General features: G+C 38.5%; 50 protein-coding genes and 2 pseudogenes (1 of these 52 cut by a window edge). 42 read left to right on the top strand and 10 right to left on the bottom strand.

Features of this window, described 5'->3' with window-relative positions:
• On the bottom strand, positions 1 to 718 hold the 5' portion of the coding sequence (locus L3V42_RS02340) for a sugar ABC transporter substrate-binding protein (RefSeq protein WP_235761975.1). 299 nt of this gene lie to the left of the window's left edge; only the first 718 of its 1,017 coding nucleotides appear in the window; the start codon lies at positions 716 to 718; its stop codon lies beyond the left edge, outside the window.
• 25 nt (positions 719 to 743) lie between these two features.
• Positions 744 to 2,450 (bottom strand): methyl-accepting chemotaxis protein, encoded by a 1,707-nt coding sequence (locus tag L3V42_RS02335; protein WP_238471175.1) that lies wholly within the window; start codon positions 2,448 to 2,450, stop codon positions 744 to 746.
• A 220-nt stretch (positions 2,451 to 2,670) separates the two neighbouring features.
• Here L3V42_RS02335 and L3V42_RS02330 point away from each other — a divergent pair, with 220 nt between their 5' ends.
• Positions 2,671 to 2,859, top strand: a complete 189-nt coding sequence (locus L3V42_RS02330; RefSeq protein ID WP_235761977.1) for a gamma-type small acid-soluble spore protein — start codon at positions 2,671 to 2,673, stop codon at positions 2,857 to 2,859.
• A gap of 45 nt (positions 2,860 to 2,904) precedes the next feature.
• On the opposite strand, the gene L3V42_RS02325 is transcribed toward L3V42_RS02330, so the two are convergent.
• Positions 2,905 to 3,108, bottom strand: a complete 204-nt coding sequence (locus tag L3V42_RS02325) for an alpha/beta-type small acid-soluble spore protein (protein WP_235762115.1) — start codon at positions 3,106 to 3,108, stop codon at positions 2,905 to 2,907.
• 298 nt (positions 3,109 to 3,406) lie between these two features.
• On the opposite strand from L3V42_RS02325, the gene L3V42_RS02320 reads away from it, so the two are divergent.
• Positions 3,407 to 3,652: a hypothetical protein gene (locus L3V42_RS02320; RefSeq protein WP_235761978.1), complete on the top strand. Its 246-nt coding sequence runs from the start codon at positions 3,407 to 3,409 to the stop codon at positions 3,650 to 3,652.
• 90 nt (positions 3,653 to 3,742) lie between these two features.
• Positions 3,743 to 4,372: an MBL fold metallo-hydrolase gene (locus L3V42_RS02315; protein WP_235761979.1), complete on the top strand. Its 630-nt coding sequence runs from the start codon at positions 3,743 to 3,745 to the stop codon at positions 4,370 to 4,372.
• A gap of 213 nt (positions 4,373 to 4,585) precedes the next feature.
• Here the strand turns inward: L3V42_RS02315 and L3V42_RS02310 are convergent, their stop codons facing one another.
• Positions 4,586 to 5,353: a hypothetical protein gene (locus tag L3V42_RS02310; protein WP_238471174.1), complete on the bottom strand. Its 768-nt coding sequence runs from the start codon at positions 5,351 to 5,353 to the stop codon at positions 4,586 to 4,588.
• 47 nt (positions 5,354 to 5,400) lie between these two features.
• Positions 5,401 to 6,795: a putative bifunctional diguanylate cyclase/phosphodiesterase gene (locus L3V42_RS02305; RefSeq protein ID WP_255783344.1), complete on the bottom strand. Its 1,395-nt coding sequence runs from the start codon at positions 6,793 to 6,795 to the stop codon at positions 5,401 to 5,403.
• Between the two features lie 198 nt (positions 6,796 to 6,993).
• Between L3V42_RS02305 and motA the strand changes: the two genes are divergently transcribed.
• From motA to L3V42_RS02255, 10 genes are all read left to right on the top strand, one after another.
• Positions 6,994 to 7,779, top strand: coding sequence for a flagellar motor stator protein MotA (gene motA, locus L3V42_RS02300; protein WP_238471172.1), 786 nt, complete (start codon positions 6,994 to 6,996; stop codon positions 7,777 to 7,779).
• Entirely contained in the window at positions 7,772 to 8,566 is a 795-nt protein-coding gene (locus tag L3V42_RS02295; RefSeq protein WP_238471171.1) for a flagellar motor protein MotB, read from the top strand. The genes motA and L3V42_RS02295 overlap by 8 nt, the downstream gene beginning before the upstream one ends.
• 29 nt (positions 8,567 to 8,595) lie before the next feature.
• Complete coding sequence (locus L3V42_RS02290; protein WP_235761984.1) at positions 8,596 to 9,057, top strand: chemotaxis protein CheX; 462 nt, start codon at positions 8,596 to 8,598, stop codon at positions 9,055 to 9,057.
• Between the two features lie 282 nt (positions 9,058 to 9,339).
• Positions 9,340 to 11,001 carry a PucR family transcriptional regulator gene (locus L3V42_RS02285; protein WP_238471170.1) on the top strand — a complete coding sequence of 554 codons (1,662 nt, stop codon included), beginning with the start codon at positions 9,340 to 9,342 and terminating at the stop codon, positions 10,999 to 11,001.
• A gap of 147 nt (positions 11,002 to 11,148) precedes the next feature.
• On the top strand, positions 11,149 to 12,378 hold the full coding sequence (locus L3V42_RS02280; protein ID WP_238471169.1) for a M20 metallopeptidase family protein: 1,230 nt from the start codon (positions 11,149 to 11,151) through the stop codon (positions 12,376 to 12,378).
• 4 nt (positions 12,379 to 12,382) lie between these two features.
• Positions 12,383 to 13,819 (top strand): aldehyde dehydrogenase family protein, encoded by a 1,437-nt coding sequence (locus L3V42_RS02275; RefSeq protein WP_238471168.1) that lies wholly within the window; start codon positions 12,383 to 12,385, stop codon positions 13,817 to 13,819.
• A 174-nt stretch (positions 13,820 to 13,993) separates the two neighbouring features.
• Positions 13,994 to 15,307 carry an aminotransferase family protein gene (locus L3V42_RS02270; RefSeq protein ID WP_238471167.1) on the top strand — a complete coding sequence of 438 codons (1,314 nt, stop codon included), beginning with the start codon at positions 13,994 to 13,996 and terminating at the stop codon, positions 15,305 to 15,307.
• 412 nt (positions 15,308 to 15,719) lie between these two features.
• Positions 15,720 to 16,895: a M24 family metallopeptidase gene (locus tag L3V42_RS02265; RefSeq protein WP_235761989.1), complete on the top strand. Its 1,176-nt coding sequence runs from the start codon at positions 15,720 to 15,722 to the stop codon at positions 16,893 to 16,895.
• Between the two features lie 255 nt (positions 16,896 to 17,150).
• Positions 17,151 to 17,387, top strand: coding sequence for a nitrile hydratase subunit beta (locus tag L3V42_RS02260; protein WP_235761990.1), 237 nt, complete (start codon positions 17,151 to 17,153; stop codon positions 17,385 to 17,387).
• A 521-nt stretch (positions 17,388 to 17,908) separates the two neighbouring features.
• A complete protein-coding gene (locus L3V42_RS02255; protein WP_235761991.1) occupies positions 17,909 to 18,418 on the top strand; it encodes a type 1 glutamine amidotransferase domain-containing protein in 510 nt (169 codons plus the stop codon).
• Positions 18,419 to 18,477: 59 nt separating this feature from the next.
• Here L3V42_RS02255 and opuFB read toward each other — a convergent pair whose 3' ends face one another.
• Positions 18,478 to 19,998, bottom strand: coding sequence for an osmoprotectant update ABC transporter permease/substrate-binding subunit OpuFB (gene opuFB, locus L3V42_RS02250; RefSeq protein WP_238471166.1), 1,521 nt, complete (start codon positions 19,996 to 19,998; stop codon positions 18,478 to 18,480).
• The gene (locus L3V42_RS02245) at positions 19,991 to 20,950 is read right to left on the bottom strand and encodes an ABC transporter ATP-binding protein (protein WP_238471165.1); all 960 of its coding nucleotides are present in this window, start codon (positions 20,948 to 20,950) and stop codon (positions 19,991 to 19,993) included. Before L3V42_RS02245 ends, opuFB begins: the two co-directional genes overlap by 8 nt.
• A gap of 269 nt (positions 20,951 to 21,219) precedes the next feature.
• Between L3V42_RS02245 and L3V42_RS02240 the strand changes: the two genes are divergently transcribed.
• The 3 genes from L3V42_RS02240 to L3V42_RS02230 all read left to right on the top strand — a co-directional run bounded on the left by L3V42_RS02240 (position 21,220) and on the right by L3V42_RS02230 (position 24,369).
• Positions 21,220 to 21,837, top strand: a complete 618-nt coding sequence (locus tag L3V42_RS02240; RefSeq protein ID WP_238471164.1) for a flavodoxin family protein — start codon at positions 21,220 to 21,222, stop codon at positions 21,835 to 21,837.
• A gap of 389 nt (positions 21,838 to 22,226) precedes the next feature.
• The gene (locus tag L3V42_RS02235; RefSeq protein WP_238471163.1) at positions 22,227 to 23,123 is read left to right on the top strand and encodes a glycine betaine ABC transporter substrate-binding protein; all 897 of its coding nucleotides are present in this window, start codon (positions 22,227 to 22,229) and stop codon (positions 23,121 to 23,123) included.
• 448 nt (positions 23,124 to 23,571) lie between these two features.
• Positions 23,572 to 24,369 carry a carbohydrate-binding family 9-like protein gene (locus L3V42_RS02230; protein ID WP_235761996.1) on the top strand — a complete coding sequence of 266 codons (798 nt, stop codon included), beginning with the start codon at positions 23,572 to 23,574 and terminating at the stop codon, positions 24,367 to 24,369.
• Positions 24,370 to 24,457: 88 nt separating this feature from the next.
• Here L3V42_RS02230 and L3V42_RS18465 read toward each other — a convergent pair whose 3' ends face one another.
• Both L3V42_RS18465 and L3V42_RS18460 read right to left on the bottom strand, forming a co-directional pair.
• Positions 24,458 to 24,988: an ROK family protein gene (locus tag L3V42_RS18465; protein WP_369412833.1), complete on the bottom strand. Its 531-nt coding sequence runs from the start codon at positions 24,986 to 24,988 to the stop codon at positions 24,458 to 24,460.
• Entirely contained in the window at positions 24,982 to 25,596 is a 615-nt protein-coding gene (locus L3V42_RS18460; RefSeq protein WP_369412814.1) for an ROK family transcriptional regulator, read from the bottom strand. Before L3V42_RS18460 ends, L3V42_RS18465 begins: the two co-directional genes overlap by 7 nt.
• 550 nt (positions 25,597 to 26,146) lie before the next feature.
• Here L3V42_RS18460 and L3V42_RS02220 point away from each other — a divergent pair.
• The 15 genes from L3V42_RS02220 (at position 26,147) to galT (ending at position 43,997) form a co-directional block, all read left to right on the top strand.
• Entirely contained in the window at positions 26,147 to 27,502 is a 1,356-nt protein-coding gene (locus tag L3V42_RS02220; RefSeq protein WP_235761997.1) for an MFS transporter, read from the top strand.
• A 195-nt stretch (positions 27,503 to 27,697) separates the two neighbouring features.
• A complete protein-coding gene (locus L3V42_RS02215) occupies positions 27,698 to 29,140 on the top strand; it encodes a M81 family metallopeptidase (protein ID WP_238471162.1) in 1,443 nt (480 codons plus the stop codon).
• Between the two features lie 110 nt (positions 29,141 to 29,250).
• Positions 29,251 to 29,469: a M81 family metallopeptidase gene (locus tag L3V42_RS02210; protein ID WP_310739796.1), complete on the top strand. Its 219-nt coding sequence runs from the start codon at positions 29,251 to 29,253 to the stop codon at positions 29,467 to 29,469.
• Between the two features lie 163 nt (positions 29,470 to 29,632).
• On the top strand, positions 29,633 to 30,988 hold the full coding sequence (locus L3V42_RS02205; protein ID WP_235762000.1) for a M24 family metallopeptidase: 1,356 nt from the start codon (positions 29,633 to 29,635) through the stop codon (positions 30,986 to 30,988).
• A gap of 144 nt (positions 30,989 to 31,132) precedes the next feature.
• Entirely contained in the window at positions 31,133 to 32,458 is a 1,326-nt protein-coding gene (xylA, locus tag L3V42_RS02200; RefSeq protein WP_238471161.1) for a xylose isomerase, read from the top strand.
• An 82-nt stretch (positions 32,459 to 32,540) separates the two neighbouring features.
• Entirely contained in the window at positions 32,541 to 34,040 is a 1,500-nt protein-coding gene (gene xylB / locus L3V42_RS02195; RefSeq protein ID WP_238471160.1) for a xylulokinase, read from the top strand.
• 532 nt (positions 34,041 to 34,572) lie between these two features.
• Positions 34,573 to 35,262 (top strand): reverse transcriptase domain-containing protein, encoded by a 690-nt coding sequence (locus L3V42_RS02190; protein ID WP_238471159.1) that lies wholly within the window; start codon positions 34,573 to 34,575, stop codon positions 35,260 to 35,262.
• Positions 35,263 to 35,427: 165 nt separating this feature from the next.
• Positions 35,428 to 35,658 carry a group II intron maturase-specific domain-containing protein gene (locus tag L3V42_RS18455; RefSeq protein ID WP_369412832.1) on the top strand — a complete coding sequence of 77 codons (231 nt, stop codon included), beginning with the start codon at positions 35,428 to 35,430 and terminating at the stop codon, positions 35,656 to 35,658.
• A gap of 704 nt (positions 35,659 to 36,362) precedes the next feature.
• Positions 36,363 to 36,908, top strand: coding sequence for a diaminobutyrate acetyltransferase (gene ectA, locus L3V42_RS02185; RefSeq protein WP_235762116.1), 546 nt, complete (start codon positions 36,363 to 36,365; stop codon positions 36,906 to 36,908).
• A 38-nt stretch (positions 36,909 to 36,946) separates the two neighbouring features.
• On the top strand, positions 36,947 to 38,206 hold the full coding sequence (gene ectB / locus L3V42_RS02180) for a diaminobutyrate--2-oxoglutarate transaminase (protein ID WP_238471444.1): 1,260 nt from the start codon (positions 36,947 to 36,949) through the stop codon (positions 38,204 to 38,206).
• 45 nt (positions 38,207 to 38,251) lie between these two features.
• The gene (locus tag L3V42_RS02175) at positions 38,252 to 38,653 is read left to right on the top strand and encodes an ectoine synthase (protein WP_235762003.1); all 402 of its coding nucleotides are present in this window, start codon (positions 38,252 to 38,254) and stop codon (positions 38,651 to 38,653) included.
• Between the two features lie 386 nt (positions 38,654 to 39,039).
• Positions 39,040 to 40,194, top strand: coding sequence for an ROK family transcriptional regulator (locus L3V42_RS02170; RefSeq protein WP_238471158.1), 1,155 nt, complete (start codon positions 39,040 to 39,042; stop codon positions 40,192 to 40,194).
• 127 nt (positions 40,195 to 40,321) lie between these two features.
• On the top strand, positions 40,322 to 41,509 hold the full coding sequence (locus tag L3V42_RS02165; protein WP_238471157.1) for a galactokinase: 1,188 nt from the start codon (positions 40,322 to 40,324) through the stop codon (positions 41,507 to 41,509).
• Positions 41,506 to 42,498 carry a UDP-glucose 4-epimerase GalE gene (galE, locus tag L3V42_RS02160; RefSeq protein WP_238471156.1) on the top strand — a complete coding sequence of 331 codons (993 nt, stop codon included), beginning with the start codon at positions 41,506 to 41,508 and terminating at the stop codon, positions 42,496 to 42,498. Before L3V42_RS02165 ends, galE begins: the two co-directional genes overlap by 4 nt.
• 8 nt (positions 42,499 to 42,506) lie before the next feature.
• Positions 42,507 to 43,997, top strand: a complete 1,491-nt coding sequence (galT, locus tag L3V42_RS02155) for a UDP-glucose--hexose-1-phosphate uridylyltransferase (RefSeq protein ID WP_238471155.1) — start codon at positions 42,507 to 42,509, stop codon at positions 43,995 to 43,997.
• A gap of 142 nt (positions 43,998 to 44,139) precedes the next feature.
• Here the strand turns inward: galT and L3V42_RS02150 are convergent, their stop codons facing one another.
• Entirely contained in the window at positions 44,140 to 45,030 is an 891-nt protein-coding gene (locus L3V42_RS02150) for an AraC family transcriptional regulator (protein WP_238471154.1), read from the bottom strand.
• A gap of 144 nt (positions 45,031 to 45,174) precedes the next feature.
• On the opposite strand from L3V42_RS02150, the gene L3V42_RS02145 reads away from it, so the two are divergent.
• The 11 genes and pseudogenes from L3V42_RS02145 to L3V42_RS02105 all read left to right on the top strand — a co-directional run bounded on the left by L3V42_RS02145 (position 45,175) and on the right by L3V42_RS02105 (position 57,460).
• The gene (locus L3V42_RS02145; protein WP_238471153.1) at positions 45,175 to 46,476 is read left to right on the top strand and encodes an alpha-glucosidase/alpha-galactosidase; all 1,302 of its coding nucleotides are present in this window, start codon (positions 45,175 to 45,177) and stop codon (positions 46,474 to 46,476) included.
• Between the two features lie 56 nt (positions 46,477 to 46,532).
• Complete coding sequence (locus L3V42_RS18450; RefSeq protein WP_369412813.1) at positions 46,533 to 46,865, top strand: carbohydrate kinase family protein; 333 nt, start codon at positions 46,533 to 46,535, stop codon at positions 46,863 to 46,865.
• Positions 46,862 to 47,509: a carbohydrate kinase family protein gene (locus tag L3V42_RS02140; protein WP_369412812.1), complete on the top strand. Its 648-nt coding sequence runs from the start codon at positions 46,862 to 46,864 to the stop codon at positions 47,507 to 47,509. Before L3V42_RS18450 ends, L3V42_RS02140 begins: the two co-directional genes overlap by 4 nt.
• A gap of 41 nt (positions 47,510 to 47,550) precedes the next feature.
• Positions 47,551 to 48,985, top strand: a pseudogene (gene gtfA, locus L3V42_RS02135) (sucrose phosphorylase).
• Positions 48,986 to 49,198: 213 nt separating this feature from the next.
• Positions 49,199 to 50,230 (top strand): LacI family DNA-binding transcriptional regulator, encoded by a 1,032-nt coding sequence (locus L3V42_RS02130; protein ID WP_238471152.1) that lies wholly within the window; start codon positions 49,199 to 49,201, stop codon positions 50,228 to 50,230.
• A gap of 56 nt (positions 50,231 to 50,286) precedes the next feature.
• Positions 50,287 to 51,531 (top strand): ABC transporter substrate-binding protein, encoded by a 1,245-nt coding sequence (locus L3V42_RS02125; RefSeq protein WP_238471151.1) that lies wholly within the window; start codon positions 50,287 to 50,289, stop codon positions 51,529 to 51,531.
• 83 nt (positions 51,532 to 51,614) lie between these two features.
• A complete protein-coding gene (locus tag L3V42_RS02120) occupies positions 51,615 to 52,511 on the top strand; it encodes a carbohydrate ABC transporter permease (RefSeq protein ID WP_238471150.1) in 897 nt (298 codons plus the stop codon).
• Complete coding sequence (locus tag L3V42_RS02115) at positions 52,511 to 53,341, top strand: carbohydrate ABC transporter permease (RefSeq protein WP_238471149.1); 831 nt, start codon at positions 52,511 to 52,513, stop codon at positions 53,339 to 53,341. Before L3V42_RS02120 ends, L3V42_RS02115 begins: the two co-directional genes overlap by 1 nt.
• 233 nt (positions 53,342 to 53,574) lie before the next feature.
• Positions 53,575 to 54,195 (top strand): YesL family protein, encoded by a 621-nt coding sequence (locus tag L3V42_RS02110; RefSeq protein ID WP_238471148.1) that lies wholly within the window; start codon positions 53,575 to 53,577, stop codon positions 54,193 to 54,195.
• Positions 54,196 to 54,299: 104 nt separating this feature from the next.
• Positions 54,300 to 54,874 (top strand): annotated as a pseudogene (locus L3V42_RS18445) (sugar-binding domain-containing protein); the annotation flags it as partial.
• A gap of 9 nt (positions 54,875 to 54,883) precedes the next feature.
• On the top strand, positions 54,884 to 57,460 hold the full coding sequence (locus tag L3V42_RS02105) for a glycoside hydrolase family 2 TIM barrel-domain containing protein (RefSeq protein WP_369412831.1): 2,577 nt from the start codon (positions 54,884 to 54,886) through the stop codon (positions 57,458 to 57,460).
• The last annotated feature ends 211 nt before the right edge of the window (positions 57,461 to 57,671 follow it).

Raw genomic sequence — 57,671 nt, 5'->3', positions numbered from 1 at the left:
CTGCTATAATAGCATCGACCTGATCCCTATTTAGAATCTCTTTTACGTTTTGTTCCGCTATAGCGGGCTCCCAGTCATCGGTATACTGGTCAAAAATGATATTGATATCACCAGAATCAACCAGTGGTTGTAGGATATTCATGGCTCCATCTCTTAAAAGAACAGCGTTATTATCCGATTCAGCCCCGCCTATATACACATAATTACCTGTAGGGGCATGTTTTAATATTTCTGTTGCTTGGAATTCTCCTACTTGCGTGTTGTCAAAAGAAATATAGTAATCAACTGCGGCATTTCTTATTAAACGGTCATAAGATATAATCTTGATTCCTGCTTCATGTGCCAACTCAACAATTGGAGCAGCAGCTTCTCCGTCGAAAGGTACAACGACAAGCACATCGACACCTTCTGCAATCAATAGTTCCGCTTGTTTAATTTGCACTTCTGTGTGACCATTTGCAGCAAGTGTTTTCACATTTCCGCCTAATTCAGTTATTTCATTTTCAAAAGCTTCTTTATCTCCATACCAGCGTTCGTCGCGAAGTGTATCAAGAATAAAACCGACATACACTTTTTCCTCGTCATCAACAAGTTTTATTTTTTCATTTTCTGGTAGTTCCTTCGATGAAGTACGATCAGAACATCCAACCATAACTAGACAGAGAAATAGGATGAAACCAATTAATATGAATCCTTTATGTTTGGCAAATAAATTCACTTCTTTTGCTCCTTTTTTAAAAATACTAAAGTTTAAATCTTTGAATCAATCGATTCATTCTCTCAACCATACTGGCCAAGTCTTGTGCACTTGAAGAAATATTATCAACTGATGCAGCTTGTTCATGTACCGAAGCTGATATTTCTTCTGAACCTGCAGCAGACTCCTCAGAAATCGCAGCAATCTGTTCTACAGACTCGTTGATTGTACTGCTGGAATCTTCAATCGTTTGAAAAATAGTTGACATGGTTCTTATTTTATCTGTCATCTCTTCTACATTAGCGTTTATCGCAGAAAAGCTTTTCCCGGTTAATTGTATTTGCTCAGCACCTTTATCTACTTCCGTGTATCCAAGGTTTAGTTCCTCGGATATTTGTGCTGTCTCTTCTATAATTGAAAACACGATATCACTGATTTTGGTTACAGATTGAGCAACTCCTTCAGATAAATTTCTGACTTCTGTTGCTACAACAGTAAATCCTCGACCTGCTTCCCCAGCTCTTGCCGCTTCAATGGAAGCATTCAATGCTAGCAAGTTTGTTTGATCCGCAATAGACTGTATAACATCTACTAGTTCTGTAATGGACCGCGTTTTGTGCTCAAGGCTTGTAATTCTTTCTAATGACTCTTTCATTACGTCATGGATAACGGCCATCTGTTGAACAGTTTCCTTCATGAGTCTATCCCCGTTCGTTGACGCTTCAAGAACCTCATTGGAGAATGTATTTAATTCGTTGCTTTGCTCACCGGCACGTATGACTTCCAAGCTGAATTGCTGCGTGCTCTCAGAAATCTCAACAGAATTATCTGCTTGGCTGGTAGAACCTTTAGCCATTTCTTCAATTGTAGCAGCAACTTGTTCACTACCTACCTTTACCTCAACAGAAGATTCTAGTAATGCTGTACTTTGTTGATCAACTTCTCTAGAAAGTTCCTGAATTTCTGAAATCATGTCACGTAAGCTGCTTCCCATATGGTTCATTGCATTTGATAATTGTGCAATCTCATCTTGACCTTTAACCTTCAATGGTTCAATATTCAAGTTTCCACTTGCAATCTCCCCACTGTGTTGAACAATATTACGCAAACCTTCACTTATATTTCGGCTGATAAAGAATAAAAGTATGATCGAAATAACGATCGAAATTGAAGCAGATAAAATCAAGATAAATGTAACTTGTTTCAAATCGTTTTGCGCAGTATGTAGTGATTTCTCACTCTCTTCGGTTGCAGTGTCCATGAGCTGTTGTCCTAGTTCTGCCGTTTCGTTTTTCAGTGTGCTTGCAACCTGTTGTAGTTCTGCAAATTCATCTGTATTGATTTGCTGTACATTAGGGACAATCATACTAAAAAAGTATTGATCTAATTCATGATTATTTGCAATCATTTGATCAAAGCTTGCTAACTGTTCTTTATTTAAAAGGGGTTTGATATTTTTCGCGACATCTACAAATTCTATACTTTTATCCATATACTGTGAAAGCATCTCATCATCAGATAACAATATGTATTCTGGGATAAATAAATATTTCTCTTGATAAATTGTAACAAGTTCTCCTGCATAGCTCGAAAGCTCATTCTTAATGGTCGTATCTTCCATTCGATGATCGGTTGTCTGTAAAAACAAAAACGTGATAAAGATAGATACAACAAATGCTAGTGCCATAAAAGCAAATACAACTGTATATTTACCACCTATCTTAATATTCTGCCAAGCAAATTTTCTTAACAATAGAATCCTCCACCTAACCCTGTAGATATTAGTAACTATTACTTTATATCGGCTGATATTTATTTTTTTGTAATCAAACCATTTTATTTTTAGGATATTCTGTAGGTAACGGTTTCAATTAACATTTCGTTCCGATTCGGATTGTTTAGAGGAAGGAATTGTCTTTATAAATAGAATCTCTTCGGCAAAACTAAGTTCACCAAGAGAAAGAGGTGACATCATGGAAAAAAATGAAATGTATACAGCATCTGGTACCAATATTGAAGCTGTAAAACAGGCAAATGAAAATTCTGGTATGTCTTATAACGAAGCAAAAGAGTACATTGCAAGAACAACTGGCGGCCATGGAACTCAAATTTATAGTGACACAAATGCTGAACAAATTCGGAAAAAGAATCAACAGGGATAAAACAGCATTTCCTGCTGGTCTACGTTCAAACCAGCAGGAGGATTTTTATTTGTTTGTCATCTGTTCTTTGGCTATCTCAATCATTTCTTTAACCATATTGCCACCAATTGGCCCACCAATTTTACCTGCTTGTCTAGAGGTGAGTTGTCCATTATCCCCCTCATCTAAAGGAATTCCTCGTTCTTTAGCAACTTCGTATTTAACATGATCCGGGTTATCAGGATCCACCTTATACCCTGTTGCATGCATGACACGGCCTTTGAACGGACTCAGATTTTTCTTTGCCACGTCAAACACCTCCTTATAAATAGAATTTCCGAAAGTTTTAAGTTTATCCGGTTCTCATTTTTTGATTTCCGATGTACTTTATGGAAGCTCTCTGATGTTTTTGTGATCGAATGTATGTCATGTATAAAGGAAGAGTGGTAGAATCGGGGCATATGAGGGAAGTGTTTGCCCGGCCTGCACATGCGTATTCAAAGGAATTACTCATTTAATCCCTTTTTTACAAGCGGGGAAGAAAATAAAATCTAATCTTGATGTTTCGGTGCAAGCACAAATTTTGGATTTATTAGTGAACTTGCAGGAAGAGTTTGGAACGAGTTATCTCTTTATCTCCCATGATATTCGTGCAGTCAATGATGTAGCTGACTATGTTGTTGTCATGAAAAATGGGGAGGTAGTAGAAGAAAGGGACGCAGAAAGCGTGCTGTTCAACCCGGAGCATGATTACACGAAAACATTAATCTCGAGTTCGTTTCTATCAGAAGAGGGTGAAATATATGCAATGTAGAGTAATTGGAATATGGGGTGGCTTTCCTAAAAAGGATGGTCCCTGCTCCGGATTCCTGATTCAACAGGACGATTTTTCATTATTAATTGATTGCGGTACGGTGTTGCTCAGCAAGTTCAACATTATGCCGACTTGAATGACATCCATCATGTTGTCCTGTCGCATTATCACTACGATCATTTTAGTGATGTTGGTGTCTTGCTATTTTCCAGATTGGTGAATACACAATTAAAGAAAGTGAACAAGCCATTGTCCATCTACGGCCCAATTAGTGAACAGATGGCAAAAAGAGTGGAAGAAGTACCACACGCAACATTCACTGGTTATCATGAGGAAAGTCAGCTAAAAATCGGCCCGTTTACATTGGAGTTCAAAAGAAACATGCATCCGGTGGAGGCTTATTCGATTAAAATTACTTCAGGTAATAAAACGATTGTTTATACATCGGATACGAGTTATACAGAAGACTTGGTGAACTTCGCAAGTGGAGCAGATTTACTGATTACGGAGTGCAGTTTATATGAAGGGATGGACGGTATATCTTCCGGACATATGACGTCTAAAGAGGCTGGTATCTTAGCGGACAAGTCAGAGGCAAAGGCTGTTTTGCTGACGCATCTTCCTCATTACGGCGATTTGAATGAATTGGTGAAGAGCGCGAAGAAAGAGGGGAATTTTAATATTCGGCTTGCAGAGGTTGGGATGGTTGTTGGGGTTTAGTGTATCGCTTTATGTTCTTTACATACCTGTCTAGCTTAGCGTTGTGACCGGTAAAAGTCTATATTTAACAATAGATATAGACTTTTATCGGTTTTTTTATTTAAATAAAATTCCATTCACTTTCATTTGCCAATTCGTGTATTCCAGTAACAACTTAATGTATAAATCGATTTTGATGGATCCATTCGAATCAGCCAGAATGGTAAAATTATATTATTCTTTCGGTAATGACTCATGTGATTCAAATCTCATGAGTAAGGAATTATTTATATCATAAATATAGAATACAGTTAATTTGTTCACATCTCTTTCACTTGCATCTTTCCTCTCTATGAATACAAGTTTTTCTTTACCTAAGGCATAGAGAAATAATAAATTTTTAAGTTCATTATTAATCTCATCTTTTATCATTCTGACTTTATAGAGAGTTAGAGCGTTGCTAGCTAATTGATTCTTTATATACGTCATCAGCCAAATTAAGATTAAATAAAAAAATGCAAAGGGCAAACTAATGAATATTAATGTTTCCCAATCTCTATACGTCAAATTACCTGTCAAATTGAAGGAAATATGAATAAAAATTAACAGAATGAATAAAGAAATACTGCTATATTTATTAATATTAAATAAGAATTGAGAATTAACGCCTTTGTTAATCATAAATGGACAAATGCTAACTAGTATTAAGAATAAAGATATGGCGATAAAAAAGATTGATGCAGCAAGTGGTAAAAGGTTTAGTAGAAAGTTATTTAAAGCATGAGGTAAACTTTCTTCAATTGTTGAAGTTGCTGTGATAGAAAATGCCATAACAACGGACAGAATCAAGGTCTCCGTAAAATAATATAATTGCTTTTTGAACTTATCTTCTAATAATATTTCTATTTTAGATCGATTAAGTAATTTGATAAAGAGAAAGATGATAGATCCGATAAATGTAATGATTGGAATATAGGTCGCTAGGTCTTGAACAAACGCCATCCGTATGATGCTCCTTCTATATTGTTAGTTGCAAATAGGTGTATGGGTTACTTTGGACATGCATTATTTCTAAACCATCTCCCCATCTCCTCCCCAGAAACAGAAGGACTAAAATAAAATCCTTGCACTTCCATACAACCGAACGCTTTTAAAAGATCAAGCTGTCCTTTTCTCTCTACGCCTTCCACAAGTGACTTTATCTTCAAGTTTTTACTCATTTCGAGCACGTTTCTTAATACGATTTGTTGTTCCTCGTTATCTTCCAAGTTATCAATTAAGCTACGATCGATTTTAAGCGTATCAAATTTTAAATGAACCAAGTCTTTGACCGATGCAAAGCCATTTCCCATATCATCAAGGGAGAATTGAATACCTAGGGATTGGATTCTTTCGATTGTATTCTTCATCTTGTCCCTGTCCGTCCGCATGGAATCTTCCGTTACTTCAATTTCTAGATGATGAGGAGATACATCATATTTTTCAATGGTTACCTTAATCAAATCATATAAGTGGGGATTGCCAAGATTATGTGGTGCTAAATTAAAGGAAACACAGGGATGAGATACACCATCTTTCTCCCATTGCTTTAATTGCCGAATCGTCTCATCAATAACAAAAACAGTGATATATTCTTCAAAACCAGTTTCGATTGCAATCGGAATAAACACTCCTGGTGAAATATTTCCAAGCACGGGATGTTTCCAGCGAATTAACGCTTCTGCTCCAGTCACCTGAAGGGATTTTACATCTATCTTTGGTTGGTATTCCATGTACAGTTCGCTTTGCGTGATACTTTGGTGCAAGTCGTTTGCTAATTGAAACCTCTTCAACAACTCTTCACTTTGATTTGGGAAATAGTGCCCGATTTTTCCTGTACCTAAACTAGTAGCATTGGAAGTTGCAATGGTCACATATTTAAGTAAATCCTCTTCCGTCGTCCCGTCGTCCGGATAAGCACTTATCCCAATGTTGCAGTTAAGAAGGAAGGTTTGACCATTGATTTGTAAAGGGCGTTGTATCCATTCAATTATTTCCTCGGCAATTTTTTGAGGGTTATCCCCTTCATAAATGACAAACCAACCATCCAGATAGGAAGAGAATAGGAAATTACCTCCAGAAATATGCTGTTTCAATCTTTCGGAGGTTTTGTTTATTACTTTATTTCCTGTCGTATAGCCAAATGAGTTGAGGATTTTTGGGAAGTTTGTGATGGTGATTTTTAACAAGACAAAGGAACGCATGTCAGCTTTCTTTTCATCCATTCGTTGGGCCAGGACTCTCCTGCCATAGGTAAAGTTAGGTAATCCTGTATGTTCATCGACAAGAATCGTAGAGGGAAATGAGTTGAGGGCCCCTGAATGAAAAGAACGATTATTTTTGTATTTAGAAATGGTAAAAACCTCCCGGACAATAGAATGAATTATCTTGAGTATATCAAACAACAAATAAAAGAGGGAAGGAATCGTTCGTTAAAATGTTTGCTCAATAAACTAATTATTTCCTCTATTCCTGGCATCCTTCAATAATAGTTTAAAAGACCGATATAAGGGATAAGGAATCGATTTGGAATCTATTACGTTGAGGATCATTCTTCTTGTATATTTTATTTGAATCGAGAGTTTTTCGGTGGAGGGATAGAGATGGATAAAACATCAATTATTGGTATTATCTTAGGGATTATTTCGGTTGCGGTTGGAATGGTTTTAAAAGGTGTCGGTGCTGAAGCGTTGATTAACCCGGCAGCTCTTATCATAATCTTTGTAGGAACGGCTGCATCTGTGTTGATTGCATTTCCTGCAAGTACGATTAAGAAGATTCCTTCTTATTTCAAAATCTTGTTTAAAGAAGAGAAGCAAGAGGATTTAGCGTTGCTGATTGAAGACTTTTCCAAGATGTCAGATCAAGCACGTAGAGAAGGATTGCTGTCTTTAGAAACGGAAATAGAAGCATGGGATGATGATTTTATTTCATCTGGTTTACAGTTGACGGTTGATGGCCATTCACCAGAGTTCATTCGTGAGGTCATGTTGGAAAAAATTGATGCCATGGAAGTGAGGCACGAGGAAGGTGCTGCGGTTTTCGCACAAGCTGGTACATACGCGCCGACACTTGGGGTTCTAGGTGCTGTTATTGGACTAATTGCAGCACTTGGTAATATGAATGATATGGAACTATTGGGTGAGGCGATAGCCGCTGCGTTCATTGCGACGCTATTAGGTATCTTTTCTGGTTATGTATTGTGGCATCCATTTGCAAATAAATTAAGGCAGAAATCGAAGAAAGAAATCCAACGGAAGGAAATCATTGTTGAGGGAGTTCTATCTGTTGTGAACGGAGACTCTCCCGCGGCAGTAAGGGATAAGTTAAGCTCGTACCTCACGTCACAAGAAATTGCTAAGATAAAGCAGGTGACAGCAGATGAGTAGACGCAGAAGAAAAAAGACGGAACAGCAATCAGATGATGCATGGCTGCTTCCCTATTCTGATATGCTAACCTTGCTCGTAGCATTATTTATTGTATTATTTGCCATGAGCGAAATCGATGCGCAAAAATATGAACAGCTTTCCAATGTATTTAAAAGTGAGTTCTCCGGTGGGGGTTCCATTTTACTGGAACGGGCTCCAGCGGATGATCCTTCAGAACGTGCAATCGATGAAAATGAGCCAAATACAGAAGATGAGGACTTCATCGAGGATTCAACGGAAGAAGCCATAAGTGATGGCAGGAGAGAAGTGGAGAACCTTAGAGAACTTCAAGCTCGTATCAACGGGTATATCGAAACAAATGAGTTATCGGGAGCACTGTCCACAGAATTAAGCAATGAAGGGTTAATGCTGACGATTTTAAATGATGTGACGTTTGATATGGGAAGTGCGGAAGTTAACGATGGGGGTAGGGAGATTATCACCGAAGTCTCCAGGTTGTTAAACACCGATCCGCCGCATCATATTGAAATAAGTGGTCATGCGGACGACCGGCCGATTAATAATGAAGAATTCCCATCGAATTGGGAGCTAAGTGTGATACGCGCCGTTAATTTCATGGGATTAATTCTCGGCAATGACGACCATGACCCAGCTCGTTTCAGTGCGAAGGGATTTGGTGAGTACCGTCCAATCGTGCCGAACACGAGTGAAGCAAACAGGGAGAAAAATAGGAGAGTAGAGGTTCTTATTTTGCCTAATTATGAAATCGATGTGGATGAAGAATAATTAAATCCAAGGAAATGGAGTTTAGAAAAATGACGAAAGCTACAACTGATCGAAACAGAACAATCACGGTTTTATTAAATGGGACAAATCATACGTTACAGTCGATTGTGCCGATCCCATTTCAAATGAGTAAACCTAGTTTATTAGGAAATACGCTGCATCTGGAATTTGGGGTATTGATTGGGATTACAGGTGACATTAAAGGCAGGTTGATTTTAGCTGGTGACCAAGCAGTCTTCCGTTCTATTGGTGAAAGCATGTTCGGCATGCCGGTGGGAGATGAAATGCTACCTTCTTTTAGCGGGGAACTAGGTAACATGCTTGCTGGTGGGATAGCAACGGTTATTGTGGAGAACGACGTGACGACAGATATTACTGCCCCAACCATTATGCAAGGGGATACGACATTGTCGGGGTATGAGAAATCGATCCGGTTGACTGCAACATTTGATGGAATTGGAGATTTGCAGATTTATTTGTTGATAGACTGATCATGTATCAAAAAAATGAATATCTAAAAAGTAAAAAGACAACATCAGCCTGTTCTATAGCTGATGTTGTCTTTTTCATGCATAAGTAATAAAGGTAATAATACAGTAGTAAAGGAAAGATATATCAAAATTGCGTTTATGCTTATCTTTTACAGGCTATTTTCATTTAACTAGTCTTACAAGTGTATGTATGGACTAATAGATGTATGCTAGCTAGTAAAATAACTATCAATATGTACGCTTTCAATTAGTGAAACTTATGCGAAATGGAGCGTGAGGTAAATGAGCATTACCGTTCAAGAAATAGTAAACCTTCCTATATTTAATGCGACTAGAGTGATAACTGGTATTGATATTTTAGACCAGCGCAACGTAGAGTGGATGGCGGCAATTGAAGGTCCCGTCGAGAACTTTGTACGTGAACATGAATTTGTTTTAACGACCGGGATGGGGACTGAACATGATGCTAATTTGCTTTATGAATTCGTTAAAGATGTATATGAATCAGGAGCCTCCGCGTTGGGAATAGCAATTGGCCGCTATATATTTGATATTCCCGATGCAATAATCGACTTTGCCGAAGAGAAGAAATTTGTTTTAATTGAACTTCCTTGGGAATTAAGATTTTCAGATATTCAAAGAGAGACGATGAAAGAAATCAATCAAAGGCAAGAAAGTTTCTCGGAAAAAGCAAGGGACACGCAAAAAACGTTAATTGACTTTGTTATCCAAGGGAAAGACTTAGCCGAAATTATTCAGCATGTTGAAAGGGAATTGCACTTTAAGCTAGTTTTTGCAGACCGGAAAGGCAGATTAAAGTCTACACAGGCAGGTGCGGAAGAAATGATTCGTTTATGGGATATACTGGAAGAAAATGAGGCATGCCATGTTGATGAATTATCCTTTCATCATATTCAGAAAGTACCGTATAAAAATGGTTTTTTACTAAAAAAGGAAATAACTTCGGGTTCGAATAGTTTTGCAGAAGGTTATTTTATTATTTGTTTACGAGAACAAAAGCTACTTACGAGTAGTGCACTGCAAGTGTTGGATAGTTTGGCGGCTGCAACAGCACTGTGGATTTCCAGGGACGATGCGATTGTGCAAACGGAAATGCGTCTGCAGAATGGATTTATTCGGGGCTTAGCCAAAACTCCTCCTATTCATTTGGACAAAAATGTGCAATCACGTGCCAAATTATTTGGATATAATCTTCATGTTCCATACCTCTGTATAGTGGGATACTCTGAGAACTTAGATGAATTAACGGAAGGGCATTATACTGATCAAGGCTCAAGTTTTAAGAGTATTATTTATTATATGGAAGAAGAGGTAAGGTATGCCGCAACGGTTGTTGGAAAGCATGCCGCATTCACCTATGATGAGGACCAGATCATCATTTTTTTAGAATCGAAAAATGAAGAACAAAGTTCCGTCCATCATTTTTTAGATTTAGTTGATAAACGATTACATGCGCTTATTCCTGGTGTGCTTTTTTCATGGGGATTTGGCATGCATCAAGATGGGCTGATGACGTTTCATGAAAGCTATAAAAAGGCAAATTCCGCATTGGATTTAGGGTTAAAACAAAAGAAACCTGGAGACCGAATGGATTTTCAGGATACGCAGCTTAATCGGCTATTACTCCATCTAGCCAATCATCCGGAAATAAAAGAGATCACATTATCAACGATTGCTCCATTAATTGAATACGAAGAAAAGAGGAGAATGGATCTAATTGATACATTTATTGCCTATGATAATCAAAATGGAAATGTTAGCCAAGCTGCACGTATATTACATCTGCACCGACAATCCTTATTGTACCGGTTAAAAAAGATAGAAAGCTTAACAAACTTATCACTAGATAATCCCGACGATGTATTGTTATTAAATATCAGTATAAAAGTTTGGTTAACAGGTGTCCTCGAAACAAAAGAATGAGAGAACGAAAGGTTCATACAATTTGTATAGAGTTGTTCATAAAAAGTTCATACAAAATTACAATTGTCGCGCTTCATTGAAGCATCATATAATGGTTTAACAGGAACCGGGGTACAAAATTAACAGGGATAAAGTGAGTGATGTGTTATGAAAATAGTAGAAGGAGCTGAATCCTTATTTGACAAATTAACGTTATGGCGTCGCTATTTGCATGAGCATCCGGAACTAAGCTTTGAAGAAGTAGAGACAGCGAAATTTGTTGTGAATGAATTAGAAAGAATCGGTAATCTCGATGTCGAAACAAATGTGGGTGGACATGGAATCGTCGCAACCTTAACAACCGGTCACGGACCAACAATTGCACTCAGAGCAGACATGGACGCTTTGCCTATCCATGAAGAAAATACACATGCTTTCGCTTCTAAAAACGACGGCGTTATGCATGCATGTGGACATGATGCACACACTTCCATGCTGTTGGGAGCGGCTCATTTGCTTAGTGAACAATTTAGAAAAGGGAAATTGACTGGAACGGTGAAGTTTATTTTTCAGCCAGCAGAAGAGAGTACGGATGCTCGCGGCAGGTCCGGCGCCTCGTATATAATCGAAGCTGGCGCGTTAGAACAGGTGGACGCTATTATTGCGCTCCATGTATGTCCTTGGCATCCTGTTGGAGTCGTTCAGATGAACAATGGAATAAGTATGTCAAATATTGATGGATTTGAGGCAACGATAAAAGGGACTGGGGGGCATGGCGGATATCCACATTTAGCGATTGATCCATTATGGATGTTAGGAACGATATTGCAAACATTCTATGGAACGGTAGGAAGAAGAATCTCACCGCTTGATATCGTTGCAGCGAGTATTGGAAAGATTGAGGCGGGAGCTGCAAACAATGTGATTCCTTCTGAAGTGAAAATAGAAGGCACCTTACGATCGTATTCTCCCGAAGCGAGGAAAAAGCTTGCAAAAGAAGTGGAAAATGTATTTAAAATGGCTGAACATTTTGGTGGTTCGTATGAATTCCATTTAGAAAAGGGAGAACCAGCCTTAAATAATAATATGGAAGTCAATATGCTTATTGAACAAAGCCTGAAAGAAATTTATCCGGAGATGGCAATTCATTGGGAACCATTTGGCATGGGTGGGGAGGACTTCGGATATATGACAGAACAGATTCCAGGTTCCATGTTCTTTCTCGGATGTTCCTTGGAAGATGGGTTAGACCGGGATCTTCATACCCCAATATTTGATATCGATGAAAGATGTTTACCGATTGGAACCGCTATTTTTGTGGCTGCCGTAAATCAGTTTTTAAACCGGAAAGAAGTACCTCATCCTATAAAAAGAAATTCTATTCAGAGAGGTGCGTGATGATATGGAGACCGTTACCAAAGGGAAAAAGATGCTTCTAGGTGGAAAATGGCTGGGAAGAGAAGAAACAATCACGGTATACGACCCTCAAGATAATACGGTCATTACAACGGTGCCAAAAGCTTCCAAAGCGGATATGTTACGAGCAATTCAAGCGGCAGAAGAAGGCGCAAAAACAGCAGCAAATATGCCCGTCCATGAGCGGATTTCTGTCATTCAGAAAGCGGCGGATTATATCGCTCGAAAAAGTGAAAGGTATGCAGAAATAATTGCACGAGAAGGGAGTAAAACAATAACGGAGGCAAGAAAGGAAGTCTCCAGATGCATTACGACATTACGCGTATCGGCGGAAGAGGCTAGACGAATGAATGGGGAGACCATTGCTTTTGATCAAATGCCGGGACATGAAAATCGTGTAGGATATTATTATCATTTTCCAGTTGGAATTATCGCAGCGATCACCCCTTTTAATGACCCATTAAATTTAGTCGCACATAAAGTTGGTCCAGCGATTGCATCTGGAAATGCGATTATCGTTAAACCAGCGACTTTAACACCACTAAGTGCCCTACTATTAGCAGAAGCTTTTGATGCTGCTGGACTGCCGAGTAAAATTCTTTCTGTTGTAACCGGAAGTGGTAGTGAGATTGGTGATGTATTGGTTATGCACCCATCGATTCGAATGGTTTCGTTCACTGGTGGGCTTGAAACTGGAGAAAGAATAGCAAGAATTGCGGGGTTAAAGAAACTAAGCATGGAATTAGGCTCCAATTCACCAGTCATTGTTTTAAAAGATGCGGATATTGACGCAGCAGTTAGCAGTTGCATTACGGGTGCATTTGGAGCAGTCGGGCAAAATTGTTTAGGGGTACAACGAATTTTCATTGAAAAAGAGCAGTTTGATTCCTTTGTGGAAAAATTCGTCGAACAGGCGAATCAATTTAAAGTTGGCGATAAAAAAGATGTGACTACGGATATGGGACCATTGATTACAGAAAAAGAAGCAATTCGAGTAGAGGAATGGGTGGCAGAAGCGCTCGAAGGAGAGGCAACCCTTTTAGCTGGCGGAAAGCGGAATCGTGCCTTTTATTCCCCGACGGTTCTAACAGATGTTCCGGCAGATGCTAAGATAGCAAAAGAAGAAATCTTTGGTCCCGTCGTGATTTTGTTTCCAGTTGAAACCCTCGATGAAGCGATTGAAAAAGCAAACCATGTCAATTACGGACTGCAAGCAGGAATTTTTACGAAAGATATTGATCTTGCATTCACGGCCATTAAGCGATTAGAGGTTGGCGGTATCATGATCAATGACAGCAGTGATTACCGTATTGACGCAATGCCATTTGGCGGCGTGAAGGGATCAGGAATGGGACGTGAGGGAGTAAGATCTACGATGCAAGAAATGACCGAACCTAAAGTTGTGAATTTTAATTTAAAATAACTTAAGCTTTTCACTAGAAAATAGTATGTAATACACATCAAAATGAATGACTGATCACACGAAGGGATAGCTTACTGTTTCAGTCTGTGAAAGTTGAGAAGGTAATAGTTGAATCTCCCATGTATAGTTATTCATCGGACGGAAGCTCCGTTCATTCATAAGGAGGATATAAAAATGACTTCATCTTTAACCGGTAACGAGTTGAAACAGGAATTGACAGAACTGGATAAAAAGCATTTTATTCATCCGACCTCTAATATGAAACAATTACAAGAACAAGGGCCCGCCTTTATTTTTACGGAAGGAGACGGCATTTATTTAAAAGATGTTGAAGGCAGACAATTAATGGACAGTTTATCTTCGCTTTGGAATGTCAATATAGGTCATGGCAGGGAGGAGCTTGGAGAAGTAGCAAAAGAGCAAATGGGAAAACTAGCTTTTACATCTACATTTAGCAATTGGAGCCACGAGCCTGTCATCCGCCTTGCAGAGAGAATAGCGAAATGGACGCCAGGTGACTTAAATGTAACCTTTTTTACCTCAGGTGGTTCGGAAGCAAATGATACCGCCTTCAAAACTGTTCGGCATTATTGGAAAATAAAGGGACGTCCAGAAAAGAGAAAAATTATTTCCAGAAAACAGTCGTACCATGGGGTTGCGATGGGTGCCACAAGTGCAACGGGAATCCCGGAGTTCCATACGTTTACGACTTCGATTGCACCGGATTTTTATTATGTCGATAGTACGCTCGATGCATTAAAAGATAGGATTGAAAAAGAAGGAGCAGATACTATTGCAGCCTTTATTTCCGAGCCCGTGCAAGGTTCAGGAGGCGTAAACTTACCACCCGAGGGCTATTTTGAAGAGGTACGTAAAATATGTGATGAACATGATATTCTGATGATTGCAGATGAAGTCATCTGCGGATTCGGACGCACTGGAACAAACTTTGGAATGGAAAACTTCGAGATTGTACCTGATATTATTACGATGGCCAAAGGGGTAACAAGCGGTTATGCCCCGCTCGGCGGAATGGTTATTTCTGAAAAGCTTCACAAAGAAATCTATGAAAATACACAAGGAAACTTCTGGCACGGTTACACGTATAGTGGCCATCCGACCGCTGCAGCTGTTGCACTTAAGAATCTCGAAATTATTGAAAGGGAAAACTTAATCGAAAATGTCCGCACGATGGGTCAGGAAATGCTTAACGGATTTAAATGGATTCAAGAGCAAAACGAGAACGTGCTAGATGTGAGAGGGATCGGATTACTCGGAGCGATCAGCCTGGAAAGAGAGTCAGCTGCAGTAGAACCGATTGGACCAAAAGTAGTGGCTGAAGCTTTAAAAAGAGGATTGATTTGCCGTTCGGTTGTCTATGGAGGTCAAGATACTTTAGCATTCGCTCCACCGTTCATCATTAATAAAAAGCAAGTTGACGATATGGTAACCATTGTTAACGATTCGATCAAAGCAGTCATAAAATAATATATATGCTGAACTTAAGTTTTTCACTGCTGTCTAGGAGCAGAGCCATCTATTAGAAAGTGATGTTGCTTGAAATTCTCTTTTGTCCGGTGGAACTCTTCCATGAGTTAGTCTAAGAGACGGTTTTCGCGGCTTTAGAGCTTACTATGTCTAATAGAACTCCTCTCTGAGGCAGCTTTCGTGGAATTAGAGGTTATTATGTCTAATAGAACTCATCTCTAAGCTAGCTTTCGTGGAATTAGAGCATATTATGTCTAATAGAACTCAACTCTAAGCCAGCTTTCATGGCTTTAGAGTCAAGTATGTCTAATAGAGTACCCGTACCAAATCAAAATTACAGGAAAACGTTTGATAAAAAATCTAGTTGAGCTCATATAGGTGGATTTATCCATACTGACTGGAGGGGGTTGAATTGTTAGCGTTTAAAAAAATTGAATATGAGGAAAGAGTTCAAAAAGTTAAGCGTGTGATGGAAAAGCGGGGAATAGAAGTATTATTAATAACGGATCCATCCAATATAAACTATGTAACAGGCTATGATGCAATATCTTATTATGTCCCTCAGGGCGTTATTCTGGCATTAGAAATAGAAGAACCAATCGCCATCATTCGATTCATGGATCGGCATTGTGCGATCGAAACAACATGGATGTCCGAGGAACATATTATTGCCTATCCTGATAAATATTTATGGGAACCAAAACAATTACATGTCATGAATTTTATTGGGGATGTTTTAACGGAAAAAGGATTGCAAAATAAAAGAATTGGTCTGGAGTATGATGCTTATTATTTTAATGCGCATTGGAAAAATAAATTACTCGAAGCCTTGCCAAATGCGCAATTTTTGGATGCTACGAAACTCGTAAGTTGGGTAAGAGCGGAAAAGACAAAAACGGAATTGGAATATATGCAAGTTGCAGCGAGAATAGTAGAAAAAACGATGCGCAATGCAATTAGAAAAATTGATGTTGGCATCAGAGAGACGGATGTTGCAGCAGGAATATATCACGATTTAATAGAAGGAACAGATGCGTTTGGTGGTGAGTATCCCGCATTAGCGGCAATTATGCCAACTGGAGACCGAACAGCGGGAGCCCATTTCTCATGGACGACAGAAGGGAAATATCAAAATAATCAACCGGTATATATCGAAATATCCGGTTGCTATAAGCGCTATCATGCACCACTCGCTAGAACTGTATTTATTGGAGAACCCCCAAAACAATTAGTAGAAACTACTAAAATTGTAATAGAAAGTTTGAACATCGCTCTTGCGACTATTAAACCAGGTGTTACGTGTGAAGAGGTGGAGCGTGTTTGGCAAAAAGAAATAAATAAGTATGGACTCGAAAAAGAATCCAGACTGGGTTATGCAGTCGGTATCGGTTATCCACCGAGTTGGTCGGAAGATACGGCTTATTTCAGACCGGGTGATCAAACGGTTTTAAAACAAAATATGACGTTTCATATGATGCCAGGTATGTGGCTGGACGGTTATGGTGTTGCAATTACGGAAACGTTACGTGTTACGGGGAAAGGGTGTGAAACGATAACACAGTTTCCGAGGGAGTTGTTTATTAAGTAAGTTATTCATCTGCATGAACTTCCAATCGTCCCGATCTTAAAAATGGATCGGGACGATTTGAAGTTTAGAGGGTTAGATGAAATTCAAGTAGAATGACTGCAACATTAGAGGAGATTTGATTATAGGGATTTATTTGTCGGTGGAATGACTACCTCAGTTTGAAACAAAATGTTGACTAACAAGATGAAAAATAGTAGCATGACAAAATAACTTTTCATCTCTTATTTTGTATATTTTCTGGTAGGAGGAGAGAAAATGAATGAAGACAAAACCGAGTTAAGTGCAGCGATGGGCAGGATGTTCGGTCAAATTGTAAAAGAACGTGTAGCGACGGAAGCACTTGCAAATCTATTAATCGAAAAAGGCATCATTACAGCTGAGGAGCTGGATGAATCTTTTAGGAAAGTATATGAGGAAAAAGGGAAAAAGTATTCTGCGGAAGCTTTGAATATGTCGGAAGAAGAGTATAGGGAGATTATTGATGGGGAGTAAACTCTTTCTTAAAATCCCACTCGTTATTTAAATTACCGAGTGGGATTATACTTTATGATATGGTTTGGCTTGCTTCTTGCATAGCTATCTGTTGTTGCGTGTATATCTTACAAAATCGTTAACAAATAGCAGTCGCTTACATATATGATGATTCGCTTGCATACGCAATCACTTTTTATCATAAAGTGAAAGAACAGTCTAGAACATTGAGCCACTTCGCTAGTAGAGGGAGGATAGTCCCTGAGCATAATGATGATGATGTTAGAGAAATATTCATTCATCGTTACCGTCTAATCTATAAATACGCGATGAAGACATCGTGATAATTGCTTTTGTTCATGATGCACAACTATATAGAAAAGATTAATCTGTATCTTAATTCTAGGCACTTGAGAATTAGAAATTTATCAACTCCAAAATATTTATTATAATTTAGTCTTATTTTAAGCAGTTGCTTTGCTAATTTCTCAATCGTAAATTATAATAATTTCGTAAATATAAATGAGCTGGAGGTAGTTAGTATGGCAAAGGTAGCATTTCTTTTGGCGAGCGGATTTGAGGATTCCGAAATGAAAAATCCATATGAAGCTATTAAAGAAGCAGGGCACGAAGCAATTATTATTGGTTTGGAAAAAGGTGCACAATGCGACGGGAAAAAAGGAACAGTCTCCTATACTGCTGATCTTGCGGCATCTGAGGCAAACGCTAATGAGTTCGATGCGGTTATTATCCCAGGTGGAGGCGCTCCGGAAGCATTGCGTGTCAATGATGATGTTATTCGTTTTGTGAAGGAAATCAATCAAGACGACAAATTAATTGCTGGTATCTGTCATGGACCACAAATCATGATCAGTGCGGACATTCTAAAAGGAAAAGAAGCAACATGCTTCATCGGAATTCGCGATGATGTAAAACTAGCAGGCGCGACTTATCACGATAAAGAAGTTGTGGTTAGTGAAAATTTGATTACCTCACGTACACCTAAAGATGAGCCTGTGTTTATCCGTGAGATTCTGGCAAAGTTATCCTAAATTTAATCATGGAATACATAGAAAATCGGTTTCTATCATTGAGAAACCGATTTTCTGCATTAATTTGTATGGAGCCCCTCATTCTCTAAAAATTCCCGCGCGACTTCTGCAGCACTTCTTCCTTCCACTGCCACCTGATAATTCATCTCTCGCATCTCCTCATCCGTTATTTTCCCAGCTAACTGATTTAAGATACCTTCCAGTTCCGGATATTCCTCGAGTGTTTCACTTCTCAGTAAAGCAGCACCTTGATAAGGCGGGAATAATTCTAAATCATCCTCCAATACGGTGAGATTATAACGCCTCAGCTCACTATCAGTAGAATAAGCATCCAATACATTAATATCCCCTTGCTCAATCGCTGTATAACGCAATTTCGGTTCCATTGTCACGAGATCAGGGAATTCGAGGCCATAAAGCTCTTGAATACCAACATATCCATCTTCGCGATCTGTAAATTCCAAGGTGAATCCAGCTTTCACTTCATTTTCTAACCCCTGTAAATCAGAAATTGATTCTATGTTGTGCTCGCGGGTAAACTCTTCCGATACAGCTAGTGTATACGTATTATTATAATCCATCGGTTCTAACAGGACTAAATTGTTATGCTCGAGTAAGCCGGATTTCGCTTGTTCGTACACTTCCTGTTTATCATTGCTAACCGGGGTTTCATCTAGAAATTGGGTTATTGCCGTCCCTGTAAATTCTGGATAGATATCGATGTTTCCGGACTCTAAAGCATTGAATAAAAAGGTTGTTTTCCCAAGGCTAGGCTCTAATTCCACGTTCAAATCGGTTTCGTCTTCAATTAGAATCTTATACATATTAATTAAAATCTCAGGCTCGGGACCTAATTTGCCCCCAATTATGATTGTTTCTTCGTCTCCAGCGAGTAAATTGGGAAGAACGGATATACCGAATGTAAAGACAACAATGATTCCAATCGTTACAAGTGTCTTTTTATACGAAAGCTTTTGGATACCGCGTAGTACAAGGTCAAATAAAATTGCAAGTAAAGCTGCTGGAATAGCTCCAAGTAAAATAAGTGCAGAATTATTCCGATTGATTCCAAGCAGAATTAAATCCCCTAATCCCCCTGCACCGATTAATGCAGCAAGGGTTGCCGTTCCAATAATTAATACCATTGCCGTCCGAATTCCTGCCATAATCACTGGCATCGCAAGCGGTAATTCCACTTTCAACAATCTTTTTCTTGTGTTCATCCCCATTGCCATCGCCGCTTCAATTAAAGAGGCATCCACTTCTTTAATTCCAGTGTACGTGTTGCGGAGAATGGGTAGTAAAGCATAGATGACCAACGCAATAATAGCAGGAACTTTACCAATCCCAAGCAAAGGAATGAACAAGCCGAGTAATGCTAAGGAAGGAATCGTCTGCAACATCGCAGCAATCCCGATGATGCTCTCGGCAACACGAACTTTTTTCGTTAAATAAATCCCTAATGGTACAGCAATTAAGACTGCAAAAAAGAGCGCAATAAACGAAATTTGAATATGTTCAATAAGTGCTTGGAACAATTCATGCTGGCGATTTTGGAATACTTTAATCAAGTTATTCATCGCTATCTCCCCCTCTCGTTATATGCTGGGAGAAATAATCAATCATGATTTGCCGATTGACTACACCAATCGGAACACCGTTTTTTTCTACGGAAAGTGAATCATGTTCGGATAACCGGTCTAACACTTCGGCCAATGTTGCGGAAGCGGAAATAGCGGAGGGTTCCTGCCCTGTCAGATTGGGGATGGGATGAATGTATTGTTCTAAATCAAAATCTGTCCCCAGGTGACTAGCACTTCCTACGAAATCGCGGACAAAGTCATTCGCTGGCTCATTTATTAATTCGTCCGGTGTTCCTAACTGAATGAGTTTCCCTTCCTTCATTAAACAAATCCGATCTGCCAGTTTCAGTGCTTCTTGAATGTCGTGGGTAACAAATACAATTGTTTTCTTAATCGTCCGCTGCAAGTGAATGATATCCTCTTGCAATTTTTCCCGGCTGATGGGATCTAGCGCACTGAATGGCTCGTCCATTAATATGATTTCCGGGTCGGCTGCTAAAGCACGAACCACACCTACCCGCTGCTGCTCCCCGCCAGAAAGCTCATGGGGCATCCGGCTCCGGTAAGTAGTAGGGTCAAGACCTACCATATCCAATAATTCTGTTACACGATTGCGGATTTTTTCTTTGTCCCATTGTTTGAGCTCAGGCACAATTGCAATGTTTTCTTCAATCGTCATATGTGGAAATAGCGCAATCTGCTGTAAGACATATCCGATATTCCAGCGAAGTTCATCGATCTTATAGTCGCTAATCCTTTTTCCATCCATATAAATGGTTCCAGTTGTCAAGGGGATGAGGCGATTGATCATTTTTAGCGTCGTTGTCTTACCGCTGCCACTCGGACCAATTAATACAAAAAATTCCCCTTTATTAACTGTAAAGTTGATGGCATCTGCTGCAAGAGTATCACCATTATATTGCTTCGTAACATTTTCAAATGAAATCATTAGGAGTAATGTCCTTTCTGCATAGGAGTTGGTTGACTTTCTATTAGTGTAATGGGAGTTGGTTGAAAGCTCAATGAAAAAGCAAAGGGTAGACAGGAAGGGGTTAAGTGTCTTGTTCCTTTTTATTTTCGTGTGCATTACCTATCGACATTTACCACAATTCATTGAATTTAAAACATATTATTTCTTTCATAGAGTGATTCTGGTAAACGATTATAATAACACAAATCGGGAAGAAACTATATATATTGATAAAAGGGAGTGTCTTTGTGAAAGCATTAATCTTAAACTGTTCTCTAAAACCTTCTAATGAAGTATCCAATACGGATGCTTTATTACAGGAATTTATTGATGTCTTTAAAGAAAAGCAAATCGAAACAGAAACGGTTCGGGTAGTTGATTACAATATAGCGTTTGGAGTCGAGGCGGATATGGGCGATGGAGACGAGTGGCCAGTAATCGCGGAGAAAATAAAAAATGCTGATATTCTGCTCTTTGGCACACCCTTGTGGATTGGTGAAAAGAGCAGTGTTGCTAAAATGGTTCTGGAACGGATTAGCGGTTCTGGCTCTAAGACGAATGATAAAGGACAGCCTGTCTATTATAATAAGGTTGCCGGTGCTGTAGTGACTGGTAATGAAGATGGTGCCAAGCATGCGGCGAGAGATATTCTCTTCAGCTTAGGACATTTTGGATTCTCCTTGCCACCTAATCCGCTGTCTTACTGGGTGGGAGATGCTGGTCCAGGCCCTTCCTATATTGAGGCAAAAGGAAAAAATAATGAATTCACACAAAAGAATGCACGGATTGCGAGTCATAATATTGTTCACTTAGCGAAGATACTGAAGGATAGTCCAATCCCTGCGGAGGGGAATGTGAGTGAGTAAGTGAAAAGTTAAACAATTCCCCAAAGGTTAGAGACAATGACCTTTGGGGAATTGTTTATATACTATGCCATTTTAAGAATCGATAATCCAATGAAAATTTATCAAGATGATAGCTGGATATGTGGTGGAATTTCTCAACCAACTCGTAGACAGTCACTAGTTCTGGTGATAGGCCCGTTAAATGGAGTATGGACGATATATTCTAACATAACCTGCTAGATTACTTTACTATTCAAAAATAAGCCCAGAAAATGAGCATTAGGCTCGTTATTCTCTGTTTGAGTTAAATCTTGTAAAGCTATAACATAGATTGTGTTGTTCTTTTATATGAATGATTATCCCATATGATTAGAACAGCAAAACAGAGAAATAGGGGTGTTTGTTTTTTTATGGTTAATTTTAAGAAAATAGGTATAATTGCTGGGCTTTCCTTTACGTTGCTTGCAGCAGGTTGTGGAACTGCAGCAGAAGGGGAAGAGAAGCAAGAGAACGTCAGTGCGGCACTGAAATATACAATAACTGGAACGGAGCCAGGTGCCGGACAAACGGAAAAGAATGAGGAAGCCATGGCGACATATGACAGTCTTCAAGGCTGGAAACAAGATCTGTCCTCAGCGGGTGCCATGTTAACGGAATTAAGTGAAGCGATTGCTAATGAAGAGCCGATTATCTTTTCCGCGTGGTCTCCTCATTATAAGTTTGCGAATTGGGACCTGAAATATTTAGAAGACCCACTGAATATATACGGAGAAGAGGAAGAGATTAGAACAATTGTAAGAAATGGATTAAAGGATGAAATGCCCGAAGCATACACTATCATTGACCGAATAGAACTTGAACTGGAAGATGTAGAAGAAGCTTTGTTAGAAGCGCTGGACAGTGAGTATGAAACAGTGGCGCAAACATGGATTGATGAAAATCAAGAAACCGTTGCAGAATGGACAGAAAACGTTGCCACTGTGGATGGAACTTCTATTGAGTTCGCGCTGCTCCCTTGGGATGATGCGACGTTTACAGCTAATGTAGCTAAGGGGGTTCTAGAAGAGCAAGGGTTTGATGTAACACTTACACCAGTTGATCCTGCTATTATGTTTGAGGCAGTCGCAACAGGAAGTGCAGACGCTTCAATGGCTGTTTGGATGCCGTCAACCCATGAACCATTATACTCTAAATATGAAGATGACTTTGAAGATCTTGGGCCAAATTTGGACGGTGCAAAAGTTGGATTAGCAGTACCAGCTTATATGGATATTGATTCATTAGAGGACTTGGAACCAAAAAAATAAGATGAAGAGGGTGCGGGTAGAACCTGTATCCTTTTTAATTGCTAGGAAACTACGCTATCATTGCATTAAATTATTAAACTGAAGTCAAGGAGCAATATAACAACCTACTATTTTGAATAACAATAGTTTCAGTTGCCAACTTTCATACACAAACTTAAACAAGGTATGGTAGCCCTGTCCAAATCCTTAATTATAGGGTTCTGATACTAATGGATAAGTAATTTCCTTTCTCCGGATATTCCTCTATAACCAGGGAACATTTCATTTTTATTAAACTATATAAATTAAATTAATTAACTATTGACAATGCATAGGTGAAAGCGTAACCTTATAATTGTAAGAATTATAAATATTATTTCAAAGATATAAATACCACGCCTACTGAGCATGTCAATCCATCGGTTCACCCAGTTTTAAAAAACTAAAAAATACTGTGAGGAGAAATGAAATGACATACACTGCATATCGAACAAAAGAAAAAATAGTTATAGATGGTAAACTGAATGAAAAAGCTTGGGAGCTAGCTCCTAAATCTTCTCGTTTTGTAGATATTGTAAATGGTGAACCTGCACTTTACGATACGAAATCAGCTGTACTTTGGGATGATGAATATTTATACATTGGTTTTTGGGTGGAAGAACCCTTTGTACATGCAACATTAACAGAAAGAGATAGTCTGCTATTTAATGAAAATAATGTGGAGATATTCATAGATGGCGGAGATACTTATTATGAATTTGAAATTAATGCATTAAATACGATTTATGAGGTCTTTTTCATTTGGAAAGATGCCTATAATCGGGGGGGCAAGTTCGATGTCCCAGAATTTGATTTATATGATCGTGATATGTACACATTCGGTGGTAACCACGATAGAACGGGAATACATTTTTGGAAAGGGACACATCCCCGTGGATTAAGATATGCGTTTAGAGATTGGGATCTACCAGGTTTAAAATCCGCAGTACATATCGATGGAAAATTAAATGACCATGCACATAGAGATAAAGGTTGGACCGTAGAACTAGCCTTCCCTTGGGAAGGAATGAAATGGCTGGCAAATGGCCGAACATTACCTCCTACGAGAGGTGACGTTTGGAATCTGCAATTTTCAAGGTATGAAAAGCTGGTTGGATTAAATAAGAATGTAGGTTGGGCTTGGGATCCAGTTGGATCAGATGATAACCATAAACCAGAAGCATTTACGCCGATTACTTTTTCTGATGTAAATATTGAGGAACTTTAGTAGATAGTATTCTTAAAAAACGTCCCACTTCTTTCATTAATATAAATGGGACGTATGGGGTAACCATTAAAATTTAAGCTGTTCCATGTCAATTCAGTTTGGCAATCGAATCGCTATAAATGTGTTTTCTCAAAAAACCTTCAACAGAAAATGCTGCGACTCCTAAACAAGTGGAATAGGTTAAAAGAGTTGAAAAGTCAATTTTTAAATCCTTTTGGCTAAACCATAGTGTTTGTTCATGGATAAAATAATTTAATGGTTTCGTTAGCCAGGTTTCTGCCTTTGCCATGCGGTTACCTATAATTACTAGTTCTGGGTTAAAAATGTTGATAATGTTATTAATCCCAACACCTAAGTATTTCCCAGTTCTTTCGAAGAGTTGAATGGCATCAGCATCCCCCATTGTGGCGAGATCAGTGATAGTCTCCAGCGTCAGGTTATCTGGATCAATCTCTAACCCCGAACGTTTAGCATCTAACATTAAGGATTTTTCCGAGGCATACAATTCCCAACATCCTTGATTGCCACAGCTGCACTTAGCTCCATCAACCTCAATCGTCATATGTCCAAATTCACCGGAAAATCCGTTATTCCCCCGATAAAGCTCTCCATTTAAGATAAGTCCGACACCTCAACCCCAACACTTACGTAAATAATATTGTTAAAGTATTTACCAGCACCGAATTTTTTCTCTCCATATGCTCCTGCATTTGCTTCGTTTTCGATAATTACTGGAAGGTGGTATTTCTGTTCTAGTAATGACCGGAGATCTACATTCCTCCAATTCAAGTTTGGAGCGAGTAAAATCTTCTTGTCTGAATCAACAACACCTGGCACACCGACCCCTATTCCTATAATGCCATAATGACTCGTTGGTGCAGTGGAGATGAGTAGATCGATTACCGTGTATAGTTCTTCTAAAATTTCCTCATAGGTTAAAGCAGTAAAGTTCACTTGTTTTTCGAAGTATATATTTCCTTGTAAGTCAGTTAAAACTCCAAGAATATAATTAACTCCTAAATCAATACCTACCGTATAACCAGCTAATTGATTAAAAAGTAACATTACAGGCTTTCTCCCACCGCTTGATTCACCAGGTCCCAATTCACTAATTAATTTATCATTTAACAGCTCAGTCACTAATGAAGAAACCGTACCCTTATTTAACCCGGTAGAAGTAGCAATATCTGCTCTGGAAATACTGGAGTTTTCTCTTATTGTTCTCAAAACCAGAAATTTGTTCTCTTGCTTTACAATATGCTGATTCCAAGTTTTATTTACTTTGATTTTTCTCTCACCTCTTTCGCCACTATTAAATAATATAGCATTATTTTATCATAAACTTTGTTTAACCGCTATACAATTTGAAAAGTGAGTTTGGAAAGTATTATAGCGTACACTAGAAATGATGATAAAATTAATCAAGGCCAAGGAATTTATAGTTAACTTTATGACGATGGAATAAAAAGAGAAAGTAAAATTATTTAAAATAATTCTATTATTTATATTGACAACGTTTTCATACTTCTGTATACTAAAATTCACAAGATACTTAATTTAATCAATGAACAAAGAAAGATTTATTAAGTAAAATTAGGTTGATTGAATAATTTTACATAAAATTAAAAGGAGGAGACTATTTTTTTATGTAAACTTAGTTCACTGGATGAACTAAGTTATGAATTGTTGGAAGAGGACAAGGCGGAATAAGCAGGCTAGGATTTCTACTAAAAAGATTCTTGATATGTATTCTAAGAATGAAAAGGAGGCTAATAGGATGGAATCGTTAAACACAAATCAAAATGGAGTCAGTAATACTGGGAAGTTGAGCCTAAAGGAAAAAATGAGCTACGGAGCGGGGGATATTGCTTCTAACTTTGTTTGGGGGATGGTCACAAGTTACTTGCTTTTTTTCTACACGGATATTTTTGGCATAACAGCAGCTGCCGCCGGGACGCTATTTTTAGTAACAAGGCTTTTGGATGCAATTACTGATCCAATGATGGGTGTGGTTATCGATAGGACAAAAAGTAAGCATGGAAAAACGCGCCCCTATTTATTATATTTACCTATTCCACTGGGGATTGTCGCAACCTTGATGTTTATTACACCTGATTTCTCATATACAGGGAAATTAATCTATGCATATGTTACGTATATCTTGTTAGTGTTGATTTACACAGCTATTAATTTACCATACGGTGCACTCATGACAAGAATGACGAGAGATTCAGGTGAGAAAGGTGAACTAAATAGTTTCCGAGGGATAGGAAGAACGATTGGTGCAATTGCTGTTTCAGCCTTAGTTCTCCCTTTAGCAACATTATTCGGTAATGGAAATCAACAAATCGGCTTTCCAATCACCATGGCGTTATTCTCCGTAGTCGCTGTAGGCTTGTTTTACATTACATTCAAATATTGTAAAGAGCGAATTGAGGATGCTCAGACACAGCAAGCAAGAGTTACAACATCCATACGAAATATGTTTAAAAATAAATACTGGGTTATTATTGCTGTAAGTACAATATTCTGGTTTTTAAGAATGGGAGTAATGAATACAGCGCTCATCTATTATGTTACGTATTATCTTGGACAACCAGGTAAAACACCGCTTTATTTGACACTATTGAATATAGCTAGTTTCGTAGGTTCCCTAATAGCATTGTTCGTACTGAAAAGATGGGGGAGCAGAAATACAAGTATCATTGCTTATACCCTCGCAACCATTTTACTTATCTCCATCTTTATGCTCGGTGAGAATACGGGATTATTATTTGTCATCCTGTTTTTCTTAGCTAATGTCTTTATCGGTTTTGGAGATCCTGCGAACTTAACGATGTTAGCAGAAACGATTGACTATCATGAGTGGAAGTTTGGTGAACGAGTAGAAGGTCTGCTGTTCTCTGGATATAGCTTTGCTCTTAAGTTTGGTGTTGCTATCGGTTCGGCATTTGTTGGATACGCTTTAGCTTTTGCAGGATATGATCCGGATGCGATAACTAGTCAAGCTACTGATGTTATTCGGATTATAACATTTGGAGTTCCTATAGTTTTAACTGCTATCCAAGTTATTGTGTTGCTATTCTATAAACTGGAAAAGTTACACCCGAAAATTATTAAAGAATTAGTTTAATGAATTTTATAATACGTATTTAATGCTTCACCATCACCATATGTAGTTGAACTGGTTCGTTCCCAACTACATATGGTGATGGGAAAGCCGACTTTGGTAATTATGAAATTCATTCAGTTGAATAAATAATACCTGATTATCACTCACGATCACTCCACTTTTTACAATAATGAAACTGAAACATGAGGTGATGAAATGAATATTGTAGTTGGCGGATTATTTCATGAATCAAATACGTTTAATCCAATTCTAACAGATAAAGATAATTTTAATCTTCATGAAGGAGATGAAATGTTGGAGAAGGTTGCCAGTACGAAAGTGTTTAAAGAGGCTGGAGCTACAGTTATTCCAACAATCCATGCATTTGGATTACCGTCTGGAGTCGTGAAGAACGAAGTATATCGATATTTCGCAGATAAGATACTTGGTGTTTTAGAAAAGGAAACCGAAGTTGATGCGATATGGCTCCACCTCCACGGGGCAATGACAGTCGAAGGGATTGGTTCAGCGGAGTTGCAACTATTGAAGGAAATAAGAGAAATAGTAGGTGGAGAAATCCCTATATCATTAACACTTGATGCTCATGCGAACAATACGGATGAATTGACAGATTATGCAAATATTATTCGTGCTTACCGATCGGTACCGCATATAGACCAGAGTGAAACGGAAATCATTACAGCACGGCTTCTGCTAGAAAGCTTGAAAAATAATTCGTATCCAAAACCAGCCTTTAAAAGGTTACCAATGTTAATAGGTGGAGAACAAGCCTTAGGGGCGAGAGAACCTTTAAAATCGATTTACAGAAAGATAGAGGAAATGGAAGCGTTGGATGGGATAGCGACTGCTTCTTTCTTTATCGGATTTTCCTGGGCAGATACTAGAAACTCAAGTCCCTCTGTGATAGTCGTACCGGAATCTGATGAATATAGAGAGCTGGCAAATGAAAAAGCCCAGGAATTAGTTGATTACGTTTATTCTAAAAAAGAAGAATTTAGCTTTGCAGTTCCTGCTCTTCAACCGGAAGAGGCAATTCAAACAGCTTTGAACGCAGACTCAAAACCCGTATTTGTTACAGACTCTGGGGATAATACGACTGGCGGAGGTATGGGGATATATACGTACTTGTTAGATATGTTCTTGCAGAAAGATGTAGGAGATAAAAAAATATGTATAGCGTCTATTTTTGATAAGGAAGCATCTCGAGAATGTGCTAAATACAACATTGGTGATGAAATTCATGTGAGTGTTGGAATTAATTACGATGTGTATAGTAAGAGCATTCCAGTAAAAGGTTTTCTAAAGGCAAAAGGCGATTTGATGGGATTCTTAGGTTCAACAGATGTAAAAGTTGGAGAAGTTTATGTCATATCCATCGGCAGTATCGACCTAGTGGTGGCAAACAGTGGTGAATCATTTATAACGATTGGCCATTTCGAAGCCGCCGGATTAGATTTATCAGAGTATGACATTATTGTTGTGAAACAAGGTTATCTATTTGCAGAGTTAAGTGCGATTGCAAAATTAGAAATATTAGCATTGACTCCAGGGGCAACGTATCAGGTTTTAGAGGAGCTGGAGTATGAAAATATTCCTAGGCCAGTTTACCCCTTAGATCAGTTAGTAAAGGAAAGATAAATTGTAAAGAACCTGATAAATACTATCAACCAACAAAATCTAGAAGGTAAGGTGAAGGAAATGAAAATCGTAGTTGGTGGATTCTATCATGAATCAAATACATTTAACCCATTCTTACGGATAAGGATAATTTCACACTTTATGAAGGAGAAGAAATGTTGGATCGGGTTGCAAGTACCGAAATATTTAAAGAAGTGGGTGCTACTGCCATTCCAACGATACATACATTCGGTTTATCTTCTGGGGCTGTAACAGAAGAGACTTATCGATATTTTGCAGATAAAATCCTTCATGTATTAAGAAACGAAACGGACATTGACGGAATTTAGAAATATTAGCACTGACTCCAGGAGCAACGTATCAGATTTTAGAGGAGCTGGAATTTGAAAATATTCTTAGACCAGCTTATCTCTTAGATAAGTAATAGTTTAGTAGGGTTCTACTTAACTAATTTACTATAAATAATATTATTCATAAAGGAGACGTATACAAATGAACTTAGAATTAAAAAACATCAAGCTGCCTGACTTTGGAATACCAGAAGATAGACCGGTGATTCCTAAGGAAGTTTATGAAGAACGCTGTAGCAAATTATATGAAGCGGCAAAATGTGATTGGATTTTTATATATGGTGATAGAGAGCACTTCGGAAATCTATACTACCTATCAGGATTTGATCCTAGGTTTGAAGAAGCAGCGCTTGCAATTGGACCAAAAAACAAAAAGTATTTATTAGTCGGGAATGAAGGCTTTGATTATAGTTTCAAAGCGAACAAAGTCGATGCTGAAGTATTATTGACTCAGTCGTTTAGCTTGCTGGGACAAGATCGTACACAAGCGCCACGTCTAGATAATATCCTTAGAGAAATCGGGATGAGCAAAGAAGATACTATAGGTGTTATTGGATGGAAGTATCTTGAGGAAACAGAAACAATCCCTCATGCTTCCAATATATTTATCCCAGCTATGATTGTAGACGGTATAAACAGTATCATAGAAAAACCGGTAGTAGATGTTACAAAAGTATTGATGAATCCAACAGATGGTTTACGTGCAATTAATGAAGTAGAAGAAATAGTAGGTCTTGAATTTGGAGCTGCACGTGCTTCGATGGCCGTCAATCGAATTATTGAAGGTTCAAACAATGGAATGACTGAATTCCAAGCTGTTTCTAACATGGGTTATGCGGGAGACCCATTATCCGCTCATATTATGTTCTCATCAGGAAAAGACAAAATTATAGGATTGTCCAGCCCGACAGCCCGTGAACTATCAAAAGGTGATGGAGTAACGACCGCCGTAGGTTACTGGGGAGGACTAAGTTGTAGAGCTGGTTTGCTGGCTGATTATGATGAAGAATTTTTAAATGAGCAAGCCATTCCATATTTTAAAGGAATCGCTGCCTGGTATGAATATGCAGCTATTGGGGTTTCTGGTGGAGACCTATTTGAAAAAGTGTCTGAAGTTTTAGCTGAAGGTGGATTAAGGCCTGCACTTAACCCTGGTCACTTGACAAGTATGGATGAATGGTTGCATACGCCAGTTCGACCAAACAGTCAAGATGTAATTCAATCTGGTATGGCTATTCAGTTAGATATTATCCCTGCTCCATTAGTCGATGGTGTTATTTTGAACTGTGAAGACAGTGTTGTATTCGCTGATGAAAACTTACGGAAGCAATTGGCAGAAAAGTACCCGGAAGTTTGGAAACGTATTACGCTTAGACAGAGGTTTTTAAGAGAAGAAATTGGACTGAATATTGATGATAGCTTACTTCCGTTATCATCAAACCCTGGATATTATAGCCCGTTTTGGTTATCACCTGAAAGTGTACTAACTGCGAAGTAAGTACCGGAATTTAACTAAAAAAGTAACCTAACCTTTGATTTATAGGGTGTGTAAACAGATTCAAGGGTTAGATTATCCTAGAATTATTGTTTGGCCGAATATTAACGAAATATATAATACTAGAACATCTTGGAGGTATCTACTATGTCCTATTTTAAGAATATCAATACCATTACTTACGAAGGCCCTAGATCAACAAACCCTTATGCCTTCAAGTTCTACAACCCAGAAGAAGAAATAAACGGAAAAACAATGGAAGAACACTTACGCTTCGGTATCGCTTACTGGCATACTTTTACGGAAGACCTCTCGGACCCATTTGGTGCAGGAACAGCGATTCGACCTTGGGATAAATATAAAGGGATGGATCTTGCGAAAGCACGTGTAGAAGCAGCGTTTGAATTCTTTGAAAAAATCAATGCACCATTCTTCGCATTCCATGATGTAGATATCGCACCAGAAGGGGATTCATTAAAAGAGTCTAATGAAAACTTAGATACAATCGTTGCAATGATTAAAGATTATATGAAAGACAGTAAAACGAAGCTACTTTGGAACACGGTGAACAACTTCAGCCACCCACGCTTTGTACACGGTGCAGGTTCATCGAACAATGCTGATGTGTTCGCTTATGCAGCTGCAAAAGTGAAAAAAGGCTTAGAAGTTGGAAAAGAACTTGGAGCAGAAAACTATGTATTCTGGGGTGGCCGCGAAGGGTATGAAACACTGTTAAACACAGACATGAAGGTCGAAATGGATAATCTTGGTCGTCTATTCCATATGGCGAAAGATTATGCGAAAGAAATTGATTTTGATGCTCAATTCTTGATTGAACCAAAACCGAAAGAACCAACCTCTCACCAATACGATTTTGACGTAGCAAGTGGCTATGCATTTTTACAACATTATGGCTTGGAAGATATATTCAAATTTAATATTGAAGCTAACCATGCGACATTAGCTGGTCATACATTTGAACATGAATTGCATTATGCTAGAATTCATGGCATGTTAGGTTCCGTCGATGCAAACCAAGGACATCCATTACTTGGGTGGGACACGGATGAATTCCCGACAGATCTTTACTCTACCGTTCTAGCAATGTATGAAATATTGAAAAACGATGGCCTGGGTCGCGGAGGATTGAATTTCGACGCGAAGGTTCGTCGAGGTTCATTTACACCGGAAGATTTATTCCATGCACATATCGCAGGAATGGACAGCTTTGCGGCTGGTTTAAAAGTAGCGCAACGCTTAATCGATGATAACGTCCTTGAAGACGTGATTGGCGAGCGCTATCAATCCTACCAACAAGGAATTGGTCTTGATATCGTGCAGGGCAACACGGACTTACGTAAACTTGAGGAGTATGCACTAGGTTTAACAGAAATCAAGAACGAATCCGGAAAATTAGAAAGTATGAAGGCAACGATCAATCAATATTTATTAACAACATTTGCTAGTAAATAAGAGTGACGTAACGTGAAAAAAGACGAAGCCCTTCATATAAGTTGGCTTCGTCTTTTGTACTTATTGGAAGGGGAGATCTGTGATGAAATATGTAATTGGAGTAGATTTGGGAACAAGTGCTGTTAAAATATTATTAGTGAACCAGCGAGGGGAAGTAACCCAAGAAGTTTCAAAGTCTTATCCGCTCATCCAAGAAAAAGTCGGTTATAGTGAACAAAATCCTACTGATTGGGTAGAGCAAACGGTTGTAGGATTAGCTGAATTATTAGCAAAATTTAATGGGAATCCGGAAGATATTGAAGGTATAAGCTTTTCTGGACAAATGCATGGCTTAGTATTGCTGGACGAAAAAAGAGAAGTTTTACGAAATGCGATCCTTTGGAATGATACGAGGACGACGAAAGAATGTGAGGAAATTTATGAAAGAGTAGGGAAGGATCGTCTGCTAGAAATTACTAAAAATCCTGCATTGGAAGGATTTACTTTACCAAAGATTCTGTGGGTGAAAAATCATGAACCGGAATTGTTCGAGCAAACCAAGGCTTTTATATTACCGAAAGACTATGTCCGCTATCGATTAACTGGAGAACTGCATATGGAATATTCTGATGCTTCAGGTACGTTGCTTTTGAATGTCGCTAGGAAATCATGGAGTGAGGAAATCTGTAAACGTTTAGATATTCGTCCAGAAATATGTCCACCACTTGTTGATTCTTATGCTGAAGTAGGTGCGATAACAAAAGAGATTGCAGAAGCGACGGGGCTTAGTGTTAAAACTAAAGTATTCGCAGGTGGAGCAGATAATGCATGTGGGGCGATCGGTTCTGGGATTTTAGAGGATGGAAAAACATTAGTGAGTACAGGGACATCTGGAGTCGTTCTGTCCTATGAAATGGATGAAGACAAGTATTTTGAAGGGAAAGTTCATTATTTTAACCACGCAGTACCAGGAGCTTTTTACACAATGGGAGTAACACTTGCAGCGGGTTATAGTTTGTCTTGGTTTAAAGATATCTTTGCAGAAGATATCGGTTATGAAGAATTGTTAGCTGATGTTGAAACAGCTCCGATTGGATCTAATGGCCTTCTTTTTACCCCCTATATCGTAGGTGAAAGGACTCCGCATGTTGATGCCAACATTCGCGGAAGCTTTATTGGAATGGATGCATCGCATGAAAGAAAGCATTTTACCCGTGCTGTTTTGGAAGGAATCACTTACTCCTTAAACGAATCCGTTGCAATTTTCCGTAACCACGGTAAAACGATTGATACGATTGTGTCTATTGGGGGAGGGGCGAAGAATGAAGCTTGGCTGCAAATGCAAGCTGATATTTTTGATGCGAATATTATAAAGATGCAAAGTGAACAAGGGCCTGGTCTAGGTGCTGCAATGCTTGCCGCCTATGGTTGTGGCTGGTTTAGTTCATTACAAGAATGTGCAAATGAATTTTTGAAAGAAGACGAGACCTATTCACCGATTCCGGAAAATGTAGAACGATATAAGAAATTGTTTAAGATCTATAAAGAGGTTTATGGGAAGACAAATGAATTAAATGAACAGTTAATGGAATACAGAGGATAGGGGTAAAATACACTAAACGAACAAGTAAATTAAAAAGTGGTTCCGAATGATTGATTCGCTCGGAATTTTTTAGTGTGCCCCACTGTTGCACAATCTAGTGGTTGAAATCCACAAGGTAACTTTATCCCTTTAAAGTACCGTAGCCGAAGCAACATTCTCTTCGAATAAGGAAGGATGGACAGGGGTGTCTCTCGCGAGAGGGAATCTGAAAGGTCTGCAAGCAAAATCCAGCCCGAAACAACATGTGAACCAGAGGTGGCGGCGAAGGGACCTACTTCGTCAACATTGTGAATAGAAGTGAGTGGGAGGCGTAACGCATTGAATGAAAAGGTTCATCAAGGGGCGCGTCCCGCCGAACATGAAAAGCCATGTAAGGATATAGATGAACTTGCGCCCTGAGTACGTCCTAACTGGATAGGAGCGATTGACTATGTCTAAACACGCAATCCAATAGGTTGGAACAAGAAAGGAATCGTCTCCTGCAGAAACTATAAGACCAATATGGTGAGTAAGCGCGAGGGTGGTGATAACGATGAGACCAAAGCGCAGATATCATTCAATCATAGATAAGGTGTACCGTCTTAGTATTCTACATGAGGCATGGAATGCCGTGAAAGTGAACAAGGGGAGTGCAGGAATAGATGGCGAAACAATTCTATGGTTTGAAGCTCAACTCAATCAAAACTTAACAGAAGTTCAACGATTGCTTAAAGAGAATCGATATGAGGCACAACCAGTACTACGCCACTATATCCCGAAAAGTGATGGGTCAAAAAGGCCTTTAGGAATACCAACTGTACGTGATGGAGTTGTCCAACAAGCAGTCAGACAAATGATTGAGCCATTGTTTGACAGGAATTTCTATCAGCATAGCTATGGATTCAGGAAGGGACATTTCCAACACCAAGCATTAGATGTAGTAAAACGTGCAAGGGAAAGTGGTTATGTGTATGTGGTAGACCTAGATATACAATCCTATTTTGATAATATTCCACATGATTTATTGATGGAAAAAGTCAAGCTGAGAATCGCTGAAGGGCGAATACTTGACCTCATCGAAATGTGGTTAAAGGCAGGAGTCATGGAAGATGATCAGTTGCATGACACCTATCAAGGATCACCGCAAGCCGGTGTGATTTCGCTGCTACTTGCGAATATCTATCTGAACACATTTGATTGGGGAATGAAAACAAGGGTTTCCGGTCGTTCGTTATACAGATGATATAAAGTGGCTGAAAAGATTCTAGAACAAGACCTTAAGCTAACGATGCACCCTGAAAAGACAAAAATCGTTCATTTTGATGAGGGATTTCGATTCCTAGGATTTGATTTCTGGAGGAAGTATATGGTTCTTCCAGAGGATAGGGTCAGGAAATACTAGGATAGAATAAGGCACTTATCCCGGAGACAACAAGGGAAAAGCCTTGAAGAAATGATTCGGAAACTCAATGAAGTTATCCGCGGATTTTCCAACTATTTTAGAATAGGAAATGTCCGTAGAAAATTCCGGAGGCTTGATGAATGGATACGTATGCGAGTGAGGGCTTATATAAGGAAAAGGCGTTCAACGGAATCAAACTGGAGGATACCTAATAAGTACTGGCGCAAGCCGGGCTAGTATCCATGGTCGACTTACTCACCAACCGTTCCTGATTCGTGGGTGAAATAAAGTAAGGACTCACTCCCGGAAATGGGGAACGGACGAAGAGAAAGCCGTATGCGGGAAAACCGCACGTACGGTTTGACGAGAGGTCGGAGGGTGAAACCCCTCCTCCTATTCTACAAAAAAGTGGATTCTACAGATGAAGTTTTCGTTAGGGTAAGCAATAAAAGGGTGTATTCTAAGAAATCATCTAATGTTTGTATTTATAGAAAGCAACAAGATATGGTTGATAGTAAAATTCAATCGATTGCCCTTTATAGACGTACAGTATTTGGTACGTCTTTTTGAATGCTTGCTTCAGATTAGTGATGGAGACTTCCCGTAATATCTCTTACCTAGTGAGCCTCCATCTTTTTTAAAGAATCATTACAAAACATTTACAAAAAATATCACGCTAAAACAAACACCCCGTTAGGTGGCTCTACATCAACCTCTAAGGCGAGTTTTTTAATGAACCCCCAAAATTGAATCCGCAGTTATGCAGACAATCAGCTACTATTTACCAGTTATTTATAGACATTCGCCCGTGACGGTAATCTAATCCAGTTTAAACCTGTTTAATCCTACTATATACTGATTTATCCGTTTTGACGTAATTTTTGATTAACGTTAAGCTTTAAAAGAATTAAAAATTAAAATTTAATTTAGGTGGTGGAAGCATTAAAACGTTAGAAACGGCTGAGAAGCCAATTGTCAAAAAAGAACTTCATTTTAGGAAACCGAACAAGGAAGATGGGGCAGCTGTTTGGGAACTGATTAAGCAGACTGGCAACCTCGATTTGAATTCTTCTTACAGCTATATTATGTGGTGTGAGATTTTTTCCGAAACATCCATTGTAGCAATTGAAGAAAAGGGGTATGTTAGAAAGCCTGTTGCATTTGTATCTGGATTTATTCATCCAGATAATCCCGACACACTATTTATTTGGCAGGTTGCTGTTCACGGGTCACAGCGCGGGCAAGGGTTGGCGACGCGAATGCTGAATCAGCTTTTAGAGCGCAAGTCTTGCGAGAAAATTCGGTATATTGAAACTACTGTGACGACATCGAATACAGCTTCAAATAATCTATTTATTGGTCTTGCGAGGAAACATCAAGCCAATTATAAGATCAGTAAATACTTTAACTCGGAAATTTTTCCAGAAGCAGAAGATGAAACGCATGAAGAAGAATGGCTATACAGAATTGGGCCTGTTAATAAATAAAAAAATGATAAGGGATGAGTAATTTGACAACAGCAGTAATGAATAACGAGAAAATGAAAACTTTTGAAGAATTGGAATCAGCAGTAAGGAGTTATAGCCGCGGCTGGCCGACGGTTTTTGAAAAAGCGAAGGGCTATCGTTTATGGGATACAGATGGCAAGGAGTATATTGATTTCTTCGCTGGGGCAGGCGCATTGAATTATGGGCATAACAACGACGTGATGCAAGATAAATTAATCGAGTACATACAGGATGATGGAATTCTGCATAGTCTCGATATGGGAACGACTCCACGAAAGAAGTTTCTTGAAAAGTTTCAGGAAACCATCCTTAAACCTCGAAACCTCGATTATAAAATTATGTTTCCAGGTCCAACCGGGACAAACACGGTAGAAAGCGCACTTAAAATTGCAAGAAAAGTAACCGGAAGAGAAACAGTCATCAGTTTTACAAACGCTTTCCACGGCATGACAATCGGGTCTCTATCCGTAACTGGTAATGCAACGAAGCGAAAAGGTGCGGGAATTCCGTTAAACCACTCGGTATCCATGCCGTTTGATCAATTTGTCGATGATCAAGATACGATTATTTATTTGGAAAGTTATTTAGAAGGAAGCAGTACAGGTGTTGATTTACCGGCTGCAATTATTCTAGAAACGGTTCAAGGGGAAGGTGGCATTAATGCTGCTCGAATGGAGTGGTTGAAAAGAATCGAAGAAATCTGCAATCGCTTTGATATTTTATTGATTATTGATGATGTGCAGGCGGGTTGCGGAAGAACTGGAACATTCTTTAGCTTCGAACCAGCGGGCATTAATCCAGATATCGTCTGCCTGTCCAAGTCAATTGGCGGAATCGGCCTGCCAATGGCGATTACATTGATTAAGCCGGAGCATGACCAGTGGACGCCAGGTGAACATAATGGAACATTCCGTGGCAACAACTTGGCATTTCTTGCAGCAACAGAAGCGCTAACCTACTGGGATACTGATGATTTTTCTGAAAATATTAAGGAGCGCGCAGACTTCTTGAAAGAGACTGCCGAATCCATCGTTGAAAAATATCCAGAATTAAATGGAGAAGTACGTGGACGAGGCTTGATGCAAGGGATAGCGGTGCATGTTGATGGTCTTGCGGAAGAAATCTGTTCTGAAGCATTTAAGCGTGGCCTAATCATTGAAACAGCAGGACCAAAAGATGAAGTGGTGAAATTCCTTCCACCATTAATAATTGATGAGGAAGGATTAAGCAAAGGTTTAGAAATTCTCGAAGCTAGTATCAAGCATGTGCTTGCTTAAATTAAAATAAACGATACAAAAGCAGATGCAAAAGGAGAGGTAAACATGATTGTAAAATCACTTGAAGATATTGTAGGCACGAAAGACGACGTAGCAGATGGGAATTGGAGAAGCCGCAGATTCGTTTCCGCACATGATAGATTAGGATTCAGTGTGAATGATACGGTAATTAAAGGCGGTACGAAAAACTATTTCTGGTATAAAAACCATATCGAAGCTGTCTATGTCATAGAAGGCGAAGGAGAAATCGAGCAGATCGAAACCGGTAAAGTATGGCAGCTGAAACCAGGTACCATTTACGTACTGAATGAAAATGATAAACATGAAGTTCGAACAAAAACGGATATGCGCATGGTTTGCGTATTCAATCCGCCGCTTGTCGGTACAGAGACGCATGATGAAGATGGAATTTATCCTGTATTGACATTGGAAGAGGTTCAGGAATAACGACTATAATAAATATAGAAGGAAGGGTTACAGCATTTAGCTGTGGCTCTTCCTTTTTTGGGTTATAAATAAAAAGTGTCCTGCCGGCTCTCTCAACCGCTATCTATTGATGTTCAACCAATAAATAGTGGGGGGAGTTAATAGTAGAGTGCCGGCAAGACACGAGCTTAAGTATAACAGATTAAGTAAATAAATGGAAATTAGAATGTGGGGTAATTTTGGGGTGATGGAATTTGTTGAAGTGGATACCTATAATTAAGTGAATGTGCAATGGCTTCGCACTCACCAAAGTAAATACATTCAGATTGACAGCATATTATAGTTCATTTCTTACTATTAATTAAACGTGCTATAATATAAGAAAATTCTAAGTGGGAGTAAATATAATGAAACAACGTGGTACTTTTCAATTAATGAAATCAGTAAATAAATCCATCGTTTTAAATAAAATTCGTATAGATGGGCCAATATCAAGAGCACAAATTGCTAAGGAAACCTCCATTACTCCGCCAACAGTGAGCAGTATAGTAAAGGAATTGATTCAAGAAGATGTTGTAGTAGAGAAAGCACTTGGTGTTTCACAAGGAGGGAGAAAGCCGACATTACTTCGTATTAATCAAGATGCATTTTACGTTATTGGAGTCGATGCTGGACCAAGTACGAATCATTGTATTCTAACTAATTTAGCGGGGGACATTTTATGTCGAACGGAGAGTGTAATTGACTCTAATATTACAAATAAACAATTTTTAAATCTGTTAAAGAAAGATATACAAAGTGTATTAGAACAATCCTCCCAGAAAGATAAGGTTATCGGGATTGGTGTAGCGATGCACGGTGTGGTTAGCGTTGATACAGGTGTTTCTCTGGTTGCACCCAATTTACGGTTACATAATATACCAATTAAAGCTGAATTGGAAAAGGAATTTGGCTACATCGTTAAGGTGGAAAATGATGCACGTGCTATGGCCCTCGGTGAAGCATGGTTCGGTGACCATGGTGAAGTGAGAAGCCTACTTGCTGTGAATATTGGCAATGGTGTTGGTGGGGGAATTGTTATTGATGGTAACCTCTACCATGGGGCGCAAAATATTGCTGGCGAAATCGGTCATATGACGGTTGATATGAATGGTCCTGTTTGTCAATGTGGGAACAGGGGGTGTTTACAATCATTCGCCACAGGATGGGCAATCGCGCAGAAAGCTAATAAAGAAAGTGGCGAGGAAGTATACGAATCGGCGCTTGCTGGGGAAAAGGCTTCTATCCATGTTTTTAAAGAGGTCAGCACAATTATTGGCATTGGTTTGACAAATCTAATTCATGTCATTAATCCGGAGCGGATTGTTATAGGTGGAGGAGTGACAAAAGCTTGGGAGTTTTTGTTGGATCCACTACGGAAAACAATAAGAGAACGAGCTTTAACAAGGGAAGCAAAAGAAACAGAGGTCGTTATTACGAATCTCGGGGATGATGCTACCTTATTGGGGGCTGTTTCTTTATTATTAGTTGAGTTATTTTCCAGTCAAATTCCGAAGTCATAATATAGGGGGCTTCGGCTATTTACAAAACTAAATAAAGAATTGTTTTTAATCTATTGAAATTGCTATAGATAAAATGTACACTTAACTTAGTTAATTAAATTAATTAATGTAATGATAGGAGGCTAACATGGTAACCTTAAGTGATTTGCATGCAGAGTTCAGAAAAAAGTATAAAGGCAATAGTCCGAGTCATAGCTTTTTCTCACCGGGAAGAATTAATTTAATAGGAGAGCATACGGACTATAATGGGGGGCATGTATTTCCTGCATCCATATCCTATGGCACGTATGTCGTAGCTAAAAAACGGAATGACCAGAAGGTACGTTTTTATTCTATGAATTTCCCTGAAAACGGCATCATAGAAAAATACCTATCAAATTTAGCTTACGAAGAAGAGGATGACTGGGCGAATTATCCGAAAGGGATGATTCAATATATTATAAATAAGGGTTATGCTATCGACCATGGAATCGATATTCTTTATTATGGCAATATCCCCAATGCTGCAGGGCTCTCATCATCTGCTTCAATCGAGCTTGCGACTGGTGTAGCATTGGAAAGGATTTTCGATTTGGAGTTAGACCGTGTGGAAATGGTGAAAATCGGTCAACAGGTAGAAAATGAATATATTGGTGTTAATAGCGGGATTATGGATCAATTTGCTATCGGTATGGGGAAAGAAAATCATGCAATTCTGTTAAATTGTGATACCCTCGATTATCAATATGCACCATTAGAATTGAACAATTATAGAATTATCATTATTAACACGAATAAAAGAAGAGAATTGGCAGCCTCAAAATACAATGAAAGACGCTCCGAGTGTGAGGCCGCACTAAAAGATTTACAAAAGGAACTTGACATTAAAAGTCTTGGTCAATTATCAAAAGAAGAATATGATAAGCATCAACATTTGATTAGAGATGAAACACATCGAAAGCGTGCGAAACACGCTGTTTATGAAAATACACGCACGTTGGAAGCGCTAGAAGCGTTAAGCAATAATAATCTGGAAGCATTCGGTAAACTGATGAACGAATCCCATGAATCATTGCAATACGACTATGAAGTAACTGGGGCAGAGCTAGATGCCATTGTTCACGCAGCTTGGGAACAGCCTGGTGTACTAGGAGCACGCATGACCGGTGCAGGGTTTGGTGGTTGTGCTATCGCAATTGTAGAGAAAGATAAGATTGATCAATTCAAAAATAAGGTGAACAACGCATACAGCGATAAAGTTGGTTACGATGCTACATTCTATATAGCTACCATCGGAGACGGAGCGAAAGAGTTAGAAGGGAGAAAGGTAAGATGAGTATTTTAGTGTTAGGTGGAGCGGGATACATTGGGTCTCACGCTGTCTACCAACTAATCGATCAAAATAAAAAAGTAGTCGTTGTCGATAATTTGGAAACAGGACATCGGAATGCGGTTCATCCAAAGGCATCTTTCCACGAAGGTGACATTCGCAATATAGACTTTTTACGTCAGGTTTTTGAAAAAGAAGATATTGATTCCGTTATACATTTCGCTGCTAATTCCCTTGTTGGTGAATCGATGCAAGACCCATTAAAATACTTTGATAATAATGTGCATGGAACACAAGTATTACTACAAGTGATGGTTGAATTCAACGTTGATAAAATTGTCTTTTCATCGACAGCGGCAACATACGGTGAACCAGAAGCTGTACCAATTACAGAAGTTATGCCAACCATTCCGACGAATACGTATGGCGAAACGAAATTAACGATGGAAAAAATGATGGGATGGGTGGAGAAGGCCCATGGAATTCGTTATGTATCTCTTCGTTATTTTAATGTGGGTGGTGCAAGCGAGACTGGCGAAATTGGTGAAGACCATCATCCGGAGACACATTTAATACCAATCATTTTACAAGCCGCAATAGGTCAACGTCCATCCATTACTATTTTCGGTGATGATTACGACACGCCAGATGGGACTTGTATCCGCGATTACATCCATGTGGAAGATTTAATAGACGCTCACCTTTTGGCTCTTAATTATTTACATCAAGGTGGGGATAGCGAAATATTCAACTTAGGAAGTGGTCAAGGGTTTTCAGTGAAAGAAATGATTGATACAGCAAAAGAAGTAACGAAAAAAGAAATAGTAGTTGAAATGGGGAAACGTAGATTTGGTGATCCAAGTACATTAATTGCTAGTTCAGCTAAGGCAAAGGAAGTACTTGGCTGGAATCCATTACGCACATCCGTGCAACAGATTTTAACGGATGCTTGGAATTGGCACGTATCCCATCCGAATGGATATAAAGGAGAGTGAGCCATTGTATGACAATTTATCAAGATATTGCAGGATTAATCGAACAAGCTCTCCAAGCTCGTCTAATTGCAGATGAAGATGAAATTTATGTACGTAACCAGGTTTTGAACCATCTGCACCTTAAGTCTTACCCGGAAAGGGTGGGAGAAGCTACAGAGGATTCCATACCGAACATATTGGATAAATTGGTAGCCTACGCAATTTGTGAAAATATCATTGAAGATGTATTTGATGATAAAGAAATGTTAGCTGCAAATATAATGAATTGTTTTGTTGCTCGTCCCTCGACAGTTAACGAAATTTTTTATGAAAAATATAAACAGTCGCCGGAAGCAGCAACGGAATATTTCTATCGTTTAAGCCAAAATAGTAACTATATCCAAACAAATCGAATCAAGAAAAACATTCATTATAAGACAGAATCAGCTTATGGTGAGTTTGATATTACAATTAATTTATCCAAACCAGAAAAAGATCCGGAGCAGATCAAGCGGGAAAGAGAAATAAAAACGAATATCCATTATCCAAAATGCCTGCTATGTGTAGAAAATGAAGGATATACAGGAAGAACCGGGCATCCTGCACGTGCAAACCATCGGATCATTAAAGTTCCCCTTTTTGAGGAAAACTGGTACTTGCAATATTCACCATATGTCTATTACAACGAACATAGCATTCTTTTAGCTGAAGAACATCGAGATATGAAAATTAGTAAACAAACTTTCGAACGTTTAATTGCGTTCACGGATAAATTCCCGCATTATTTCATTGGTTCGAATGCTGACCTACCGATTGTCGGCGGTTCGATATTAAGTCATGATCATTATCAAGCAGGAAGATATGAATTCGCTATTGACCGTGCAAAAAGTGCATTTACATTCGGTATAGAACGTTTTAAAGAAGTGAGTGCTCAAGCACTTAAATGGCCAGTATCTATTATTCGTTTGCAAAGCAAGGATAAGACGGAATTAGTAGAAGCAGCAGATTGTATTTTTCAAAAATGGCAGGTTTATCATGATGAAGAGGTGGACATCCATGCACTTACGGATGATACACCACATAATACGATAACACCGATTGCTCGCATACGTGATGGAGTATACGAATTGGATTTGGCGCTAAGGAACAATCGAACGTCAGAGGAACATCCATTAGGGGTCTTCCACCCGCACGAAGATGTGCATCACATTAAAAAAGAGAATATCGGATTGATAGAGGTGATGGGACTAGCCGTGTTACCGGCAAGATTGAAAGATGAATTAGAGGAGGTAATAGAATTCCTTCTTGGGAAAGGAAATCAGGTTGCTGATTATCACCAAGAGTGGGCAAATGAAATAAAGGAAAAGCATGGTCCACAATCGGAACGAGAGGTTGCAACGGAATTGATTCAGAAGGAATTGGGAGATAAGTTTGCTCGGGTGCTAGAAGACGCGGGGGTATTTAAGCAGACTGTGGAAGGGCTCGCGGCATTTAAACGATTTACAGATTCATTAAACTGAACGTGGAGAAGAGAAAAGTGAAATATTTTAATTTTATAACTATAGGTAATATTCAGTTTAATTTAAATCTTTTTTATGTTATAAAGGAACCCTCTCATTCAAACACCTTGCATAAGAGGGTTCCTTTTGAGATTTATTCATTTCAATCAGTTACAATATGATCGAATTGCAAAAAGGTTTCCCCATTACGGTATTTCCCAGGAGACACCCCGAAAAATGAGCGAAAGACTTTATTAAAATAATTGCCATTTGCATAACCAACTTCGTATGCAATTTCATCAATCGTGAGATTTTGGTTTTTTAATAGTTTTATTGCTTCCTCCATCCTGATTTTGGTAACATATTTCATGGGTGTAATTTGCGTTGAAGTCTGAAAAAGTCTCGTGAAATGGTATTTGGACATGCCGGTAACTTTAACAATGTCTTCAAGACTAATCGGTTTATTGTAATGTTGTCGGATGAATAAAATGGCTTTTTGTACGGATTTAGGCCATGACTCGTTATCTGAATTCAGTACATGGCGTGTAAGCTTCATTATAAAAGAATAGGATTGCTCAGATGACTGATAAGCATCCTGTAAATTACTCGAAGCTGCTTTTTCTAATACGTTGAAAACATGAGTAACAGGTCGAGAACTCGAATCAAGATGAATAATATGCCCCACAGCTTCTTTAATTATTTCATAGCACTTTAATGCCTCTTTCCCATATAAGGTTATGAAAATGAATTCCCATCCTTCACTGTCCTCGGGTAAATAATAACGATGTTCACTAGGTAGATTGACTAAAAAAGCATCACCTGAATTCAACTCGTAAGTCTTTCCGGCAATATCAATTTGTCCTCTTCCGTTTAATGTATATTGAAAGATAACTTTTCCTATTTCCTTTCGCTTCATTCCATCCCAATCATATTCAGACTGTTTTAATTTCTTTTCCCAACCGAGTGAATATATCCCAGCTACACTTTCTTGCTGTTCGCCTTTAAATTGAAATCCATAGGTTTGATACGGAGATTTAAATGTTTTGTTGAGCAATATTTTACCTTCCTTTCAATTTATTTTACCATTGAAACTATGAAAGCGTTGTAATATGCTTTAATCATGCGCATATATTATTTTTTGAATTATTTGGATTGTAGCAATAAAAAACAGAAATAACAATATAAAGGAGTGCACAATATGTCCAAGATTACTTTTTTAGGTGCAGGAAGTACAGTTTTTGCTAAAAATGTTCTAGGAGATTGCATGACGGTCGACGCATTGCAAGACTTCGAATTTGCTTTATTTGATATCGACGATGAGCGACTTAAAGATTCAGAGCTCATGTTAAATAATATAAAGAAAAACCTTGGTTCCACGGTGAAAATTGTTTCTTATACAGATCGGAAAGAGGCTTTACGTGGAGCGAAATATGTCATTAACGCTATTCAAGTTGCTGGTTATGATCCAGGAACGATTGTGGATTTTGAAATTCCGAAAAAATATGGTTTACGCCAGACGATTGCCGACACGATAGGGATAGGCGGTATTTTTAGAAGCTTACGTACGATACCGGTATTGTTGGACTTTGCTAAAGATATGGAGGAAGTTTGTCCAGATGCTTGGTTCTTGAACTATACAAACCCAATGGCTACGTTAACTGGGATTATGACTAGATTTACTAATATTAAAACAGTGGGGCTTTGTCACAGTGTTCAGGTGTGTGCACCAGAATTATTAGAGTCGCTGGATATGCCGACTGATAATATTCAATACCATATTGCCGGGATTAATCATGTCGCCTGGTTATTGGAGATTACTCGTAACGGCGAGGATCTATATCCAGAAATTAAAAAACGTGCAAAAGAAAAACAAAAGACAAACCATGATGATATGGTTCGCTTCGAAATCATGGATAAATTCGGTTACTATCTAACAGAGTCTTCGGAGCATAATGCTGAGTATCATCCATATTTCATTAAGAGTCAGTATCCTGAATTGATTGAGAGATTTAACATCCCATTAGACGAATACCCAAGACGATGTGTCAATCAGATTGAAGACTGGAAAAAGATGCGGGATGATATCGTACATAACCAAGAGTTAACGCACACGCGTACGCATGAATATGGTTCCTATATCATCGAAGCGATGGAAACAAATACGCCATTTAAATTTGGTGGAAATGTCCTGAATTCTGGGCAAGTAATTGAAAACCTACCATCTAACGCTGTTGTTGAAGTACCATGTATTGCAGATGCAACTGGGATTGTCCCAACACATGTAGGACGTCTTCCGGAACAATTGGCTGCTCTTGACAGAACGAACATCAATACGCAACTATTAACGATTGAAGCAGCAATCACTGGTAAAAAAGAGCACATCTATCATGCTGCGATGCTTGATCCGCATACTTCAGCAGAGCTATCTATGGATGATATTATCTCGCTTTGTGATGATCTGATTGAAGCGCACGGCGATTGGTTACCAGAATTTAAATAAAAAATATCATGAGGAGTTATCTAAGGTATACTTCTCATGGCGTCAAACCATCTCAAATGAAACGAAAAAAAGTTGAGGCTATGATTAATTTTGATAAGAAAATTGATTTTCAACAGAAGAAAAATAATCTATTAACAGTTGGAGAAATTTTGATTGATATGATCTCCACAGACTATGGTGACCGTTTTGAAGGGGATACATACCGGAGGTTCTTTGGTGGATCTCCTTCTAATATCGCTATCAATACGAAACGCTTAGGAATTAACTCTACTGTTGCATCTGCTGTTGGGAATGATGGTCTCGGTGATTACCTTGTTAATTATGTACGACAAGCGAATATCGATCTATCGTTCATTCAACAGGTTGATTATGCGACGGGTATGGTTTGATTACGAAAAGTAAATACACGCCAACACCAATTTTTTATCGAGATGCAGATTATCATTTGAAATTCAGCGATCAGCTTGCTCGTGGAATAAAAGATTCAAATATCTTACACTTTTCTTATTGGCCCCTATCAATGGATCCCGCAAAAGAAACAATTGAAAAGTGTATCGAGGTTGCGGAAGCGAATCACCTATTAATTGGACTTGATCCAAATTATCATCCGAAGTTGTGGAAAAATGATGAGAATCATATCGATTATCTAGAATACATTATTTCCAAAGTCGATATTGTAAAGCCATCCATGGATGATGCTAATCGATTATTTGGCAAAGATACCGTTGACAATCATTTAAAAAAGATCTTAGATTTGGGTGCTAAATTAGTCGTCATGACTCTTGGTGAGGATGGAGCCATTGCTTCAAATGGAGATGAAACAATCACATTCAATAGCTTAGCAACAAAGATTGTAGATACTACAGGTGCAGGTGACGCTTTTTGGTCAGGGTTCTATGCAGCATTAATTAAGGGGTATACAGTGAAAAAGGCTTTACAATTTGGCTTTGCCGTTAGTGCGTACAAATTAAAGTTTACTGGGGCTGTTGTTGAATTACCAGAACTCGAGAATTTTAAAGATATGTATTTCTAACAGGAGGAGAAAATGGAGACACTGAAAAATAAGTACAGTTAATCACCTATCCGGATTCGCTTGGAGGAAATTTAAAAACGCTAAATGATCTGCTGGAAAGTAAATTATCTGATTTATTTGCTGGTGGTGTTCATATTTTGCCACCATTCCCGTCTTCAGGTGACCGCGGATTTGCGCCATTAACTTATTTCGAAATTGATAATAAGTTTGGAACTTGGAACGACATGAAACAAATTGGGAAGAACTTTGATGTATTAGTAGATTTGATGGTGAATCATATCTCACAGCAATCAGAATACTTCCAGGACTTTCTTAAGAGAGGTCGTCAGTCCAAATACGCGAATCTTTTTATTATCCTAGATAAAATCTGGCTTTATCTAAACAAGAAGATATCGCTAAATTGTTCCTTCGAAGAGAAAAACCATATTCGAAATTCAAAATAGAGGAAACAGGTGAACAAGAAAGCGTTTGGACAACGTTTGGGAAAACAGATCCGTCTGAACAAATTGATTTTGATGTTCATTCTGAGGATGTTCGAAGTTTGTTTAAGCGTATTTTTCATAATTTTAGTGAAAATAATGTGAAAATCGTTCGGCTTGATGCAGTGGGCTTTGTAATTAAAAAGCTTGGTACGAGTAGTTTTTTCGTAGAACCAGAAATATATGAGTTTTTGGATTGGATGAAAGCTTCAGCGGAGTCTTTTGAAATTGAATTATTACCAGAGGTTCATTCTCATTACACTATTCAATACAAACTCGCAGATCGTGGTTTTTGGATCTATGATTTTATTCTTCCGTACACCATTTTAAATACTCTTGTGAATCAATCGAGTGAAGCGCTTTACAGCTATTTGTAAGGTCGTCCGGAAAAACAATTTACGATGCTGGATTGTCATGATGGAATTCCAGTTAAGCCGGACATGGATGATTTAATCAACCCAAACGAGGCAAGACAATTAGTACAATATTGTGTGGATCAGGGGGCGAATTTAAGTTTTGTTTTATCTGATGATCATAAAGACGAGGACGGTTTTGATGTCCATCAGATTCGTTGTACCTACTATTCTGTTTTAGGAAATGATGATGATGCCTATTTGGCAGCTCGTGCAATTCAATTTTTCGTTCCTGGCATCCCGCAGGTATATTACGTTGGACTACTTGCTGGTGAAAATGATATGGGCGGTGTAGAGAAAACTGGGGATGGAGAGAAATAAATCGAAATAACTATACAATGGAAGAGGTTGATGAATCACTCAAAAAGAATGTCGTTCAACGATTAATAAATCTGATTAAATTTAGAAATAATCATCCTGCATTAGACGGCCAGTTTAATTCTATTGAATCGGGAAGGGACAAAGTTCATCTGAATTGGGAAAAAGAAGGCACATTCTGTGAGCTGAAAGTTGATTTAATCACAAACAAATCAATTATTTTATTCAGTGATGATAATGGTACGGAAAATGAATATTTTATTTAGTAAATAATTAAGTAGGCTACTCTTTTTTTCTATCAATTTTCAAACCTTGTAGTAAACTTTTACTAAAATAGAATCGGTTTTTTGTAGCAATCATAGTAAAAAATATTGATTATTTTAGAAAAACTCGTTGTATTCAGTAATATATTCTGATATTATAAAATATAAATAGTAAACGTTTGCTAAAAATTAGTAAAATAAAGAGGTTGGATTAAAATGGTAAGATTAAAAGATATTGCTGCTCTTGCAGAGGTTTCATCTTCCACTGTATCAAGAGTATTGAACAATGATGAAACGATTTCTGTATCAGAGGAAACGAGAAAAAGGATATTACAAACTGCAAAAGAACTTAATTACCAAACAATCCAAGCACGCAGAAAGAAACAGAAGTCAAAAAATAAAGTGCCAAGCGTTGCAATCTTGCTTTTTCATTCAATGGAAGAAGAATTGAACGATCCCTACTTTCACTCCATTCGACTTGGCATTGAAAGTGAATGTAATCGTCGGGGTTTAAATAATGTTGAGTTAATTCGATACGAGAATTTTAATCCAAGAAAAACTAACGATAATGATTTAGACGGACTTATTATTGTTGGAAAAGTAGATGAAGAAGAGGTTTCGAAGTTGAATCTATCAAAAGACAATATAGTTTATATTGATTACAGCCCGAAACACTCCAAGTATGACTCCGTGATTGTTGATTTAGCAGAGGCAACTAATGTGCTGATTGAGTACTTATTTCGAAATGGGTTCAAAGAAATTGGTTATATAGGCGGAGAACCAGAAACTTATTCAGAACAAGGTAATACGACATTTGAAGATAAGCGGTATCTTGCCTTTAAAAGTCGAATGAAACAAGAAGGCCTGTACGATAGAAATAATGTATTTATTGGTAAATTCAGTATGACTGAGGGATACCGATTAATGAATGTAGCGTTAAAGAAAGGAAACCTTCCTAAGGCATTTGTTGTAGCTAGTGATCCACTCGCAATTGGTGCAATACGGGCATTAAAAGAGGCTGGTGTAAAAGTTCCGGATGATGTTTCGATTGTCAGTGTTGATGATATTGAAATGGCGAAATTTGCAAGTCCTCCTTTAACAACGATAAGCATTCCTTCAGAGGATATGGGAAGAATTGCTGTGAAAATGCTTTTAGACCGATTTGAAGGTAGAAAAATACCATTAAAGGTTACTGTTCCTAGTAAACTTGTTATTCGGGAAAGTTGTGGAAGCCATTTAAATAATTAGATTTTATTTTATATTACACGTTATGAAAGCGATTACTTAAAGTGGGGGAAAAACAAATGAAATCTTTTAAAACATTATTAGTTTTAGTTGCGATGGCATTCATTGTTGTAGGTTGTGGCGGAGGAAGTGGAGATAGCGGTAAAGTGGAATTAAGTTATTATGCATCGTTGGAAATTGAAACGGAAAAAGATACATTGGATTCTTTGATTGAGAAATTTGAGGAAGAGAATCCTGATATTGATATCGTGGTGAACTATCCGGGAGATTTTGAAAGCCAGCTTCGAGTAAAAATGGCCGCTAATGATTTACCAGACCTCTTTGATACACATGGCTGGGCTAAAAATCGCTACGGAGAGTACACAGAGGATTTAAGTGATATGGATTGGGTAGCTGATTTAGATCCTGCATTAGAAGAAATTCTAGTAGATGAGGATGGTAAAGTATATGCTTATCCAATAAACCAAGCAAAGGATGGATTAACTTATAATGCTGCATTACTTGAAGAGTATGGTATTGAACCACCATCAACATTCGATGAATTAATGGAAGCTTTAGAAACAGTTAAAGAGGAAAGTGATGGAGAAGTAACGCCTCTTTGGTTCGCAGGTTCGGACAAAGGTGCATTAGCACAATTTTTCGACCAGTTTGCAACACCATTATTAATTACAGCAGATGGAAATCAATATGGTGATGAACTATTAGATCAATCATTTGACTGGGATAACTATACTTATCTCCCGGAGAAACTTAAAGAAATGCAAGAAAAAGAATTGTTAAATACAGATGTCTTAACGGCTCAGGTTCACGAGCGAAGCCAACTATTTGCGCAAGATAAAATTGCTTTTATTATGGCATCCCTTCCAGCTGAAAGTATATTAGAACTTAATCCTGATGTAAATTTAGGGGTCATGCCAGTGCCTGCCATTCATGAAACTGGAGAACCAAGCTGGATTGGGGGAGAACGCCATACTGTAGCAGTTTGGAAAGACTCTGAGCATAAAGAAGAAGCTAAAAGATTCATTGAATTCCTATCACAACCTGAACATGTCAAAACTTTGGCTGAAGCGACAAATTTACCTGCTGGTTTAACAAATGCTGAAGTTGATATTTATTATGAAGAAGACTATGAAACTTATGCTGATGTTATGGTAGAACCATATTTTGATCGAATTTATCTACCTAGTGGCATGTGGGATGTATTGGGGAACACAGGACAAGAATTGCTTTCTGGAACATTGACTCCGGAACAAGTTTCAGAGCAAATGGAGCAAGAGTTTACTCGTTTATTGGGACAAGACTAATCATTATTTTATATGAAAGGGAAGACTAAGAATCTTCCCTTTCCATCTAGAAAGCTTTCTTAATGTACATAGGAGTGAAAACGATGGCTGAACAAGCGAAGAAAAAAGTGAAATTCAATAAAATTAGTTCTCTATGGTGGATGTATCTTCCAGCCTTGTTTGTAGTATCCTTCTTTATTATCTATCCATTCTTAAATGGATTGAGAATATCTTTCACGAACTGGGATGGCTTCTCACAAGCGTTTAGGTATATTGGTTTAGATCAATATAAGCGAATGTTTAGTGACCCAGATACGTGGCTTGTTGTAAAAAACACGCTTTTATATGGTATTGGCAGTACAGTATTGCAGAATATTATTGGATTAGGGTACGCACTGCTTCTCAACCAAAGTATTAAGTTTAAGGCGTTGACACGAACAATTGTCTATTTACCAGTTATAATTAGCCCGTTAATCATGGGTTATATTTGGTATTTCTTCTTCGCATATCAGGGCGGGGCTTTAAACGATATTCTTATTTGGTTAGGAATGGATCCGACAAACTTATTAAGTAATCCAGATATTAACCCATATATTATTATGTTTGTGAACACGTATCAATTCGTTGGTGTAGCCATGATTATTTATTTAGCCGGTCTGCAGAGTATTTCAAAGGATTATTATGAAGCGGCAGATATAGATGGGGCAAGTCCATGGCAGAAATTCAAAAACATCACGCTCCCATTGTTAGCACCATCAATTACAATTAATATTGTTTTAAATATCATTGGTGGATTGAAGTTATTTGATGTCATCATCTCACTAACCGGGGGAGGACCAGGTAATGCCTCTCAATCCTTATCAACGTATATGTTTGACCTATATTTCGCGAGACAAGACGCCGGTTATGCAGCAACTCAAGGTGTTTTAATGATCTTCATCATTTTAATCATCAGTTTTGTAGCATTATTTATCCTAAGACGCAGGGAGGTTGAAGCATAATGGATTACACGAATAAAAGCAAGAAAATAACATTAACTATAATATCCCTTGCTATCGGGCTCATTCATTTAATTCCATTTTATGTGCTTATAACAACTGCACTTAAGCCAAGGGGTGATTTCAGTTCTAGATGGATATTTCCGGTTGATATTGCTTGGTCTAACTTTATTGAGGCCTGGGAAAGAGCCAACTTAGGTACTGCTTTAACCAATACGGCCATCATTACTTTCTTTGCAGCCGTGCTATTAATTTTATTAGGATCCATGGCGGCATATCCACTAGCTCGTCGCCAAACAAAGCTAAATAAATTTGTGTTTGCTATTTTCATTGCCATCATGGTTATCCCTCCTTTAACAGCGTTGGTTCCTTTATACCAATTAGTTGTTGATATTGGAATGATGAATACGAGAACGGTTGCAGTTTTAAATAACGTGGCATCCTTTATGCCACTAACGATTTTCTTGTATTCCGGATTTATTCGTTCAACGATTCCAAAGGAATTGGAGGAAGCAGCTAAGATTGATGGTGCAAGCACATTGGGAATATTTTTTAGAATTGTATTTCCTTTACTTAAACCAATCACGGCAACTGTGTTAATCATATCATGTGTATATATTTGGAATGATTATCAGTTTGCTATCTTCTTCCTTCAAGCTGATGAAGTGAAGACAATGACTGTTGCATTATCAAGTTTCTTTGGAGAGAATACAAACAACTTACATCTTGTAGGTGCAGCAGCAATTCTTGCAATGTTACCGATGGCCATATTGTTCTTATTCTTACAAAGATTCTTTATCGAAGGTTTAGCAGGGGGAGCAGTTAAAGGGTAAAAAGATTTGTAAAAGCTAGGAATAAATAATGTATGAACCTAAAACAATAGAATGATAGGTCGATTGATTTATCTCCAACGTAATATAACATAATAAAGTAGAATAAATGGTTAAATAATAAGGGTGTCATAATAAATGGTCCCCTTATTATCCCTCTCTATTATTTCTTCGTATTCTATTACACTGATTCAGTTCTTCAGTCTATGTATAGCCTTATTTTAGGAGTGATTGATTTGGCATTCAATAAATTGCATCACATAGGAAATTGGATTTATAATGTAGCGTTCGTTAATATACTTTGGATTATATTCACAATTCTTGGATTAGGAATATTTGGTGTTTTCCCTGCAACAGCAGCAATGTTTGCAATTGCTCGGAAGTGGCTAATTTTAGGGGAAAGAGACTTCAATATACTTCAAACATTTTGGGAATATTATCGGAAAGACTTTTTCAAGCTTAATGGATTTGCCTTGTTTTTCTTTGTGATTGGATATTGTTTATATTTCAATGCAGCCTTCTTAGTTTTAAATCCTGGTAGTTTTCAGTTGTTAATTCCGGGCACGATAATTATTATCATTGCATATGTAATGACATTGCTGTTTTTCTTTCCTGTTTTTGTTCATTATAATATGAAGTTTTTTCAATATATTAAACAAGCATTTATGATTGCGGTTTACTCTCCATTTGAGCTTATAAGCACGATTTTGACGATAGGGTTAATAGTAGCCTTTATGGCATGGATACCTGGGATCATTCCATTATTCACTGGCAGTGTACTTGCTGTCTGTATGACATTGTTGGTGAATCGGACGTACAAAAGAATTTCGATAAAGGCGGAAATCTATGCAAGGTAGGGTTATACGGCTGTACTTTTAGAATTAAATACTTTATCGGAACAGTAGAGTAAATTTTAAAAATTGAAGTGTTTTCTTTTAAGAAAACTTTTTTGGAGGTAATTATGGCACATCTAAATGAATTTCAACATTTATCCGTATTAGAAAAGAATCGTTTAAAAGATCGCTTTTATTTCATGTCATACAATAATGAGCAAGATGCACTTACATATGAAAGAGGGACTGCAAATGGCTTTCAGTTATTAAATGGCCGGTGGAAATTCCATTACGCCGAAACGTCAATGACAGCTCCTACTGCATTTTTTAAAGATGATTTCGATGTTCGTGCGTGGGATGATTTACAAGTACCATCCAACTGGCAAATGCATGGGTATGGCAATCCGCATTATACAAATGTACGATATCCATTTCCAGTAGATCCACCACACATCCCATCTGAAAATCCGACGGGTTCTTATCGAAGAGATTTTTATGTAACAGAAGAGTTGCTTGAGGAATTCACGATCCTGCGTTTTGAGGGAGTGGATAGTGCATTTCATGTTTGGGTGAACGGCGAATTTGTCGGGTACAGCACAGGTAGCCGCTTAGCTTCCGAATTTGATGTGACTCCCTACTTCGTGCCGGGAAGAACACGATTTCCGTGCGGGTCTATCAGTGGTCGGTTGCAAGTTATATTGAAGACCAGGATATGTGGTGGCTCAGTGGAATCTTCCGGGATGTTTATTTAATCAGAAAGCCGGATGTCCATGTTTATGATTACTTTGTGAAAACGACATTGGATGAGAATTATGAACATGCGGAATTACAAATTGAGACTGAACTTCATTCGCGAATGAAAGATTCAGCGGCTTATCGGGTGGAGTATCAATTATTGGATGCCGAATATAAATTGATAGCTGGGGACGAATTAGAAGGTGTACTGGAAAAAGAAGAAGATACACGAACGACGCGTATTCCGGTAAAAGCCCCGAAGAAATGGACAGCGGAAACTCCATATCTATATCACTTGCTTCTTATATTAAAAGATGAAAAGGATCAGGTTACCGAGATCATTCCGACAAAAGTTGGTTTCAGGCAAGTGGAATTGAAAGACGGGCTGATCCAAGTGAATGGGGTCCCTATTCTATTCAAAGGTGTGAATCGTCATGAACATCATCCAGATTTAGGACGGGTAGTACCGATTGATTGGATGAGAAAGGATATTGAATTAATGAAACAGCATAATATTAACGCTGTTCGGACAGCACATTATACCGATGATCCGCGTTTTTATGATTTATGTAACGAATACGGCTTATACGTTATCGACGAGGCTGACTTAGAAACGCATGGTTTTTCTCTCGTGGGGAATATTAGTCAATTAAGTGATGACGCGGATTGGGAAGCTGCTTACTTGGATCGGATGAAGCGAATGGTCGAACGGGATAAAAACCATCCATCCATTATTATTTGGTCGTTAGGAAATGAATCCGGTTTCGGCAAGAATTTAGTTACCATGTCCAAATGGGCGAAACAAAGAGATGATACGAGATTAATCCATTATGAAGGGGAAACCCGTGCTATCATGACGAAATCGGAGAATGATCCGCAAGAATTGAATGTGGCTGCAGATATGTTTTCTACAATGTATAGTTCAGTTGAGTTGATGGAGCAATGGGGCAAGCGTTCAGATTTACAACAGCCGCATATTTTATGCGAATTCGGTCATGCGATGGGGAATGATCCGGGTGGTTTTAAAGAGTATTTTGAAACATTTTATAAACATAAGCGCCTGCAAGGTGGCTTTGTCTGGGAGTGGCTCGATCATGGAATTCGTCAATATACGCCAGAAGGGAAAGAGTACTTCGCGTATGGTGGAGATTTTGGTGAAATTCCGCATGACTCGAACTTTGTAATTGATGGAATGGTGATGCCTGACCGCACGCCGTCCCCGGCACTGCTTGAGTATAAGAAAGTGATTGAGCCGGTGAAAGTGGAAGCAATTGATTTAGAAAAAGGAACGGTTCGGATTCATAATCGTTATGATTTTGCCGACTTGAGTCATTTAGCTGCAAGTTGGTCGATTCACGCGGATGGTGAATTGGAGCACACTGGTACGATTGATCTTCCGGACATCGGACCAGGAACATATCAGGATGTAGAATTATCTCTATCATTTGATGCAAAGGAAAATACAGATTACTGGTTGACGATCCGTTTAGCAGAAAAGCATGATACAAGATGGGCGAGAGCCGGGCATGAAGTAGCTTGGGAACAGTTCCCGATTCAGGTAACTGTCGAGCAAGCGGAAGAATCAGCTCGAGGGCGAGTTAGTGCATCTGTGGCTGTCCCGTTACGTGCTGAAACGATTGCGGAAACGAATCAGTACGTTGTAAACGGCGAGGCGTTCGAAATCGTATTCAATCAGACGAATGGAGAAATCGATTCTTGGAAGTATCATGGCTTAGAAATTCTAGAAAAGGGACCTGCGATTAACTTCTGGAGAGCACCAACAGATAACGATCGAATCGATCAGGAAGAATTTAGTACGAGAAGTGAAGAAAAAGCGTGGGAAGCTAGCGGTGTCCACATGCTACAGCAGCGTTTAGTTGATTTTAAATCGGAGCTTTCAGCCGAGAAAGATTCTGTCCTCATTACAGTGACTAAGAAAATTTCTCCGCCTGGATTCAACTGGGGCTTTAAAACTTCCATTAAGTATGAAATTGCACATACTGGGATTGTGACTGTAAAAGTCGATGGTAAGAAGTTCGGGGAAGGATCGATCACCCTACCAAAAATCGGCTTACAATTTTACTTGAAAAAAGCATTTGATCAAGTCGATTGGTATGGTCGCGGTCCGGGTGAGTCCTATGTGGATAGTAAACTAGCGAACCGTGTTGGACGTTGGTCTGCACCGGTTAAAGAACTATTCACACCATATGTCGTCCCACAAGAAAACGGTAATCGTACCGATGTAAAGTGGGTGTCGCTTACAACTGAATCTGGTGCAGGTCTATTAGCAGCAGGTGATTTATTCAACTTCAGCGCGCACCACTATACGACGGAAATTCTTGAGAATGCCCGTCATACGATAGATTTAGCAGAACAAGATTTCATCGAATTCAATCTGGATCACCAGCAAAATGGCCTTGGTTCAGCTAGCTGTGGGCCGGGTGTGCTCGAGAAATATGAGTTGAAAAATAACGATTTCGAATTTGTTTTCCATATTGGTGGGTTTTCGAAGAGAGAAATTTCGCCGAATAGTTTGTGGAAGAGAATGAGGTAGGGAATAGTGTTGAAAGAACTCCGGTGAAGGTGCTGGAGTTCTTTTTATGCATCTGGTTCGAAATGAGTTTTTTCGAGTAAAAGAAGTTTGTCCCTATTATCAAAATAATGTAACCGTTGACATTGAGAGGGAGTTATGGTAAATTAAAATTACAAAGCTAAATAAGTTAATATATTATTAAGGAATGTAACCTTGATTGGGCATAACCTGA

The organism is Oceanobacillus alkalisoli (assembly GCF_022213125.1).
Lineage (GTDB): Bacteria > Bacillota > Bacilli > Bacillales > Amphibacillaceae > Oceanobacillus > Oceanobacillus alkalisoli.
Note: the sequence above shows the minus strand (reverse complement) of the source record. Positions and strands in the feature narration are given on the sequence as shown.

Coding starts and splice junctions, on each gene's coding strand:
- L3V42_RS02230 (WP_235761996.1), top strand. CDS start 23,572: ATGACATACACTGCATATCGAACAAAAGAAAAAATAGTTATAGATGGT.
- L3V42_RS02260 (WP_235761990.1), top strand. CDS start 17,151: ATGAATGAAGACAAAACCGAGTTAAGTGCAGCGATGGGCAGGATGTTC.
- L3V42_RS02245 (WP_238471165.1), bottom strand. CDS start 20,950: ATGATTTCATTTGAAAATGTTACGAAGCAATATAATGGTGATACTCTT.
- galT (WP_238471155.1), top strand. CDS start 42,507: ATGACAATTTATCAAGATATTGCAGGATTAATCGAACAAGCTCTCCAA.
- L3V42_RS02330 (WP_235761977.1), top strand. CDS start 2,671: ATGGAAAAAAATGAAATGTATACAGCATCTGGTACCAATATTGAAGCT.
- L3V42_RS02170 (WP_238471158.1), top strand. CDS start 39,040: ATGAAACAACGTGGTACTTTTCAATTAATGAAATCAGTAAATAAATCC.
- xylB (WP_238471160.1), top strand. CDS start 32,541: ATGAAATATGTAATTGGAGTAGATTTGGGAACAAGTGCTGTTAAAATA.
- motA (WP_238471172.1), top strand. CDS start 6,994: ATGGATAAAACATCAATTATTGGTATTATCTTAGGGATTATTTCGGTT.
- L3V42_RS02125 (WP_238471151.1), top strand. CDS start 50,287: ATGAAATCTTTTAAAACATTATTAGTTTTAGTTGCGATGGCATTCATT.
- L3V42_RS02215 (WP_238471162.1), top strand. CDS start 27,698: ATGAATATTGTAGTTGGCGGATTATTTCATGAATCAAATACGTTTAAT.
- L3V42_RS02275 (WP_238471168.1), top strand. CDS start 12,383: ATGGAGACCGTTACCAAAGGGAAAAAGATGCTTCTAGGTGGAAAATGG.
- L3V42_RS02165 (WP_238471157.1), top strand. CDS start 40,322: ATGGTAACCTTAAGTGATTTGCATGCAGAGTTCAGAAAAAAGTATAAA.
- L3V42_RS02190 (WP_238471159.1), top strand. CDS start 34,573: ATGAGACCAAAGCGCAGATATCATTCAATCATAGATAAGGTGTACCGT.
- L3V42_RS02145 (WP_238471153.1), top strand. CDS start 45,175: ATGTCCAAGATTACTTTTTTAGGTGCAGGAAGTACAGTTTTTGCTAAA.
- L3V42_RS02130 (WP_238471152.1), top strand. CDS start 49,199: ATGGTAAGATTAAAAGATATTGCTGCTCTTGCAGAGGTTTCATCTTCC.
- L3V42_RS02235 (WP_238471163.1), top strand. CDS start 22,227: ATGGTTAATTTTAAGAAAATAGGTATAATTGCTGGGCTTTCCTTTACG.
- L3V42_RS18450 (WP_369412813.1), top strand. CDS start 46,533: ATGAAACGAAAAAAAGTTGAGGCTATGATTAATTTTGATAAGAAAATT.
- L3V42_RS02280 (WP_238471169.1), top strand. CDS start 11,149: ATGAAAATAGTAGAAGGAGCTGAATCCTTATTTGACAAATTAACGTTA.
- opuFB (WP_238471166.1), bottom strand. CDS start 19,998: ATGAATAACTTGATTAAAGTATTCCAAAATCGCCAGCATGAATTGTTC.
- L3V42_RS02325 (WP_235762115.1), bottom strand. CDS start 3,108: ATGCATGCAACAGGGTATAAGGTGGATCCTGATAACCCGGATCATGTT.
- L3V42_RS02105 (WP_369412831.1), top strand. CDS start 54,884: ATGTGGTGGCTCAGTGGAATCTTCCGGGATGTTTATTTAATCAGAAAG.
- L3V42_RS02270 (WP_238471167.1), top strand. CDS start 13,994: ATGACTTCATCTTTAACCGGTAACGAGTTGAAACAGGAATTGACAGAA.
- L3V42_RS02175 (WP_235762003.1), top strand. CDS start 38,252: ATGATTGTAAAATCACTTGAAGATATTGTAGGCACGAAAGACGACGTA.
- galE (WP_238471156.1), top strand. CDS start 41,506: ATGAGTATTTTAGTGTTAGGTGGAGCGGGATACATTGGGTCTCACGCT.
- L3V42_RS02310 (WP_238471174.1), bottom strand. CDS start 5,353: ATGGCGTTTGTTCAAGACCTAGCGACCTATATTCCAATCATTACATTT.
- L3V42_RS02120 (WP_238471150.1), top strand. CDS start 51,615: ATGGCTGAACAAGCGAAGAAAAAAGTGAAATTCAATAAAATTAGTTCT.
- L3V42_RS02205 (WP_235762000.1), top strand. CDS start 29,633: ATGAACTTAGAATTAAAAAACATCAAGCTGCCTGACTTTGGAATACCA.
- L3V42_RS02285 (WP_238471170.1), top strand. CDS start 9,340: ATGAGCATTACCGTTCAAGAAATAGTAAACCTTCCTATATTTAATGCG.
- L3V42_RS02220 (WP_235761997.1), top strand. CDS start 26,147: ATGGAATCGTTAAACACAAATCAAAATGGAGTCAGTAATACTGGGAAG.
- xylA (WP_238471161.1), top strand. CDS start 31,133: ATGTCCTATTTTAAGAATATCAATACCATTACTTACGAAGGCCCTAGA.
- L3V42_RS02115 (WP_238471149.1), top strand. CDS start 52,511: ATGGATTACACGAATAAAAGCAAGAAAATAACATTAACTATAATATCC.
- L3V42_RS02255 (WP_235761991.1), top strand. CDS start 17,909: ATGGCAAAGGTAGCATTTCTTTTGGCGAGCGGATTTGAGGATTCCGAA.
- ectB (WP_238471444.1), top strand. CDS start 36,947: ATGAATAACGAGAAAATGAAAACTTTTGAAGAATTGGAATCAGCAGTA.
- L3V42_RS02295 (WP_238471171.1), top strand. CDS start 7,772: ATGAGTAGACGCAGAAGAAAAAAGACGGAACAGCAATCAGATGATGCA.
- L3V42_RS02290 (WP_235761984.1), top strand. CDS start 8,596: ATGACGAAAGCTACAACTGATCGAAACAGAACAATCACGGTTTTATTA.